At 73.1% G+C, this 54,828-nt stretch carries 57 protein-coding genes and 1 tRNA gene (1 of these 58 cut by a window edge); 28 read left to right on the top strand and 30 right to left on the bottom strand.

All coding sequences use genetic code 11. The annotated features are described in order from the left end of the window. A protein-coding gene (locus OG556_RS07240) for an AMP-binding protein (RefSeq protein ID WP_371516376.1) crosses the window boundary here: on the bottom strand, positions 1 to 1,523 show its 5' portion. It extends 16 nt beyond the left edge of the window; only the first 1,523 of its 1,539 coding nucleotides appear in the window; its start codon is at positions 1,521 to 1,523; its stop codon lies off the left edge, out of view. A gap of 166 nt (positions 1,524 to 1,689) precedes the next feature. Here OG556_RS07240 and OG556_RS07235 point away from each other — a divergent pair, with 166 nt between their 5' ends. The 3 genes from OG556_RS07235 (at position 1,690) to OG556_RS07225 (ending at position 3,612) form a co-directional block, all read left to right on the top strand. Then, entirely contained in the window at positions 1,690 to 2,316 is a 627-nt protein-coding gene (locus tag OG556_RS07235; RefSeq protein WP_371516375.1) for a GNAT family N-acetyltransferase, read from the top strand. 4 nt (positions 2,317 to 2,320) lie between these two features. Next, positions 2,321 to 2,707 carry a VOC family protein gene (locus OG556_RS07230; protein WP_371516374.1) on the top strand — a complete coding sequence of 129 codons (387 nt, stop codon included), beginning with the start codon at positions 2,321 to 2,323 and terminating at the stop codon, positions 2,705 to 2,707. Positions 2,708 to 2,964: 257 nt separating this feature from the next. Then, a complete protein-coding gene (locus OG556_RS07225; RefSeq protein WP_371516373.1) occupies positions 2,965 to 3,612 on the top strand; it encodes an NAD(P)-dependent oxidoreductase in 648 nt (215 codons plus the stop codon). 22 nt (positions 3,613 to 3,634) lie between these two features. Here OG556_RS07225 and OG556_RS07220 read toward each other — a convergent pair whose 3' ends face one another. Further along, positions 3,635 to 4,417 (bottom strand): dioxygenase, encoded by a 783-nt coding sequence (locus tag OG556_RS07220; protein WP_371516372.1) that lies wholly within the window; start codon positions 4,415 to 4,417, stop codon positions 3,635 to 3,637. Positions 4,418 to 4,546: 129 nt separating this feature from the next. Between OG556_RS07220 and OG556_RS07215 the strand changes: the two genes are divergently transcribed. After that, positions 4,547 to 5,014: a MarR family winged helix-turn-helix transcriptional regulator gene (locus OG556_RS07215; protein WP_063350998.1), complete on the top strand. Its 468-nt coding sequence runs from the start codon at positions 4,547 to 4,549 to the stop codon at positions 5,012 to 5,014. 70 nt (positions 5,015 to 5,084) lie between these two features. Here OG556_RS07215 and OG556_RS07210 read toward each other — a convergent pair whose 3' ends face one another. After that, positions 5,085 to 6,680: a PucR family transcriptional regulator gene (locus OG556_RS07210; protein WP_371516371.1), complete on the bottom strand. Its 1,596-nt coding sequence runs from the start codon at positions 6,678 to 6,680 to the stop codon at positions 5,085 to 5,087. A gap of 421 nt (positions 6,681 to 7,101) precedes the next feature. On the opposite strand from OG556_RS07210, the gene OG556_RS07205 reads away from it, so the two are divergent. After that, positions 7,102 to 7,554 (top strand): molybdopterin-dependent oxidoreductase, encoded by a 453-nt coding sequence (locus OG556_RS07205; protein ID WP_063346982.1) that lies wholly within the window; start codon positions 7,102 to 7,104, stop codon positions 7,552 to 7,554. 158 nt (positions 7,555 to 7,712) lie between these two features. Continuing rightward, positions 7,713 to 8,225, top strand: coding sequence for a GNAT family N-acetyltransferase (locus tag OG556_RS07200; protein WP_371516370.1), 513 nt, complete (start codon positions 7,713 to 7,715; stop codon positions 8,223 to 8,225). 70 nt (positions 8,226 to 8,295) lie between these two features. On the opposite strand, the gene OG556_RS07195 is transcribed toward OG556_RS07200, so the two are convergent. Together OG556_RS07195 and OG556_RS07190 are read right to left on the bottom strand one after the other, a co-directional pair. After that, on the bottom strand, positions 8,296 to 9,342 hold the full coding sequence (locus tag OG556_RS07195) for a LacI family DNA-binding transcriptional regulator (protein WP_371516369.1): 1,047 nt from the start codon (positions 9,340 to 9,342) through the stop codon (positions 8,296 to 8,298). A 66-nt stretch (positions 9,343 to 9,408) separates the two neighbouring features. Beyond that, positions 9,409 to 10,275, bottom strand: coding sequence for a MurR/RpiR family transcriptional regulator (locus OG556_RS07190; protein ID WP_371516368.1), 867 nt, complete (start codon positions 10,273 to 10,275; stop codon positions 9,409 to 9,411). Positions 10,276 to 10,349: 74 nt separating this feature from the next. Here OG556_RS07190 and OG556_RS07185 point away from each other — a divergent pair, with 74 nt between their 5' ends. Beyond that, positions 10,350 to 11,207, top strand: coding sequence for an EamA family transporter (locus OG556_RS07185; protein ID WP_371516367.1), 858 nt, complete (start codon positions 10,350 to 10,352; stop codon positions 11,205 to 11,207). A 110-nt stretch (positions 11,208 to 11,317) separates the two neighbouring features. On the opposite strand, the gene OG556_RS07180 is transcribed toward OG556_RS07185, so the two are convergent. The 9 genes from OG556_RS07180 to OG556_RS07140 form a co-directional block, all read right to left on the bottom strand. After that, positions 11,318 to 12,079: a GNAT family N-acetyltransferase gene (locus OG556_RS07180; RefSeq protein ID WP_371516366.1), complete on the bottom strand. Its 762-nt coding sequence runs from the start codon at positions 12,077 to 12,079 to the stop codon at positions 11,318 to 11,320. A gap of 73 nt (positions 12,080 to 12,152) precedes the next feature. Further along, the gene (locus tag OG556_RS07175) at positions 12,153 to 13,247 is read right to left on the bottom strand and encodes a WD40/YVTN/BNR-like repeat-containing protein (protein ID WP_371516365.1); all 1,095 of its coding nucleotides are present in this window, start codon (positions 13,245 to 13,247) and stop codon (positions 12,153 to 12,155) included. Positions 13,248 to 13,399: 152 nt separating this feature from the next. Beyond that, positions 13,400 to 14,842, bottom strand: coding sequence for an NAD(P)/FAD-dependent oxidoreductase (locus OG556_RS07170; protein ID WP_371516364.1), 1,443 nt, complete (start codon positions 14,840 to 14,842; stop codon positions 13,400 to 13,402). Then, on the bottom strand, positions 14,839 to 15,069 hold the full coding sequence (locus tag OG556_RS07165) for a hypothetical protein (RefSeq protein ID WP_371516363.1): 231 nt from the start codon (positions 15,067 to 15,069) through the stop codon (positions 14,839 to 14,841). The genes OG556_RS07170 and OG556_RS07165 overlap by 4 nt, the downstream gene beginning before the upstream one ends. A gap of 140 nt (positions 15,070 to 15,209) precedes the next feature. Continuing rightward, positions 15,210 to 15,944 (bottom strand): alpha/beta fold hydrolase, encoded by a 735-nt coding sequence (locus OG556_RS07160; RefSeq protein ID WP_371516362.1) that lies wholly within the window; start codon positions 15,942 to 15,944, stop codon positions 15,210 to 15,212. Between the two features lie 158 nt (positions 15,945 to 16,102). Next, positions 16,103 to 16,492, bottom strand: coding sequence for a thioredoxin family protein (locus tag OG556_RS07155; RefSeq protein WP_371516361.1), 390 nt, complete (start codon positions 16,490 to 16,492; stop codon positions 16,103 to 16,105). Between the two features lie 157 nt (positions 16,493 to 16,649). Further along, complete coding sequence (locus OG556_RS07150) at positions 16,650 to 17,351, bottom strand: hypothetical protein (RefSeq protein WP_371516360.1); 702 nt, start codon at positions 17,349 to 17,351, stop codon at positions 16,650 to 16,652. Between the two features lie 88 nt (positions 17,352 to 17,439). Next, a complete protein-coding gene (locus OG556_RS07145; protein ID WP_371516359.1) occupies positions 17,440 to 17,952 on the bottom strand; it encodes a DUF1990 family protein in 513 nt (170 codons plus the stop codon). Next, entirely contained in the window at positions 17,949 to 18,791 is an 843-nt protein-coding gene (locus tag OG556_RS07140; protein ID WP_371516358.1) for a YndJ family protein, read from the bottom strand. Before OG556_RS07140 ends, OG556_RS07145 begins: the two co-directional genes overlap by 4 nt. 155 nt (positions 18,792 to 18,946) lie before the next feature. Here OG556_RS07140 and OG556_RS07135 point away from each other — a divergent pair, with 155 nt between their 5' ends. Together OG556_RS07135 and OG556_RS07130 are read left to right on the top strand one after the other, a co-directional pair. After that, positions 18,947 to 19,216 carry a DUF1876 domain-containing protein gene (locus OG556_RS07135; protein ID WP_063346968.1) on the top strand — a complete coding sequence of 90 codons (270 nt, stop codon included), beginning with the start codon at positions 18,947 to 18,949 and terminating at the stop codon, positions 19,214 to 19,216. After that, positions 19,213 to 19,416, top strand: coding sequence for a hypothetical protein (locus OG556_RS07130; RefSeq protein WP_371516357.1), 204 nt, complete (start codon positions 19,213 to 19,215; stop codon positions 19,414 to 19,416). Before OG556_RS07135 ends, OG556_RS07130 begins: the two co-directional genes overlap by 4 nt. 101 nt (positions 19,417 to 19,517) lie before the next feature. Here OG556_RS07130 and OG556_RS07125 read toward each other — a convergent pair whose 3' ends face one another. The 4 genes from OG556_RS07125 to OG556_RS07110 all read right to left on the bottom strand — a co-directional run bounded on the left by OG556_RS07125 (position 19,518) and on the right by OG556_RS07110 (position 24,230). Next, entirely contained in the window at positions 19,518 to 19,958 is a 441-nt protein-coding gene (locus OG556_RS07125; RefSeq protein ID WP_371516356.1) for a PPOX class F420-dependent oxidoreductase, read from the bottom strand. 50 nt (positions 19,959 to 20,008) lie between these two features. Then, positions 20,009 to 21,619: a cytochrome bc complex cytochrome b subunit gene (locus tag OG556_RS07120; protein ID WP_371516355.1), complete on the bottom strand. Its 1,611-nt coding sequence runs from the start codon at positions 21,617 to 21,619 to the stop codon at positions 20,009 to 20,011. A 223-nt stretch (positions 21,620 to 21,842) separates the two neighbouring features. After that, entirely contained in the window at positions 21,843 to 23,366 is a 1,524-nt protein-coding gene (locus OG556_RS07115; protein ID WP_371516354.1) for an MFS transporter, read from the bottom strand. Between the two features lie 186 nt (positions 23,367 to 23,552). Further along, entirely contained in the window at positions 23,553 to 24,230 is a 678-nt protein-coding gene (locus OG556_RS07110) for a TetR/AcrR family transcriptional regulator (RefSeq protein WP_371516353.1), read from the bottom strand. Positions 24,231 to 24,425: 195 nt separating this feature from the next. Between OG556_RS07110 and OG556_RS07105 the strand changes: the two genes are divergently transcribed. Continuing rightward, entirely contained in the window at positions 24,426 to 25,034 is a 609-nt protein-coding gene (locus OG556_RS07105; protein WP_371516352.1) for a Uma2 family endonuclease, read from the top strand. A 120-nt stretch (positions 25,035 to 25,154) separates the two neighbouring features. Continuing rightward, positions 25,155 to 25,943: a VOC family protein gene (locus OG556_RS07100; RefSeq protein WP_371516351.1), complete on the top strand. Its 789-nt coding sequence runs from the start codon at positions 25,155 to 25,157 to the stop codon at positions 25,941 to 25,943. A gap of 3 nt (positions 25,944 to 25,946) precedes the next feature. On the opposite strand, the gene OG556_RS07095 is transcribed toward OG556_RS07100, so the two are convergent. After that, positions 25,947 to 26,453: a hemerythrin domain-containing protein gene (locus OG556_RS07095; RefSeq protein WP_371516350.1), complete on the bottom strand. Its 507-nt coding sequence runs from the start codon at positions 26,451 to 26,453 to the stop codon at positions 25,947 to 25,949. A gap of 81 nt (positions 26,454 to 26,534) precedes the next feature. Next, positions 26,535 to 27,131: a TIGR03086 family metal-binding protein gene (locus OG556_RS07090; RefSeq protein ID WP_371516349.1), complete on the bottom strand. Its 597-nt coding sequence runs from the start codon at positions 27,129 to 27,131 to the stop codon at positions 26,535 to 26,537. 183 nt (positions 27,132 to 27,314) lie between these two features. On the opposite strand from OG556_RS07090, the gene OG556_RS07085 reads away from it, so the two are divergent. After that, positions 27,315 to 27,884 carry a DoxX family protein gene (locus OG556_RS07085; RefSeq protein WP_063346958.1) on the top strand — a complete coding sequence of 190 codons (570 nt, stop codon included), beginning with the start codon at positions 27,315 to 27,317 and terminating at the stop codon, positions 27,882 to 27,884. Between the two features lie 315 nt (positions 27,885 to 28,199). Beyond that, positions 28,200 to 30,428: a M9 family metallopeptidase gene (locus OG556_RS07080; RefSeq protein ID WP_371516348.1), complete on the top strand. Its 2,229-nt coding sequence runs from the start codon at positions 28,200 to 28,202 to the stop codon at positions 30,426 to 30,428. Positions 30,429 to 30,537: 109 nt separating this feature from the next. On the opposite strand, the gene OG556_RS07075 is transcribed toward OG556_RS07080, so the two are convergent. Beyond that, positions 30,538 to 31,299, bottom strand: coding sequence for a PP2C family serine/threonine-protein phosphatase (locus OG556_RS07075; protein ID WP_371516347.1), 762 nt, complete (start codon positions 31,297 to 31,299; stop codon positions 30,538 to 30,540). A 157-nt stretch (positions 31,300 to 31,456) separates the two neighbouring features. On the opposite strand from OG556_RS07075, the gene OG556_RS07070 reads away from it, so the two are divergent. The 6 genes from OG556_RS07070 (at position 31,457) to OG556_RS07045 (ending at position 37,436) form a co-directional block, all read left to right on the top strand. Beyond that, a complete protein-coding gene (locus tag OG556_RS07070) occupies positions 31,457 to 32,584 on the top strand; it encodes an LLM class flavin-dependent oxidoreductase (protein WP_371516346.1) in 1,128 nt (375 codons plus the stop codon). Beyond that, a complete protein-coding gene (locus tag OG556_RS07065) occupies positions 32,581 to 33,204 on the top strand; it encodes an FMN reductase (RefSeq protein WP_371516345.1) in 624 nt (207 codons plus the stop codon). The genes OG556_RS07070 and OG556_RS07065 overlap by 4 nt, the downstream gene beginning before the upstream one ends. A gap of 321 nt (positions 33,205 to 33,525) precedes the next feature. Continuing rightward, a complete protein-coding gene (locus OG556_RS07060) occupies positions 33,526 to 34,569 on the top strand; it encodes a Dyp-type peroxidase (protein WP_371516344.1) in 1,044 nt (347 codons plus the stop codon). Between the two features lie 28 nt (positions 34,570 to 34,597). Continuing rightward, on the top strand, positions 34,598 to 35,395 hold the full coding sequence (locus OG556_RS07055) for a family 1 encapsulin nanocompartment shell protein (protein ID WP_350884446.1): 798 nt from the start codon (positions 34,598 to 34,600) through the stop codon (positions 35,393 to 35,395). Positions 35,396 to 35,630: 235 nt separating this feature from the next. Continuing rightward, on the top strand, positions 35,631 to 36,416 hold the full coding sequence (locus tag OG556_RS07050) for an electron transfer flavoprotein subunit beta/FixA family protein (RefSeq protein WP_079135488.1): 786 nt from the start codon (positions 35,631 to 35,633) through the stop codon (positions 36,414 to 36,416). 57 nt (positions 36,417 to 36,473) lie between these two features. Next, positions 36,474 to 37,436 (top strand): electron transfer flavoprotein subunit alpha/FixB family protein, encoded by a 963-nt coding sequence (locus tag OG556_RS07045; protein ID WP_371516343.1) that lies wholly within the window; start codon positions 36,474 to 36,476, stop codon positions 37,434 to 37,436. 71 nt (positions 37,437 to 37,507) lie between these two features. Here the strand turns inward: OG556_RS07045 and OG556_RS07040 are convergent, their stop codons facing one another. Next, positions 37,508 to 37,942: a hypothetical protein gene (locus OG556_RS07040; RefSeq protein WP_371516342.1), complete on the bottom strand. Its 435-nt coding sequence runs from the start codon at positions 37,940 to 37,942 to the stop codon at positions 37,508 to 37,510. Positions 37,943 to 38,104: 162 nt separating this feature from the next. Here OG556_RS07040 and OG556_RS07035 point away from each other — a divergent pair, with 162 nt between their 5' ends. The 4 genes from OG556_RS07035 to OG556_RS07020 all read left to right on the top strand — a co-directional run bounded on the left by OG556_RS07035 (position 38,105) and on the right by OG556_RS07020 (position 42,666). Then, entirely contained in the window at positions 38,105 to 39,256 is a 1,152-nt protein-coding gene (locus tag OG556_RS07035; protein ID WP_371516341.1) for an acyl-CoA dehydrogenase family protein, read from the top strand. Positions 39,257 to 39,332: 76 nt separating this feature from the next. After that, positions 39,333 to 40,097: a TetR family transcriptional regulator gene (locus OG556_RS07030; RefSeq protein ID WP_371516340.1), complete on the top strand. Its 765-nt coding sequence runs from the start codon at positions 39,333 to 39,335 to the stop codon at positions 40,095 to 40,097. 217 nt (positions 40,098 to 40,314) lie between these two features. Next, positions 40,315 to 41,700, top strand: coding sequence for a chloride channel protein (locus OG556_RS07025; protein WP_371516339.1), 1,386 nt, complete (start codon positions 40,315 to 40,317; stop codon positions 41,698 to 41,700). A gap of 243 nt (positions 41,701 to 41,943) precedes the next feature. Continuing rightward, on the top strand, positions 41,944 to 42,666 hold the full coding sequence (locus tag OG556_RS07020) for a DUF2278 family protein (protein ID WP_371516338.1): 723 nt from the start codon (positions 41,944 to 41,946) through the stop codon (positions 42,664 to 42,666). Between the two features lie 24 nt (positions 42,667 to 42,690). On the opposite strand, the gene OG556_RS07015 is transcribed toward OG556_RS07020, so the two are convergent. The 7 genes from OG556_RS07015 to OG556_RS06985 form a co-directional block, all read right to left on the bottom strand. After that, positions 42,691 to 43,362: a prolyl oligopeptidase family serine peptidase gene (locus tag OG556_RS07015; RefSeq protein WP_371516337.1), complete on the bottom strand. Its 672-nt coding sequence runs from the start codon at positions 43,360 to 43,362 to the stop codon at positions 42,691 to 42,693. A gap of 90 nt (positions 43,363 to 43,452) precedes the next feature. Next, positions 43,453 to 44,934: a phytoene desaturase family protein gene (locus tag OG556_RS07010; RefSeq protein WP_371516336.1), complete on the bottom strand. Its 1,482-nt coding sequence runs from the start codon at positions 44,932 to 44,934 to the stop codon at positions 43,453 to 43,455. A 73-nt stretch (positions 44,935 to 45,007) separates the two neighbouring features. Continuing rightward, positions 45,008 to 45,664 carry a flavoprotein gene (locus OG556_RS07005; RefSeq protein ID WP_371516335.1) on the bottom strand — a complete coding sequence of 219 codons (657 nt, stop codon included), beginning with the start codon at positions 45,662 to 45,664 and terminating at the stop codon, positions 45,008 to 45,010. A gap of 17 nt (positions 45,665 to 45,681) precedes the next feature. Then, positions 45,682 to 46,212: a hypothetical protein gene (locus OG556_RS07000; RefSeq protein WP_371516334.1), complete on the bottom strand. Its 531-nt coding sequence runs from the start codon at positions 46,210 to 46,212 to the stop codon at positions 45,682 to 45,684. Beyond that, positions 46,209 to 47,120 carry an alpha/beta fold hydrolase gene (locus OG556_RS06995; protein ID WP_371516333.1) on the bottom strand — a complete coding sequence of 304 codons (912 nt, stop codon included), beginning with the start codon at positions 47,118 to 47,120 and terminating at the stop codon, positions 46,209 to 46,211. Before OG556_RS06995 ends, OG556_RS07000 begins: the two co-directional genes overlap by 4 nt. Further along, the gene (locus OG556_RS06990) at positions 47,117 to 47,965 is read right to left on the bottom strand and encodes a hypothetical protein (protein ID WP_371516332.1); all 849 of its coding nucleotides are present in this window, start codon (positions 47,963 to 47,965) and stop codon (positions 47,117 to 47,119) included. Before OG556_RS06990 ends, OG556_RS06995 begins: the two co-directional genes overlap by 4 nt. A 106-nt stretch (positions 47,966 to 48,071) precedes the next feature. After that, positions 48,072 to 48,245, bottom strand: coding sequence for a cypemycin family RiPP (locus OG556_RS06985; RefSeq protein WP_371516331.1), 174 nt, complete (start codon positions 48,243 to 48,245; stop codon positions 48,072 to 48,074). 505 nt (positions 48,246 to 48,750) lie between these two features. Between OG556_RS06985 and OG556_RS06980 the strand changes: the two genes are divergently transcribed. After that, positions 48,751 to 49,449 carry an ATP-binding cassette domain-containing protein gene (locus OG556_RS06980; protein WP_371516330.1) on the top strand — a complete coding sequence of 233 codons (699 nt, stop codon included), beginning with the start codon at positions 48,751 to 48,753 and terminating at the stop codon, positions 49,447 to 49,449. 5 nt (positions 49,450 to 49,454) lie between these two features. After that, a complete protein-coding gene (locus OG556_RS06975; RefSeq protein ID WP_371516329.1) occupies positions 49,455 to 51,131 on the top strand; it encodes a DUF6297 family protein in 1,677 nt (558 codons plus the stop codon). Between the two features lie 138 nt (positions 51,132 to 51,269). On the opposite strand, the gene OG556_RS06970 is transcribed toward OG556_RS06975, so the two are convergent. Next, positions 51,270 to 51,357, bottom strand: a tRNA-Leu gene (locus OG556_RS06970). Positions 51,358 to 51,648: 291 nt separating this feature from the next. Between OG556_RS06970 and OG556_RS06965 the strand changes: the two genes are divergently transcribed. From OG556_RS06965 to OG556_RS06955, 3 genes are all read left to right on the top strand, one after another. Next, entirely contained in the window at positions 51,649 to 52,980 is a 1,332-nt protein-coding gene (locus OG556_RS06965) for a M20/M25/M40 family metallo-hydrolase (protein WP_063346934.1), read from the top strand. Positions 52,981 to 53,229: 249 nt separating this feature from the next. Next, a complete protein-coding gene (locus tag OG556_RS06960) occupies positions 53,230 to 53,472 on the top strand; it encodes a chaplin (protein WP_371516328.1) in 243 nt (80 codons plus the stop codon). A 335-nt stretch (positions 53,473 to 53,807) separates the two neighbouring features. Next, positions 53,808 to 54,665 (top strand): chaplin family protein, encoded by an 858-nt coding sequence (locus OG556_RS06955; protein ID WP_371516327.1) that lies wholly within the window; start codon positions 53,808 to 53,810, stop codon positions 54,663 to 54,665. Positions 54,666 to 54,828 lie beyond the last annotated feature (163 nt).

The following is a 54,828-nucleotide window of genomic DNA, read 5'->3' as shown; positions in this document are numbered from 1 at the left end:
TCCCGCCCCGTCCAGTACGGCTCGCGCAGCCGGAACTTCTGCAGCTTCCCGGTGGCGGTCCGCGGCAGGGCCGCCCGGAACTCCACCGAGGTGGGCGACTTGTAGCCGGCCAGCCGCTGCTTGCAGTGCGCGATCAACTCGGCCTCGGTGACGGGCCCCTGGCCCTCCCGGAGGACCACCAGCGCCTTGACGGTCTCGCCCCACTTCTCGTGCGGCACTCCGATCACCGCGGCCTCGGCGACCGCCGGGTGGCCGTACAGGCAGTCCTCCACCTCGATCGAGGAGACGTTCTCCCCGCCGCTGATGATGACGTCCTTCTTCCGGTCCGAGATGGTCAGTTGGCCGTCCTCGCCGAGGACGCCGCCGTCGCCGGTGTGGAACCAGCCGTCCCGCAGGGCGTCGGCGGTGGCCGCGGGCTGCTGCCAGTAGCCGTCCAGCACGGTGTTGGAGCGCACCAGGACCTCGCCGGAGGCGTCGACCCGCAGCCGGGTGCCGAGCGCCGGGGCGCCCGCCTGCACCAGCTTCTCGGCCCGTTCGGCGGCGGGCAGGGCGTCCCACTCGGCGCGCGAGCGGTTGACCGTGACCACCGGGGAGGTCTCGGTCAGGCCGTAGAGCTGCATGAACTCCCAGCCCAGCTCGGACTCGACCTGCTGCACCACCGAGGTCGGCGGCGGCGCGCCGGCCACCACGATCCGCACCCGGTCCCGGCCCGGCACCGGGCCGTCCCACTCGGCGGCCGCGTCCAGCACCATCTGGACCACGGCGGGCGCGCCGCTGAGGAAGGTCACCCCGTGCCGCTCGACCCGGCGCAGGATCTCCGCGCCGTCCACCTTGCGCAGCACGATGTGCCGGGCGCCGAGCCCGGTGAGGGCGAACGGCAGGCCCCAGCCGTTGGCGTGGAACATCGGCAGGGTGTGCAGGTAGACGTCCCGGTCGCCGGCGCCGTAGTGCAGGCCCATCAGTACCGCGTTCAGCCAGATGTTGCGGTGGGTGAGCTGAACGCCCTTGGGGCGGGCGGTGGTTCCGCTGGTGTAGTTGATCGTGGCGGTGTCGTTCTCGGCGATCTCGTACCGCCGGGGGGAGTGGTCGAAGTCGTAGAGCAGCGCGTCGCTGTCCGCGCCGAGCACGAACTTGTGCTTGGCCGCCACCCCGCCCAGCGCGTCGGCGAGTTCGGGGTCGACCAGCAGCACGGACGCGCCGCTCTGCTCGACGATGTACGCCACCTCCTCGGCCTTCAGCCGGAAGTTCACCGGGACGAGCACCCGCCCGTACCCGCTCACCCCGAACAGGGAGGTCAGCAGCCGGGCCGAGTTGTGCGACACGACGGCGACCCGCTCGCCCGGCCCGACGCCCAGCCGGTCCAGCCCGGCCGCCTGCGCCCGGGCCAGTTCGGCGACCCGGCGGTAGCTCAGCTCGCCCCAGGATTCGGCCGGCTGCACCGGCTCGTCGACGATGCCGACCCGGTCGCCGTAGACCAGCTCGGCCCGGTCGAGGAAGTCCGTCACGGAGAGTGGAATCTGCATGCGCCCACTGTCCTCTCCCACCCGCCCGCCGGACACCCCCGATCGGGGGTGTCGCCTGCGGGAGGGAATCCCCGACCTGAGTCGACCCGACCCGAGCCACCCGGTCGGTCGGCCGCCTGCTAGGAAGATCGCAGCGAACGGCCATGCACCCACGGGGAGAAGCACCATGAACGACGAACGACCGGGCACCGTCCACGAGGCCGGGGGACTGCGCCGGGGGGCTGCGGTGACCGCCCCCGTCGCCGCGCACCCGAGGGCCGAGGGCCTGCTGCTGCGCCCCTTCGAGGACGCGGACGCACCGGCCCTGATCGAGGCGTACCGGGACGAGACGCTGCGCCGCTTCACCCGCACCCCGGTGGGGAACGCCGAGGAGGCCGCGCACTGGCTCGGGCTGCAGTACCGGGGCCGGGCGGAGGGCAGCCGGTACAGCTTCGCGGTGCTGGAGCCGGGTACGGGCGAACTGCTCGGCAACGTCGCGCTCAAGCGCGGCACCCCGGGCGGGGAGGCGGCCGAGGTGGGCTACTGGACGGCGGCCGCGGCCCGCGGCCGGGGGGTGGCCCCGCGTGCGGTGGTGGCGCTCACCGCCTGGGCCTTCGACGTGCTCGCCGACGACGGCCTGGTCCGGATCGACCTGCTGCACCAGGTGGACAACCCGGCCTCCTGCCGGGTCGCGGAGAAGAGCGGCTACGCCTTCCAGGAGGTGCTGACGGCCCTGCCGCCGGAGTTCCCGTCGGACGGTCACCGGCACTCCAGGAAAAGGCTGGACGGGACCGAACACGGCAGGTCAGAGTAGCCGGATGGGATCTCTGGTACGACATGTGACGATCGACTGCGCCGACCCGTACGGCCTGGCGCAGTTCTGGGCCCAGGCGCTGGACGGCACCCTGGGCGAGGACGACAACCCGGGTGACGAGGAGGCGGTGGTGCAGTCCGCCGGTGCCTCGCTGCTGTTCATCCGGGTGCCCGAGGGCAAGTCGGTGAAGAACCGGGTCCACCTCGACCTCCAGCCGCAGGACCGCAGCCGGGACGAGGAGGTGGAGCGCCTGGTCGCACTGGGTGCGACGGTGCTCGGCGACCACCGCACCCCGGACGGCAAGGGCTGGGTCACCCTGGGAGACCCCGAGGGCAACGAGCTGTGCGTCGAGCGCAGCCAGGCCGAGCGCATCGCCACCGGCAACGCCTGAGCCGCCGCCTGAGCCACCGCCTGAGCACTGCCCGGGCCACCGCCTGGCCCAACGTTTGGGCCACCGCCTGAACGACCGGCCGCCGGGTCCACGAGGACCTGGCGGCCGGTCGCTTCGCCCCGCCGGGTGCACCCGTCACACGACAGGCCGATGTCTCGGGCCGTCGCAGGGGAACCGTCCGATAATCGAACCTGGCTGATGCCACGTCGCGGCGACCTTCCCCGACCCCCACCACCCGAGAGACAGGCAGGTACCCCATGGCCAGGATCGCCGTGATCGGCGCCAACGGCACCATCGGCAGCGCCGTCGTCGCGGAGGCGGCCGCGCGCGGGCACGAAGTCACCGCGGTGGTCCGCGACCCGGACCACTACCGGGGTGAGGCGGCCTTCGTCGAACGCGCGGACGTCCTGGACCCGGCCCAGGTGGCCCGGGTGGCGGCCGGCCAGGACGTCCTGGTGAGCGCGGTCGGCGGTGGCGACGGCCCGGGCCACCTGGCGCTGATCGGCCCGGCCGCCCGTTCGCTGGTGGAGGGCCTGCGCTCGCTCGGCGACGCCGCACCCCGGCTGATCGCGGTCGGCGGCGCGGGCAGCCTGGAGACCGCGCCGGGGGTGCTGGTCTGGGACACGCCGGGGCTGCCGGAGCCGGTGCTGGAGATCATGCACGCGCACGGTGCGGCGCTGGACTTCTACCGGGCGGTCTCCGACGTCCGCTGGACGGTGCTCAGCCCGGCCGCCGAGATCGGCCCGGGGGAGCGGACCGGCCGCTACCGGACGGGCCTGGAGCAGCTGCTCACGGATGCCGCCGGGCGCAGCCGGATCTCGGTGCCGGACTACGCGGTCGTCCTGGTCGACGAGGTCGAGCAGCCCGAGCACATCGGCGAGCGCTTCACCTGCTGCGCGCTGTGACGCTCAGTCGCGGCGAGCCCGGTCAGCCCAGCTGGATCGACCGCTTGGCGAGCCCCATCCAGAACCCGTCGATGACGCTGCGCTGGCTGCCGAGGTCGGCCTCGCCGGCGCCGAGGGTGACGAACAGCGGGGCGAAGTGCTCGGTGCGCGGGTGGGCGAGCCGCCCGGCGGGGGCCTTGCGCTCGAAGTCGAGCAGCGCGTCCAGGTCGTGGGCGTCCAGGGCGCGCCGGCCCCAGTCGTCGAACTCGGCCATCACCGAGCTGATCCGGCCGTCGTTGCTGAGCGCCCGCAGGTTGTGGGTGAAGAAGCCGCTGCCGACGATCAGCACGCCCTCGTCGCGCAGCGGGGCGAGCCGGCGGCCGATCTCCATCAGCCGCTGCGGGTCGAGCGTGGGCATGGAGATCTGGAGGACGGGGATGTCGGCCTCCGGGAACATCTCCACCAGCGGGACGTACGCGCCGTGGTCGAGGCCGCGGTCGGGGATGTCCTGGACGGGCGTGCCGGGGGCGCGCAGCAGCTTGCGGACGCGGTCGGCGAGCGCCGGTGCGCCGGGGGCGGCGTACTGGACCTGGTAGTAGTGCTCGGGGAAGCCCCAGAAGTCGTACACCAGCGGCACGCTGGTGACGGCGCCGAGGGCGAGCGGGGCCTCCTCCCAGTGGGCGGAGACCATCAGGACGGCCTGGGGCCGGGGCAGGTCGGCGGACCAGGCGGCCAGTTCACCGGGCCAGACCGGGTCGTCGGCGAGCGGCGGCGCGCCGTGCGAGAGGTACAGGGCGGGCATACGCTCGGGGGCCGCGGTGCTCATGGCGTCCTCCTCCTGGGTCGAACGGGAAGGGTGGATCGGAAGAGTAGTTCAAATTTGAACCTCTACTCGCCGACCGTACACCTTCGTTCGAATTTGAACAACAGGAGTAGGCTTCACCACATGTCCACACTGAACGAACCCCGCTGGCTGGACCAGGACGAGATGGCTGCCTGGCGGGGCTTCGTCGTCGCGAGCAACCTGCTCAACCGCCGACTGGAGCGCCAGCTCAAGGAGGACTCCGGCCTCTCGCACCAGCAGTACGAGATCCTGGTGCACCTGTCCGCTGCCCCGGCCCACGCGCTGCGGATGACCGAACTCGCCGACAAGCTGGTCACCTCCAAGAGCGGCCTCACCTACCAGGTCACCCAGCTGGAGCGGATGGGCCTGGTCGCCCGCCGCTCCTGCCCCAGCGACGTGCGCGGCGTCATCGCCGAACTCACCGACCAGGGGCGGGAGTCGCTGCGGCAGGCCGCACCCGGACACGTCGCCCTGGTCCGCGAGCTGCTGATCGACGTGCTCACCCGCGAGCAGCTGGCCGTGCTCGCCGAAAGCCTCGGCGAGGTCAGCGCCCGGCTGCGCCTCGACGACACCCCCTGACGCCCTGAAACCCCTGAAGCCCTGAGCCCCGGCCCCGAGCCCTCGGCCGCTGCCGCGCCCGTCCGGCGGTCTACCGGGCCGGAGCCTGAGCCTGAGCAGCCTGAGCCCGGGCCGGCTGCGGGGCACAGAGCAGGGCGGTCCGCAGGTCGAGCCGGTCCCGCAGCCGGGCCAGGCTGCGGCCGGTCAGCTCCTCGATCCGGCGGATCCGGTAGTGCACGGTGTTGACGTGGATGCACAGCGCCTCGGCCGTCCGCGCCCACGAGCCGTCGTGGTCCAGGAAGACGGCCAGGGTGCCCAGCAGCGAGACGCTGTTCTCCCGGTCGTGGGCGGCCAGCGGGGCCAGCAGCCGGGCGTGGAAGGCGGCCGTCACCTCCGGCGGGATGCCGCGCAGCAGTCCGTCCAGCGAGTCCAGTTCGGCCGCGCTGCCGACCGGGCCGGCCGAGCCCTCCAGTACGTAGCGGGCCTGCACCAGCGCCGCCCGCAGTGCGGCGGGGGCGGGCGGGGCGGCCGGGCCGACGCCGACCCGCAGGGTGCGCCGGCCGGTCAGCCGGCCCTGCAGCGCGGGCCGGGCCCGGCGCAGCCGTTCGGCGACCTGCTCGGCCGGCGCGGCGACCAGCGCGGCGGACCGCCCGTCGCGGTCGGTCCCGGCGGCGTACGGCGCGCCGAGCGGGTGCAGCGCCTCGGCCAGTGCGTGTGCCGCCCAGGCGGCGGGCGGGCCGTCGCCCGGTGCGGCACCCGCCTGGCCCGCCCGGCCGCCGTCGATCCGCGCGGTGACCGCCACCAGCGACTCGGCCCCGCCCAGCCCGCAGGCGGCGAGCGGCTCGGCGAGCCCGGCCTCCCCGATGAGCGCGTCCAGTAGCCGCCCGGCGGCCCGGCGCCGCGCGCCCGCGTCGGCGTGGGCGCGGGCGGCGAGCGGGGCGAGCAGTTCGGCCAGGGCCTGGAGCACCGGTTCGGCCGCCGCCGAGCGCAGGTGCGGGCGCAGCCGCCAGCCGTCGAACGGCGAGCCGTCCTGGGGCCCGACGGGAAGCCCGGTGTCGCCGCGTCCGGCGGGCGGGACGGATGCGGCGGTGGCGGATGCGGCATTGGCGGGTGTGGCATTGGCGGGTGCGGCGGTGGTGGCGACGGCCCGGCCGCCGGCGGTGGTGATCGAGCAGTCCGGGACCCCGAGCCGGCCGACCGCGTGGGCCAGCACCTCGCCGGCCCCGGCGTCCGCGTGCAGCAGGTCGAGCAGTTCGTGCCGGACGGTCTCCGGGATCGCCGCGGTGTCCTGGGCGCCGGCCCGCAGGTCCCCCCAGAGCCGCAGGTAGACGCGGTCGGTGACGGCGCGGAAGCTGACTCCGGCGGGCACCGTCAGCAGCGGGATGCCGTGGGTGCGGCAGGCGTCGGCGAGGCTGTCCGGGACGCTGCCGTGGGTGCCCTCGCCGGCCAGCAGCGCCGCCACGCCCGCGCTGCGCAGGGCGGTGGCGAAGCGCAGCGCGCCGGAGGCTTCGGCGGGCTGCCACCAGACCAGGCCGGTGAGGACGAGTTCGCCGGGCTGGAGGTAGCGGGCCGGGTCCTGGAGGTCGGTGGAGCTGAGCCCGGTGACCGGGCGGTCGAGCAGGTCCGGGGTGCCCCAGGCCAGGCGGATGTCCAGGTCGTCGAGGTGCAGCAGGTCGCCGACGATCATCTCTCGCTCATCTCGCTCTCGCTCTCGCCCTTGTGCGCCGCGCCCGGCCGTGCCTCGCAAGTGCAAGGTTCAGGTGCTCATGGGCATCGTAAATGCAAGTCATGCGGCAGTGATTCTTCTTGTCGGATCATCCAGTGCGGGCCCCCTCGGCGGGTGTGCGGAACCGGCCGTCCGCCCGATTGCGGTGCCGCTTCCGTCGGTTTCCAGCGGCTTCCATCGGCTTCCGCCGGCGCGGGGCGCGTCGATCCGCCTCCTCGGACACGCCCGCCCCTTCCCCCGCAGCTGCCAGCCGGAAGCGCTCCACTCCATCGCAGATGCCGCTGAAATCATCCTTTCAGCGCCGCAGCTGCGAATGCCCGGGCCCACCCTCGGGTAACCCCCTCCCGGGTCGCGGCGGCGCGGCCCGGGAGGAGGGAGCACCATGACCCCGTCGAGCCCCACCGTCCGGCTGCACGGCCACTTCGACCGGCCCGCCGAGCTGTCGGTCGACCAGCTGCGTGCCCTCCCCGCGCACCGCGTCGAGGTCAGCTTCGACTGCCTGGCCGAGGGCGAGCAGCGGCACGACTACGAGGGGCCCGCGCTCTGGGACGTGCTGTGCGCGGCCCGGCCCCGGATCGACTTCTCCGGCCGCAAGCAGCGGCTGCGCTTCCTGCTGTCGGTCAGCGGCGCGGACGGCCACCGGGCCGTCGTCTCCTGGGCCGAGATCGACCCCGACTTCGGCGGCCAGCGGATCCTGCTGGCCACCAGCATGGACGGCGCCCCGCTGGACGCCGCCGGCCCGCAGCTCGTCGTCCCCGACGACCACTGCGGCGCCCGCTACGTCAGCGGGGTCACGGCCGTGTGGCTCGGCCCGCTGGGTGAACCGGCGGCCTGAGCCCCGGCCGCGGGCGGGCCTTGACCCCGCCCCGGGGCCCGCTCTCGCCGAGTGCTTCGCGGTGGAGCATCGTCGCTGCTCGGAGGGGGTGCGGGCGATCGTGGGGAATACCGAAAAACAGCTCGCCGGATGCCTGTTTCCGTGCCAACATGCCCCATATGGGGACGATTCTGCACGGCACCCTGGTGACCCTCCGCACCGCCGACACCGACGACATCCCGGAGCTCGCGGCCATCCGCGGCACGCCCGAGGTGTTCGCCCGCTGGCGGGGCGGTGACGACCTCGCCGACGCCGTCGCCAGCGACCTGGAGGAGCCCGACACGGAGACCCTCGTCGTCGAGGTGGGCGGGAAGATCGTCGGCGCCATCCAGTGGTACGCCAACAACGACGACGAGTACCGGCACGCCGGCATCGACATCTACCTCGACCCGGAGGTCCACGGCGTCGGCCTCGGCACGGACGCCGTCCGCACGCTGGCCCGCCACCTCGTCGACCACCACCACTACCACCGGCTGATCATCGACCCGGCGGCCGACAACACGGCCGCGATCCGCTGCTACGCGAAGGTCGGCTTCCGCTCGGTCGGCACCATGCGCCAGTACGAGCGCGGCCCGGACGGCACCTGGCACGACAACCTGCTGATGGACCTCCTCGCGGACGAACTCCGCTGACCGGCGCGCCCGCGCGGCGGCGGGCGGCCCGGCAGCGGCCCGACCGAACCGGAGCGCGCGTGACGCGGAGTCAGATCGCGGCTGCGCCCGCGGTCGCCCGCTCCGGCGCCGGGCAGCCGCAGGTGCGTCGCAGCACCAGCCGGGCCGGGAAGGTCCGCGCGCCGGTGGAGCGCCGCTCGGCTCCGCCGAGGACCAGGTCGACCGCGGCGCGGGCCATCTCGTCCTGAGCGGTCGCCACGGTGGTCAGCGCCGGGCCGGCGATCACCGCCTCGGCGATGTCGTCGAATCCGGCCACCGCGAGCTGCTCCGGCACCCGGATGCCCAGGTCGTCGGCGGCCCGCAGCAGGCCGATCGCCTGGTCGTCGGTCGTGCAGAACACGGCGGACGGCCGGTCGGGCCGGGCCAGCAGGGCGAGCGCCTCGGCGTGCGCCCGGACGCGGTCGAACGGCGCCGGCACCAGCCGCCCCTCGGTCGCCAGCCCGGCCTCGGCCAGCGCGGCGGCCCAGCCGGCCGTCCGCCCGGTGACCGGGTCGTGCGGGCTGAGCGCGAGGGTGCCGCCGAAGCAGTGCACCTCGGCGTGGCCGTGCCCGAGCAGGTGCCGGACCACCTCGCGGGCGCCGCCCTGGTCGTCCGCCACCACCGCGACGCCGTCGGCGGTCTCCGCCCGGTGGTGCAGCAGCACGACCGAGGTGCCGTCGCCCACGTCGAAGCCGGTGAGCCCGGGGGTGGCCGGGTCCTGGGTGACCAGGATCAGCCCGTCGACCTGCATGCCGAGGAACGCGCGGATGTAGTGCGCCTCGCGCTCGTCCACGTAGTCGGAGTTGCCGATCAGCAGGAGCCGGCCGTGGTCGGCGGCGGCCTGCTCGACGGCGTGCGCGAGCCCGGCGAAGAACGGCTGGCGGGCGTCCGGCACGACCATGCCGAGCAGGTTGGTCCGCCGCCGTGCCATCGCCTGGGCGACCCGGTTGGGGCGGTAGCCGAGCTCCTCGACCGCCGCGAGCACCCGCGCCCGGGTCGCGGGCGCCACCGGCCGCGGCCCGTCGTTGATCACATAACTCACGACCGCCGTGGACGTCCCCGCCACCCGCGCCACATCGTCCCGTGTCACCCTCGCCATGCCCGCGAGCCTACACAGCGCCTCCGACGGCTCCGGGCCGCCGTCGCCGCCGGACGTCCGGCGCGGTCAGTACGTGTGGTCCGCGGTGATGTCCGCCGAGAGGCCGAGGGCCTGTTCGGCCGGTCGCCCGCGCAGCGCCAGCAGGGTCTGGGCGAGCGCGTCGACGGCGGCCAGGTGGGCGAGCCGGCTGGCCGTGGTCTCCAGGCCGAAGACCAGGTCCTGCCCGCCCGCGACCAGGGTGTGGGTGGCCGTCTCGGTGAGCGGTGAGCGGGCGTAGCTGGTGAGCGCGACCACGGCCGCCCCGGCCGCCCGGGCCCGGCGCGCGGCGTCGATCACCAGCGGGGTGGCGCCGCCGTGGCTGACCGCGAAGCAGACGCCGTCGGGCGGGAGCTGGGCGGCGGCCAGCTGGGCGGTGAGCGGGTCGGCGGGGGCGTCGACGCGCAGGCCGAGCGCGCGCAGCCGGTAGGCGAGGTCGAGCACCACCGCGCCGGACAGCCCGGAGCCGACCAGTACCACCTGGCCGGCGCCGGCCAGTACCTCGGCGGCCGCCCGCAGGTCGTCGGCGGTGAGCGTGGCGGTGATCCCGTCCAGGGCCGCCCGGGCGGCCCGCAGGGTGTCGGCGAGGGCCCGGGCGGCCGGGGCGCCCGTGTCGTCGGCGGGGGCCGGGGCCGCGGCGGGGGAGTGCCGGGCGGCGGCGATCTTCAGTTCCTGGTAGCCGCGGAAGCCGAGCCGCTGGCAGGCCCGGACCACGGAGGAGGGGGCGGTGCCGGCCAGCGCGGCGACGTCGCTGACGCTCAGGTGCACCAGGCCGGCGCCCCGGTCGAGCACCACCTCGGCGACCCGCGCCTCGGCGCCGCGCAGGTCGCCGAGCCGGGCCCGGATCCGCGCGGCGAGCTGGGACTCCAGGGGCGTCATGTCGGAATGTCCTTCCATGGCGCTAGGGTAGCGTGGAATTCGGTTCCAGGCCGTACCGGGTCGCCGGAAGGCCGTCGGAGGGGAGCTTCGCCATGCCCGAGATCGTGCCGGCCGTGCCGGTGGCCGTGCTCGCCGCGGCCGTGCTGCACGCCGTCTGGAACGGCCTGGCCCACCGGATCGCGGACAAGCTGGTCGGCTTCGCGCTGATCAACCTGACCTACACCGCGTGCGCGCTCGTCCTGGTGCTGGTCAACCCGCTGCCGGCGGCCTCGTCCTGGCCGTACCTGCTGGCCTCGGTCGCCGTCCAGACGACGTCGACGGTCCTGCTGCTACGCGCCTACCAGCTGGGCGACTTCGGGCAGATGTACCCGATCGCGCGCGGCTCGGCGCCGCTGCTGGTGGCCCTGCTGTCGGCCACCGTGCTCGGTCAGCACCCGGGCACGGGCGAGCTGCTGGGCGTGGTGGTGATCTCCTGCGGCCTGATCGGGCTGGCCTTCGCCAAGGGCGTCCCGGGGCGGGCGCAACTGCCCGCGCTCGGGGCCGCCGCCGGGACGGGCGTGATGATCGCCGTCTACACGGTGCTGGACGGCAGTGGCGTCCGGCACGCCGGGACGGTCGGCGGCTACGTGGCCTGGCTGTTCCTGTTGCAGGGGCCGACGCTCGCGCTGATCGCCTGGGCCCGGCGCGGCCGTTCGCTGCTCACCGGGGTCGGCACGGTGGTGCCGGTGGGGATCGCGGGGGGCGTGCTCTCGCTGACGGCCTACGGCCTGGTGGTGTGGGCGCAGTCCCGGGGGGACTTGGCGACGATCGCGGCGCTGCGCGAGACGAGCATCGTGATCGCCGCCCTGATCGCCACCGTGGTGTTCCGGGAGCGGCTGGGCCGCCTGCGGCTGACCGCCAGCCTCATCGTGCTGGCCGGGATAGCCGTCCTGGAACTGGCCCGGTCATAGGGCGTGTCCGGAGTGTCCGGCCGGTCCGGCGTGTCCGTGGGCGTGTCCGGCCGGACCGGCCGGTCTCGGGCCATATCCACCGAGACCGGCCGGACGGGATCCGGTGGCCGTCAGCCCTTCTCCGGCACGATCACGGTCAGCGAGGTGCTCAGCAGCTCGAAGCCCAGGGACTCGTAGAGCCGGCGGGCCGGATTGCCGTCGGTGACGGCCAACTGCACCTCGACGAGCCCGCGTTCGGCGGCGTCGGCGACGGCGCGGCGCAGCAGGTCCGCGCCGAGGCCCCGGTAGCCGAGCTCCGGGTGCCGGAAGACGTCGGCGATCCACGGGATGCCGTCGCGGTCGGTGAGGACGATCCCGGCCACCACCCGGTCCTGCGCGTCCACGGCGAGCAGGCTGGACGGCAGCACCGGCCCGATGACCTTGCCGGCGAGCAGCGGGGCGATCCGCTCCGCCAGCGCCTGCTGGTCGTCGCCCGCGAAGTGGTCCGGGTGCCCCGGGGCGAACGCGGCCCGCCAGGCCTCGAACAGGTCCTCGGGCGCGCGGTCGCAGGGCACGGCCCGCAGGCCGTCGCGCAGCGGGGCCCCGGCCCAGTCGGCGGGCGGCGGGTCGGCGACCAGGTCGCGTCGCATGGCGTGGGCGTGCCGGAGCACGGTGGCGCCGTGCTCCAGCAGGGCGAGGCCGAACTCGGGCGTCCCGGAGACCACCCACCCGGCCAGCTCGGTGCGGACGAACTCCACCGGGTCGGTGCCGCCGCTTCCTTCCACCACCTCCAACAGGTCGGCCCAGGGCCGCCCCTCCCGCTCGCCGAGGAGGTAGCGCACCACCGGTACGCCCTCTCCGTTCGACCTGACCACCAAGTCCGTCTCGGTCACACCCAGCCCCATTCGTACGGTCGTTCGTCCGCCGTCATGGTCGACCAGAGCGCGCCCGGGGGCAACCGAATTGTCAGGCCACCACCGCGGCGCGGACGCAGAGCACGTCCGGCAGGTGGGAGGTCAGCAACGACCAGCTCTCGCCCTCGTCATGGCTGCCGTAGACGTCGCCGGTCCGGTTGCCGAAGTAGATCCCGGCCGGTTCGGCGTCGTCGGTGCGCAGCGCGTCGCGCAGCACGATGCCGTAGTGGTCCTCGTCGGGCAGGCCGTCGGCGAGCGGCTGCCAGCTGGTGCCGCCGTCGGTGGTGCGGAAGACCCGGCACCGGCGGCCGGGCGGGATGCGGTCGTCCCCGCCGCCGAGCGGGAACAGGTAGGCGGTGTCGCCCCGGCGCGGGTGGGCGGCGACGGCGAAGCCGAACGCGGCGGGCAGCCCGTCGGCGACGGAGCGCCAGCTCGCGCCCCAGTCGTCGCTGCGGTAGACGCCGCCGTGGTTCTGCAGGTACAGCCGGTCGGGGTCGACGGGGTCGGGGGCGACCTTGTGCACGCACTGGCCGAACTCGGGGTACTGGCCCTCCTCCGGCAGGAACTCGGCGCGCAGGCCGGTGTTGGCGGGCTCCCAGCTGTCGCCGCCGTCCTTGCTGCGGTAGACGCCGCCGGTGGAGACGGCGACCAGCAGCCGCTGCGGGTCGCGCGGGTCGGTGACGACGGTGTGCAGGCCCTGGCCGCCGTAGCCGGCGCCCCAGTCGCTCCGGTGCGGGTGGTTCCAGAGCGACTCGACCAGGCGGAAGGTCTCGCCGCCGTCCTCGGAGCGGAACAGCGCGGCGGGCTCGGTGCCGGCGTAGACGACGCCGGGGGCCTCCGGGCCGGCCGGCTGGAGCTGCCAGACCCGGGTGAGCGAGGCGCCGGTGGTTTCGGGGAAGCGGATCGCCGGCTGCGGCGGCTCGTACCAGGTGGCGCCGAGGTCGTCGGAGCGCCAGACGGACGGGCCCCAGTGGCTGCTGTCGGCGCCGACCAGCAGCCGGGTGCGGCCGTCGCGGCGGTCGATGGAGACGGAGTAGATCGCGTTCATCCGGAAGTGCGGCCCGCTGAACTCCCAGTCCAGCCGGTCGCGGCTGCGGCCGAGAAAGAGGCCCTTCTCGGTTCCGACAGCCAACAGCACTTCGGTCATGCCCCACACCATCTGGTGACGAGTACGGCCCCCCGGGACGGCCCCCGGCGCCCAGTGTCCCGCCGTCCACCGGCGGCCACATCTCGCCACGCCCGATCACCCGGAAGGCCCACTCAGCAGGAAGGCCCGCCCGTCCGGCTCACCCGCCCGGTTCACCCCCGGCAGCCCTCCAGCAGCCGCAGCCACACCTCGCTGATCGTCGGATAGGAGGGCACGGCGTGCCAGAGCCGGTCGATCGGCACCTCGCCGACCACGGCGACGGTCGCCGAGTGCAGCAGCTCGGCGACCCCGGGGCCGACCAGGCAGGCGCCGACCAGCACCTCGCGGTCCAGGTCGAAGACCACCCGGGCCCGGCCGCGGTAGTGGTCGCCGTACAGCGAGGCCCCGGCGACGGCGCCGAAGTCGTGGTCGACGGCCTTGACCCGCAGCCCGGCCGCTTCGGCCGCCGCCAGGGTCAGCCCGACGGCGGCGACCTCCGGATGGGTGAACACGACCTGCGGCGCGCCCGCGCTGTCGGCCGACGCGGCGTGCGCGCCCCAGCGGGAGGTGTCCAGCGCACGCCCCTGGGCGCGGGCCACGATCGCCGCGCCCGTGATCCGGGCCTGGTACTTGCCCTGATGGGTGAGCAGCGCCCGGTGGTTGACGTCCCCGGCGGCGTACAGCCACTCGCCGTCGACACCGAGCACGGTGCAGCTGTCGTCCACCTCCAGCCAGCCGCCCGGCTTCAGCCCGACCTGCTCCAGCCCGACGTCGGCGGTGCGCGGGGCCCGTCCGGTCGCGTACAGCACCTCGTCCACGGTCAGCCGTTCGCCGTCACCGAGCGTCAGGACCACCGGCCCGGCGCCGTCCGCCCGCTCCAGCGCGGTGGCCTCCGTCCCGAACCGGAGGTCCACCCCGGCCTCGCGCAGGCCCTCCGCGACCAGCTCGCCCGCGAACGGCTCCATCCGCGGCAGCAGGTGGTCGCCGCGCACCAGCAGCACCACCTCGGAGCCGAGCGCCCGCCAGGCGGTCGCGAGCTCCACCCCGACCACGCCGCCGCCGACCACCGCCAGCCGCCCGGGCACGGCCGGCGCGGCGGTCGCCTCCCGGTTGGTCCACGGGTGGGCCTCCGCCAGCCCCGGCACGCCCGTGGGCAGCACCGGACGGCTGCCGGTGCACACGGCGACGGCGTGCCGGGCGGTGAGCACCCGCTCGGTGCCGTCCTCGGCCTCCACGGTGACGGTCCGTACGCCCGCCAGCCGGCCGTGGCCGCGCACCAGCTCGATGCCGGCGCCCTGCAGCCACTGCACCTGGCCGTCGTCGTTCCAGTGCGAGGTGAAGGAGTCCCGCCGGGCCAGCACCGCGGCCGGGTCCAACTGCCGTCCGCCGACCGCCTCCCGGGAGCCGGCCACCGCGCGGGCCTCGGCCAGCGCGGCCACCGGGCGCAGCAACGCCTTGCTCGGCATGCAGGCCCAGTACGAGCATTCGCCGCCGACCAGTTCGGCCTCCACGAGGACCGTGCGCAGCCCGGCGGAGGCCGTCCGGTCGGCGACGTTCTCGCCGGTCGGGCCGCCCCCCAGGACGATGACGTCGTACTCCTCGGCGCTGCTGGTCATACCCGGTCCTCCGTGGTGTCGATGGCCGCCCCGGCCCGCGGGGCCGGGGCGACGGGAGTGTGGTCGCGGACGTCGAGCAGCCGGGCGCGCCGGGCGTCGGCCGGCGCGCCGGTGAGGGCGCCGGTGAGGGAGGCCTCCCGGGAGGTCGGCCCGCGGCTGCCGTTCGTCTCGTACCCGAGCCTGACCCGAACGGCCTCCGGCGGCCACTTCTCGCGCTCCGCGTACATCCGCAGGGGCTCGCCTTCCCGTGGGATCCGGCCCCCGGCCGGACGGGCGCCGGGCCGTGTGCCCGGCGCCGTGCCCATCCTGCGACGCCGGCGGGGCTTCGCGCAGACGAACCCGCCGACGGGTCCGGGCCGAGGGCGGGTCAGAGCGCCGCGAGCTCGGCCAGCACCGCCGCCGTGTCGGCCGGGCGGGAGAACATCGGCCAGTGCCCGGTGGGCAGTTCGCGCAGCTCCCAGTTCGGCCCGTCGAGCCCGGCGAACCACGGGTGCCCGGCCGTGATCATCGCCTGCACCTGGGCGAGCGGGAAGGAACAGGTCACCAGCGCCTGCGGCAGCGCGGCCGAGGCGCCCGTCAGCCGCAGCCGGTCCCGGTACGCCCCGGCCGGGTGCGGGGTGGCCCGCTCGCGGATCCGGGCGAGCGCGGCCTCGTCCAGGCCCGCCACGTCGGCGCCGTCGGCGGCGAGGTCGGCCCAGGAGGGCATCGGGAGGCGGCCGTCGACCACGGAGGCGTCGGCCGCCGCACGGTGGTCGGGCTCCCAGAGGTCGTACAGCGAACCGCCGTCGATCATCGGGCCGCTGTCCAGGTAGACCACCCGGCGGATCCGCTCCGGCATCCGGTCCGCGATGCCGCCGACCGGGACGCAGGCGCCGCTGTGCGCGACCAGCACCACCTCCCACAGGTCCTCGCGGACCAGCAGGTCGGCCAGCGCGGCGATGTGCTCCGCCAGCCCGATCGGCTCGGCCTCGCCCGCGCGCTCCGCCAGCCCGGGCAGGGTCACGGGGTGGACGGTGTGCCCGGCGGCGCGCAGCGGCGCGGCGACCTCGTCCCAGGCCCAGGCACCGAGCCAGAATCCGGGGACCAGTACGAACGTGCTCATGGTGGGTCGCTCCTCGCGGTCGGCCGGGATCTCCGTCGCCGACGACTCTAGGACCGACCCTGGTCAGGCTTCGCCCGGATTTTCGCCCGGACGACCGAGTGACCGGGCCCGGGGAGTCGCACTCCCCGGGCCCTCGGGCAAGCGGACGTCCGGACGGGTCAGGCCTGGCCCCCGGCCGCCTGCTCCTGTGCCACCTTGCGCTTCACCTCGGCCATGTCCAGGTTCCTGGCCTGGCCGATCAGGTCCTCGAACACCGACTCCGGCAGCGCACCGGCCTGTGAGAAGACGAGCACGCCCTCACGGATGATCGCCAGCGTGGGGATCGACTGGATCCCGAACGCGGCGGCCAGCTCCACCTGCGCCTCGGTGTCCACCTTGGCGAAGACGAGGTCCGCGTGGCGCTCGGCCGCCTTCTCGTACACCGGGGCGAACTGGCGGCACGGCCCGCACCACCCGGCCCAGAAGTCGATGAAGACGAAGTCCTGCCCCTCCGGACCCGGGACGATGTCGTCGAAGTTCTCCTTGGTCAGCTCGACCGTGCTGCTCATCTCGCGATTCCTTCCCTTCCGGAGGCGGCGCTACCGATCACGTGCTCGCGACAACCGTGCGCCCCGACGGGGTATTCCGCAGCCGCGCGCGCCGGTGGCCGCCGCTGCCCGAGCCGGTCCGGCGCCCGGGCGCCGCACACCGCGCGGAGCGGAAACCTCACGGGTGGGAGGCCTCGTACGGCACCAGCCGCTCGATCCGGGCCGGCCCCTGCACGCCGGGCCAGCGCGGGTTCGGCGTGCCGTCGCCGATCAGGTGCCACCGTTGCCAGATGCGGTTCCAGCCGACCCGCAGGGTGGGCTCGAAGCTGTGCCACCGTCCGCACGGGCACGGCTGCCGCACCCAGGCGCAGGTCCGGCAGAGTTCGGCCAGGCCGTGGCCGGTCGAGCGCGACAGCACCGGCTCCTCGTCCCCGCAGGCCGGGCAGCCGGGCAGTTCGGCGCCGTCCAGCAGCGCGTTCTGCCGCCGGACGTAGTCGGGCAGCCGCAGCGGCGGGTGGAGGAAGGGGTCCGCCCGCCAGGCCGCGTCCGGTGCGCCCCACCAGGGGCGGTTCCACCACACCGGCGCGGGCGCTTGCCGTCGCCCGGTGCGCTTCTCCGCCCGGCGCCGTGCCTCGTACTCCTGCGCCCCGGCCAGCCACAGGACCCGTGCCTCGTGCAGTTCTTCCACGGCCCGCACCAGCGCGTCCGGGTCGGCCTCCAGCAGCCGGGGCATCCGGGAGCTGAGCGTGAGGTGGTGGTAGGTGGCCCGGAAGCCGTACGGCGCGAAGCAGGTCAGGCAGGTCCGCAGGGCGCTGAACCGCCGGCGCACCGGCAGCCGCTCGTCGTGCACCCGGGCCCGGTGGGTCAGGAAGCTGGTCACGGCTGCCCCGCGGTGACGTTGGAGGCCGGCTGGGTGGTGCGTATCACCGGGTGATCATGCCGGACGGCCCGCCCGGCGGGCCAAGGCATTACCCCGCGTCCGCCGCGATCCGGGCCAGGACCCGGCCGCAGCGCCGGGCGAAGGCCCGCTGCGCGAGCGGCAGCAGCGGCCCCGCCAGCCGGGCGTACCAGGCGACCGGGCGGCTGAAGGCGGTCACGCTGAACCGGACCGCCCCGTCCGCCTCCAGTTCGACCAGAAACGTCTCCTCGCCGCGGGCCAGATGGCCGGCCCGGGTGCCGTAGGTGAAGCCGTACTGGTCCGGGCCGTCGACGGTGGCCAGCACCCGGTTGGGGGCGCCGGCCCGGAGCGGGCCGACGCCGATCGCGCAGTGCACGGCGACGCCGGGGGCGGCCCGGTCGGCGTCGGCGTCGATCCGCACGCCGGCCAGCCGGTGCATCCGCCAGCCGAGCAGGGCGGCCCCGGCCACCTCCAGGGCGGGCCGGCCCCGGCCGATGAGCGCCCGGTGGCGCAGGTGGTGGTACCCGTCGGGCAGGTGGCCGGTGGTGCTGGCGCCCTGCTCGGGGTAGCTGAGGTCGGTCATCGGGGGTCCTCCGTGGTGGTGATCCGGCGCCAGGCGAGCAGCGAGCAGAGCGCGAAGCCGAGCGCGTTGCCGACGCCGTGGGTGGCGGCCATCCAGGCCAGGGTGGGGTGGGGGAGTCCGGACGCCTGGCCGAGGGCCCACCACAGGGCGAGCAGCATGGTGAGGGCGAGGACGGCCGAGGATGCGGTGAGCAGCCGGGCGGTGACCGGGTCGGCGGCGCGCGGCCGCAGGTCGCGCCAGGTGACCAGGCCGACCAGCCACATCCCGGTGGTGAGCACGCAGGCCCCGGCGAACTGGACCCAGGTGCCGAGGAAGTACCCGGCGAGCACCAGCAGCGTCCCGGCCGGCACGCTGAGCGCGGCGCAGCGGGCGGCGCCGGAACCCGCCCGGGTGCTGCGGCAGACCAGCCCGGCGACGAGGGCGGCGGTGAAGCCGGCGTAGTGGAAGTGCGGGACGGTCAGCGCCAGGACGTGCGGTTCGAAGCCGAACAGCGGGTAGCCGGAGCGCTCGGCGACCAGGGCGGTGCCGGCCACCGCAGGGGCGGCGAGTGCGGTGAGGACGGCGAGTTCGGCGGGTGCGAGCGAGCGGGTCCGGCGCAGCCGCAGCGGCGCGTGGAGGGCGACGGCCAGGGTGCCGAGCGCGTAGAGGGCGGCGCTGCCGGTGGCGAGGCCGCCGCGCGGGAGCCACAGCGAGAGCGCGCCGGGGACGGCGGCGAGCGGCCAGAGCCGGCGGACGCGGGCGAGCCCGGGTTCGCCGATCAGGGCGAGGCCGAGCGGGACGACGGCGCCCATACCGAGCAGGACCAGCAGGTTCACCAGCTCCGTCGTGCCTTTCCCCATGCCGGAAACACCTCCTTGAACGCGTTCAAATCTCTGTCGTCGGCGACTCTACGCCGCAGAGTTGAACGCGTTCAACTTGACCCCGGTCCGCCTGCCCTGGTGTTCACGGTGGGTGCGGCGCACTCTGGAGGAGTAACCGATGGAGGTGATCCGCCATGCAGACTCTGGTCGGTTGGCACATCGAGATGGAGTTTCGCGAGGACGGCCCGCGCACGACCGCCGCGGCCATGCTGCGGCTGCGCGACGGCAGGGAACTACGGGCCCACGGCTACAGCAGCCGCCACCCGTCGGACCCGGAACAGCTGCGGGTCGGCGAGGAGATCGCGGGGGCCAGGGCCCTCAACGACCTCGCCTCGCAGCTGCTCACCAAGGCCCACGGCGAGATCCAGGAGGTCAGCCCGGTCCCGACCCACCCGTTGACGTGAGCGCCCCGCACCCGGACGGCGGCCACGCCGGCGGCCGGGAGCACCGGCCGCGCATCCCGCTGATCTGCCCGCGCTGCGGGCACGAACAGCGGGTCGTGCCCGGCGGTCCCGACCGGGCGGTCAGGGTCGTGCACCTGGCGACGGGCCGGGAGGCGTGCGAACCCGGGGACCTGGCGAAGGCGCCGGACGACGGGTCCTGACAGCGCTCCCCGGCAACGCGCGAGCGCTTCACCACGCGAACGGCGCCGGGGGCCGGGCACGTGTGTGCCCGGCCCCCGGCGCCACCAGGCCACCCGGCGGGTCAGTTGACGCAGTACGTCGTCGGCAGCTGCCACTCGGGCCCGACCAGCCGCTGCTCCAGCTCGTTGAGCGTGATCCGGATGCCGACCGTCCCGGCCAGCCCGACCCGGAACCGGCTGCGGGCCAGCGCGATCAGCGCCGTCAGGCCGTACTTGTTGATCAGCGAGGTGCGGTAGCGGGCGGTGTCGTCCGGGTCGCAGAGCCGTGCGCGGGCCGGCACCGGCCGCCCGGTCGGGCGCCCGTGGGCGTCGCACGGGCCGACCAGCACCCGGGGGTGGCGCCGGATCCGTTCGGCCTCGCCGGAGTGGGCCGGGGTCCAGACGCCGAGTGCGGTGCCGTCCGGCACCACCCAGATCTGGGAGTCCTGGCGGGTGCCGTCCTCGCCGAAGGTGGTGAGCAGGAGGTATCTGCTGTCGGCGAGCTGGTCGGATCGGTCGTGCATCTGTCCTCCCTCTGGCGTGGGGGCCGGGGCCGTGGGTCGGTGCCCAGGGGTCAGTGCCCGTGGCCCTCGGTGATCTCGCGGTACTCCTCGGCGGTGGGCTTGGCGATCCGGGCGTGCTCGCCGTGGAATCCGCGGGACAGCCGGGCGCGGGTGCGGGTGAGCACGCCCGCGCTCCGGGCGGTTCCATTCTCGTCGACGGGGGCCGGCAGTTCGAGGGGGCGGGGCTGCTCGTGTGCGGTGAGCCGGTGCAGTTCGGCGGGCGCGAGCCCGGCGTGCACCTCGGTGAACTCGCCGTGCGGCAGGCGCTTGACGACGCCGGTCTCGCGTCCGTGCAGCACCTTGTCGCGGTCGCGGCGCTGGAGGCCGAGACACCAGCGTTTGGTGATGACGAAGACGGCCACCGGGACGGCGAAGAAGCCGATCCGCACGGCGTAGGTGATGGCGTTGAGCGACAGGTGCAGATGGGTGGCGATGAGGTCGTTGCCGCCGCCGGCCAGCATCACCAGGTACAGGCTGATCCAGGCGGCGCCGAGCGCGGTGCGGACGGGCGCGTTGCGCGGCCGGTCCAGCAGGTGGTGTTCGCGCTTGTCGTCGGTCACCCAGCTCTCGACGAACGGGTGGACCGCGATCGCGCCGAGGATCACCGGGAACAGCGTGAACGGGATCAGCACGCCGAGGTTGAGGGTGTGCCCCCAGAGCCCGACCTCCCAGCCGGGCATCACCCGGATCAGGCCCTCGGCGAAGCCCATGTACCAGTCGGGCTGGGCGTCGGTGGAGACCTGGTCGGGCCGGTACGGGCCGTACGCCCAGATGGGGTTGATGGTGGCGACGGCGGACATCAGCGCGACGATGCCGAAGACCAGGAAGAAGAACCCGCCGGCCTTGGCCAGGTAGACCGGCATCAGCGGCATGCCGACGACGTTCTTCTCGGTCCTCCCGGGCCCGGCCCACTGGGTGTGCTTGTGGTAGAAGACCAGGATCAGGTGCGCCACCAGCAGGCCGAGCATGATGCCGGGCACGAGCAGCACGTGGACGGTGAAGAACCGCGGGATGATGTCGTGCCCGGGGAACTCGCCGCCGAACAGGAACATCTGGACGTAGGTGCCGACCAGCGGGACGGCCAGCAGCACGCCCTCGATGAACCGGATGCCCGTCCCGGAGAGCAGGTCGTCCGGGAGCGAGTAGCCGAAGAAGCCGTCCAGCATGCCGAGGAAGAGCAGCAGGAAGCCGAAGACCCAGTTGATCTCGCGCGGCTTGCGGAACGCGCCGGTGAAGAAGACCCGCATCATGTGCACGAACATGGCCGCGACGAAGACCAGGGCGGCCCAGTGGTGGATCTGTCGGATCAGCAGACCGCCGCGGACCTCGAAGCTGATGTCCACCGTCGAGGCGTAGGCCTGCGACATGGGCACGCCCTTGAGCGGCACGTACGAGCCGTCGTAGATCACCTCGCCCATGGAGGGCTTGAAGAACAGGGTCAGCCAGACGCCGGTCAGGATGATGATCAGGAAGGTGTACAGGCAGATCTCGCCCAGCATGAAGGACCAGTGGTCCGGGAAGATCTTGCGCAGGTTGGCCCTGGCCAGGGTGTGGATCCCCAGTCGGCCGTCCGCCCAGTCGACGGCCCGCCGCCCCCGTCCTGGGTTCTGATTCCGGGTCATGTGCACGCACCTCAGTCGGAAGGAAGTGGGGATCATTCCCCGCTTCTCGCTGAGGTCACCATAATCGGGGAGTGATCCCCACTTCTACCCGGGGCGGCTGTGATCCGGACCCTGGAACCGCCGCCCCCGGAACCGCCGCCCCGGAAACGGCGAGCGGCCCGCCCGGTGCCCCAGGAAGGGGACACCGGACGGGCCGCGTACGCACCCGAGCAACCCGCAGGCGTCAGTGCACCAGCACCGGCACCTCGTCGTTCTTCGCCGCACCCGACGCCGACGCCGCGTCCGGGCGACCGGCGTTCACGAGGGTGAAGGCGATCGCGGAGGCCGCCACCAGGATCCCGAAGGACACCCAGATCGCGGTCGTGAAGCCGTGCACCATGCCCTGGAACTGCAGGGCCTGGGCGGCCGCCGGCGACGAGGCGGCCGCGGCGGTCGCGTGCGAGGCCAGCCAACTGGTGGTGGCGCTGGCCGCGATGGTGTTCAGCAGCGCGGTGCCGATGGCGCCGCCGACCTGCTGCGAGGTGTTGACCATCGCCGAGGCGACGCCCGCGTCGCGCGGCTGGACGCCGTGCGTGGCCAGGCTCATCGCCGGCATGAACGCGGTGCCCATGCCGAGACCCATCAGGACCAGGCCGGGCAGGATCAGCATCGGGTAGGAGGTGTCCAGACCGATGTTGCTCAGCAGCAGCATGCCGATCGAGGCGACCAGGAAGCCGGGGGCCATCAGGAACCGCGCCGGGACGCGGGTCATCAGCCGGGCGCCGATCTGGGTCGAGCCGGTGATCATGCCCGCCACCATCGGCAGGAACGCGACGCCGGTCAGCACCGGGCTGTAGCCGCGAACGAGCTGCAGGTAGTAGGTCAGGAACAGGAACAGGCCGAACATGCCGATCACGGCCAGGCCGAGCGACAGGTACACCCCGCCGCGGTTGCGGTCCAGCACCACGCGCAGCGGCAGCAGCGGGGCCTTGACCCGGCGCTCCACCAGGACGAACGCGGTCAGCAGCACGGCGGCCGCGACGAACAGCCCCAGCGTGCTGGCGGCCGTCCAGCCGCTGGACTCGGCGCGGGTGAAGCCGTACACCAGCGAGACCAGGCCGGTGGTCACCAGCAGCACGCCGGGGACGTCCAGCCGGTTGCGGTTGCGGCCCTCGGCGGGCTCGCGGATCACCAGGACGGCGCCCACGGCGGCGACGATGGCGAACGGGACGTTGACGAAGAAGGTCCAGCGCCAGTTCATGTACTCGGTCAGCAGGCCGCCGAGGATCAGGCCGATCGCGCCACCGCCACCGGCGATCGCGCCGTAGATGCCGAAGGCCTTGGCGCGCTCCTTGGCCTCGGTGAAGGTCACCGCCAGCAGCGACAGCGCGGCCGGGGCGAGCAGTGCGCCGAACACGCCCTGGAGGGCGCGGGCGCCGAGCAGCATCGCGGTGTTGGCCGCGGCGCCGCCGAGCGCGGAGGCGAGGGCGAAGCCGGCCAGGCCGACCACGAAGGTCCGCTTGCGGCCCCAGAGGTCCGCGATCCGGCCGCCGAACAGCAGCAGACCACCGAAGGCCAGCGCGTAGGCGGTGATCACCCACTGGCGGTTGCCGTCGGAGATGCCCAGGTCCCGCTGGGCGGACGGAAGGGCGATGTTCACGATGGTGGCGTCCAGGACGACCATCAGCTGGGCGAGGCCGATGAATATCAGCGCCTTCCAGCGCCGGGGATCGGGCAGCGTCGCCGGTCGGGCGTCGGTTTCAGGCATGGAGGTACTCACTTCGGGGTGCGTGGCGTGCGACAAGGGTCGACCGCCGTACGGGGAACGGCTGGTCGCCGTACGGGGCGTCGGTGCGGGGTGTGTGGTGCGGGGCGTGCGGGGATCAGCTCCTGGCGGGCCGGTGGTCGGCGCGGTCCGGAGGGCGGGTCGGTCGGTCGGGGTGCCGCTGGTGGGTCAGTGGTGGGGTTGGAAGTCCTCGAAGGTCGCGGCCCGGCCGGGCAGCACCGAACGGGCCGGCGTGCGCAGCCCGTCCAGGAACAGTTGCAGGTGCCGGTGGACGAAGTCGTCGAGCAGCTGGCAGGACGTCCCCGGCAGCGGCCGGGTCAGCTGGCTGATCGCGATGAACAGGTCACCGTGGTCGACGTCCGCCCGCAGTTCACCCGCCGCCCGGGCGCGCTCCATCAGACCGCTCACGGCGGCCGTCAGGCGCACGCGGGCCTCGGTGAGGTCCGGGTCGAACGGGTCGACGTGGCTGCTGAACATCGGGCAGAGCGCGCCGAGCTTCTCCGCGACGGTCGCGTGCGCGAACCGCTGCAGGGCGTCGAACGGGACGCCGTCAGGGGCGTCCGCCTCGACCGTCGCCGTCTCGGCGAGGGCCAGGATACGGCTCTTGACGAGCAGCGCCACCTCGCGGACCAGCGCCGAGCGGTCCGGGAAGTTCCGGTACAGCGTGGCGTTGCCGACCCCGGCCCGCTTCGCGATCTCGTCCAGCGGCACGTCCGCGCCGTGCTCGACGAAAGCGTCGCGAGCCGCCAGGACGATCCGCTCCCGGTTGCGGGTCGCGTCAGCGCGCAGCTTGGGCGCACGGGCGGTCTCCACGGGTCGGACCGGCTCGGTGGCGGCGGTGGTCACGGCGACTGCTCCTTCAGGATACCGGGGAAGTTCTCCCCGCTTCTGCCTACGAAAGACCAAACGGGGATTCCCTCCCCGGAAATTTCGCCTTTCGCTGTGACCTGGGTCACATTTCCCGCGCCACTCTTCCGAGCCACCCGCAACGCGCCCCGGTCCGGACCGCCGCTGTCGGATCGTGGCTCTACGGTCACAGGCATGAGCCCCGCCCCAGGAATGAGCGTCGAGATCGACGGCCCCGACCGGCCGCAGCTGCTGACCGAAGAATTCGAGGAACTCGCCCGGCTGGCAGCCCGCACGATCGAAGGTGTCCGGTTGGAGTTCCTCAACGGGAGGCTGGGAGTCAAGCCCCTGCGGGACGGCAACCACGGCCGTGTCCTCGAATGGTTGGTCCGCAGCTGTCTCCAGGCACGGCCTGAGCTCTGGCTGCACAGCCATGGCCTGAGGGTCCAGGGCACCCGGGGCGGCCGCGCGCACCCCGACGGAATGCTGGCCCCCGCCGAGGCCCTTACCGGGCAGGGGGAGTGGGTGAGCGCGGACGAGGCGCTGATGGTTGCCGAAGTCACGTCCTACGAATCCGTGGCCGACCATCGCGTCCGCGTCGAGAAGCCGCGCGCCTACGCCGAGACCGGCATCCCCGTCTACCTGTTGATCGACCGCGACTCCGCCGAGGTCACCGTCTACAGCCAGCCCGACGGTGTCCGTTACGAGACCGCGCAGATCCTCCCGTTCGGCAAGACCGTCCACCTCCCCGAGCCGGTGGGGATCTCGCTGGACACCGAGCCGCTCAAGAACTGGGTGCGCTGATCCCGGCCATGCCTCCCCGGGGGCGCTACGCCCATCGGCCTAGGCTGTGGGCGTCCCGGGCGGCCGGTGGGCCGTGGGAGTCGGGAGGGGCCCGGCGGCCGGGTGGCGAGGAGGTCCGCGATGGGCAGCGGTGAGACCGCCGAGGTGCGCTGCGTGGCGGCCGTTCCGTGCTGGGTGAGCCTGACGGCCCGGGACCTGGAGGGGGCGAAGGCGTTCTACGGGCCGCTGCTCGGCTGGGAGTTCGAGCCCGGGCCGGACCGCTTCGGCCCGTACGTGCACGCGGTGACCGGCGGGGAGGCGGTGGCCGGGCTGGGGGTCGCGGGCAGCGACTGGGCGATGCCGGTGGCGTGGACCAGCTACTTCGGGACGGAGAGCGCGGACGAGGCCGCCGACGCGGTGCGCGAGCGCGGCGCGACTCTGGCGGTGGGCCCGCTGGCCTTCGACGCCGGGCGGGTGGCCTTCGCGGCGGACCCGGCCGGGGCGGTGTTCGGCATCTGGGAGGGCCCGCTGGGCCGGGCCCGGCGGCTGGACCTGCCGGGTGCACCGGTCTGGATCGAGCTGCGCACGCCGGACCCGTTCGCGGCGGCCCTGTTCTACGGGCAGGTGTTCCGCTGGGACGGCCGTGACCCGGAGCGGTTCGACGTCCGCTGGGAGCACGACCGGGTGGTGCTGCGGGCGGAGGGCCACAGCGTCGCCGCGCTGGCGCGGGAGCAGGCGGGCGGCGCGGCGGGGCTGCCGCCGCACTGGGAGGTGTCCTTCGCCGTTCCGGACGCGGACCGGGCGCTGGCCCGGGCCGTGGAGCTGGGCGGTTCGGCGGTGGGAGCGGCCTTCGACTCCCCGTACGGGCGGGTGGCCCGGTTGCAGGACCGGGAGGGCGGCCGCTTCGCGGTGATCAGCCCGAAGAACTGACGCTCACGGCTCGGCGCTGCCCGCCTCGGCGGGCCCCGCGCCCTCAAGGCCCTCGGCGTCCGCGGCGGTTTCCGCGCGCTCGGCCCGCAGTCGGTCGCCGAGCGCGGCTCGGGTGGTGGCGGGCAGGGCCTTGCGGGCGGCCGGGAAGAGCTGCTTCTCCTCGACGGCGAGGTGGCGCCGCAGGGTGTCGGCGAGGCCGCGCAGCAGGGTGTCGAAGGCCGGGTCGGCCGGGCCGAGCCCTTGGAGGTCGGAGAGGTACTGCCCGATCGCCAGGTGTTCGTGGATGCTGCCGAACACCAGCGCCCCGCCGTCCGGCACGTCGTGCTGCACGAGCGGGAAGAGGTGTTCCTCCTCGGCCGCGCAGTGGGTGAACAGCAGGTCGGTCAGCCGGGCCAGCAGGTCGGCGCGCTCGGCGGCGCCGGCGGGTGCCTGCTCGATCCGGTCGAGCAGCTCGGTGACCGCCCGGTGGTCGGCGGTGAACTCGCCGAGGATGTCCGGCCTGCGGCTCATGGCGTGCCCGCCTCTCGCACGGATCGCGGCCCCCGCTCCTTCCAGTATCCGGCGTCGGACTCCTGGAGCGGTCGCCGCAGGTCAGGGCCGGTCGCGCCGCCCGGTGAGGGCGAGCAGGCGGGTCTGCGGGCCGGCGTCGTCGGGGACGGGCAGGGGCGGGTCGAACAGGCCGCTCCCGGAGAGGTTCCCGTAGCCGGCGAACTCGCCGAGGGCGAAGTCGACGAGTTCCGCCGGGAGCCGGGTGTGCCGTCCGACGGCTTCGGCGAGGTCCCAGCTGTGGATGACGAGGTCGGTGGTGAGCTGGTCCAGGTAGTACTGCCCGGAGACGTCCCCGAAGGAGAGGTGGACGGTGAGCTCGGTGGCGCCGGGGACGGCGAAGGCGTCCCGGGCGGCGTCGGCGGCTTCCGTCCAGGTGGTGACCGGGTCGTCGCCGAGGACGTCGCCGTCGAAGCGGCCGCCGACCTCGGAGATGGTGGCGCCCATCAGCAGTTCGGGGATCCACAGCTGTTCGCCGGTGAGGTGGTTGACGAGTTCGCGGACGGACCAGTCGGCGCACGGGGTGGGGGCGTCCCACTGGCGGGGGGTGATCAGCCGGACGCGTTCGCCGAAGGCGGCGAGGGCTTCGGGGTAGGGCGTGCCGGGTTTCGCGGCCGGCCGGTGCTGCCTGCGTTGAGCCATGTCTCCACCCTGCCCCGGGCGGGGTCCGGCCCGCGAGTTGTCCACGATCCGTCAGTTGTTCAAATTCGAACTCCAAGGTACGGTCGAGGAGTGGCCGGTTCAAATTTGAACAACAGTCGCGGGACGACCCGCCCGGCCGCGCCACCACACCCCTACGACCGATCCCGATCGATGGAGACGCGCATGCCGAGCAGCAGCCCGAGCACGACCGCCCCCACCACCACCGTCCTCCCGGGCCGGGCGACCCCCGACTCCGCGACGACCTCCCCGCACGCCTACGACGCCGGACTCCTGCTCCTGCGCCTGGCCCTCGGCCTGACCATGGCCGCGCACGGCAGCCAGAAGCTGTTCGGCTGGTTCGGCGGCGGCGGGATCGACGGCACCGGTCAGTTCTTCACCATGAGCGGCTACCCGGCGGGCAACGCCATGGCCGTGGTCGCGGGCCTCACCGAGACGCTCGGCGGGCTGGCCCTCGCCGTCGGCCTGCTGACCCCGCTGGCGGGTGCCGCGATCGTCGGCACGATGGTCAACGCGATCGCCGTCACCTGGGGCGGCGGATTCTTCGCCCCGAAGGGCAGCGAGTACGAGCTGCTGCTCACGGCGGGTGCCGCCGCGCTCGCCCTGACCGGCCCGGGTCGCTACGCCGTGGACCGCTTCCTGCCGGTGCTGCGTGCCCACCGACTGGCGTACGGCGCGGCGGCGGTCCTGGTCGGCCTGGTGACGGCCGGCGTGATCCTGCTGCTGCGGAAGTAGTCGAGCGCGGGGCGTCAACCCCCGAGCGCAGGGGCCGTGCTGGCGAATCGCCGGCACGGCCCCTGCGTCATTCCCCCGCCAATCGCTCACATGGGCGGGTCTATCCAACGTCATGTGATGTGTGCCATGGTACATGTCACACTCCCCACCGTGTGCACGACGGAGCCGCCCACGAGGCGCCGTCGCCAACGGTCCTCACCACCCCACCGGCCGCACCCCCAATGCGGCCGACGACGGCCCGGAGGCCCCCACGTGAGTTCCGCGCGTCTGCTGCGACTCCCGCAGCTGGCAAGGCTGTTAGTACTAGCCCTGACCATGTTCCTGACGATCGGCCTGTTCGCCCCACAGAGCAAGGCCGCCCCCGCCGCCGCCCCCGGCGGCGGCGCGTCCGCCCCCACCACCCCCGCCGGACCGGCGCCGCAGCCCGCCGCCGGCGCCCCCGAGCGCGGCCACGCCGACCGGCAGTTCGCCTCTGCCGACCAGCGGGCCCCGCTCCCGCTCGACACCCGGCCGGCCGAGGCCCGGCCGACCGCCAAGGCCTTCGCCCTCGGCGCGGCCGCACAGCCCTGCAACGTCGGTGACTTCACCGGCCGGACGGGCGGCGACCTGGTCCAGCACATCAAGGCCGCCGACATCCAGTGCATCAACGGGCTCTTCCAGCTCACCGGCGCGGACGCGAGGGGCGCGTTCCGCGAGGAGCAGATGACCACCGTGGCGTACGCGCTGCGCGACGCGTCCGGCAGCTACCCGGGCGACAACTCGACCTCCGTCGAGCAGCTGGTGCTGTACCTGCGCGCCGGGTACTTCGCGCAGTGGTACCACAAGGACGACGTCGGCACCTACGGCACCGCCCTCCAGACGGCGATCCGCTCCGGGCTGGACGCCTTCTTCGGCGGCGCGCACGTGCGGGACGTCGCCGCGGGCAACGCGCCCATCCTGGGCGAGGCCGTCACCCTGATCGACAGCGCGCAGGAGAACATCCGCTACCTCCCGGTGGTCAAGCAGCTGCTGAACGACTACAGCAGCGCCACCTGGAACCCGGCCGGCATGGCCTGGGCGGTCAACCCGGTCTTCACGGTGCTGTTCCGCGGCCACCAGGTGACCGGCTTCGACGCGGCGGTCGAGGCCGACCCGAGCGTGCTGGACGCGCTGTCCGGCTTTGCGACCCGCAACAACGACCAGCTCGGCGGCGACTTCGGCGTGCTGGTCTACAACGCGGCCAAGGAGCTGACCCGCTTCCTGAAGGACACGGCGCTCCAGCCCAAGGTCCGTCCGCTCGCCAAGTCGCTGGTCGCGCAGTCCGCGCCGAACGGCCGCACCGTCTACCAGTGGGCCGCGGTCGCGGACGGCGTCGGCTACTACGACGCCGCCAACTGCGCCTACTACGGCACCTGCAACGCCTCCGACCAGCTCAAGGCGGGCGTGCTGACGGTCAACTACACCTGCAGCCCGAGCATCAAGCTGATCGCCCAGGCGCTGGACAACACCCAGCTGGGCACCGCCTGCACCAGCCTCACCGGCCAGGACGCGTACTTCCACTCGGTGGTGCGCGACAACGGTCCGGTCAAGGACGACGGCAACACCACGATCGAGGTCGTGGTCTTCCACTCCTCCCTGGACTACCAGGTGCTGGCCGCGGCCATCTACGGCATCGACACCAACAACGGCGGCATGTACCTGGAGGGCGACCCGGCCAAGGCCGGCAACCAGCCGCGCTTCCTCTGCTACGAGGCCGAGTGGGCCCGCCCGTCGTTCGAGATCTGGAACCTCAACCACGAGTACACCCACTACCTCGACGGCCGGTTCGACATGTACGGCGACTTCAACGCCGGCATGACCACCCCGACCGTCTGGTGGGTCGAGGGCTTCGCCGAGTACATCTCGTACTCGTACCGCAAGGTGACCAACGACGCCGCCATCGCGGCGGCCGCCCAGCACACCTACAAGCTGAGCGACCTCTTCGACACCGCCTACGGTGACCAGGACCGGGTCTACCGCTGGGGCTACCTCGCCGTCCGCTACATGCTGGAGCAGCACCGCGGCGACCTGGACTCCGTCCTCGCCAAGTACCGCGTCGGCGACTGGGCCGGCGCCCGCACCCTGCTCAAGACCACCATCGGCACCCGCTACGACGCCGGCTTCGACAGCTGGCTGACGGCGTGCGCCAACGGCGCCTGCGCCTCCGGCGGTGGCACGCCCACCCAGCCGCAGCTGCCGGAGTGCGCCGGCACCGACATCCGCAAGCTGGACGCCAACTGCGCCCGCAGCAACATCGCGGCGACCACCGGCAACTACGCGCACTTCTACCTCCTGGTGCCGGCGGGCACCAAGCAGGTGAAGGTCACCACCAGTGGCGGTACCGGCAACGGTGACCTCTACTACAACCCGGCCAGCTGGGCGTACACCGACTCCAGCACGGCGCACTCGGCGGGTCCGGACAACTCCGAGACCCTGACGATCACCAACCCGCCGGCCGGCTACGTCTACTTCAGCCTCTACGCCCAGCAGGGCTTCAGCGGGGTGAGCGTCACGAGCGAACTCTGACCGGACGCTCGTCGAGCGACCGAATACGGACAGGTGACCGCCCCGGCGGAGCGCTTCGGCGCCCCGCCGGGGCGGGTCCGTTCCCGCCGGCGGCCGGGCCGGACAGGGCCTATTCGCCGATCCGGACCAGCGCCAGGGTGATGTTGTCCGGACCGCCGGCCGCGATCGCCGCCTTCCAGAGCTCGAACGCGGCCCTCCCGTCGGCGCGGTCGGAGCCGTCGTCCGGCCGGGCGAGCAGTGCGGCCAGCTCCTCCTCCGGCACCGGGTCGGTCAGGCCGTCGCTGCACACCAGGTAGCGGTCGCCGGCGGCCAGCGGTGCGGCGCGCACGTGCGGCTCGACGAAGGTCAGTCCGAGCGAGCCGCCCAGGGTCTGGGTGACCACCGAGGTGGTGCGCCGGCCGGGCGGCAGCGGCGGGCTGTCGTCCACGCTCACCCGGCGCAGCCCGTCCGGGGTGACCTGGTAGACCCGGCTGTCGCCCACGTTGAAGGCCACCGCCCGGCCGGGCAGCAGGACCAGGCCGGCCACCGTGGTGCCCATCGCGGCCAGCTCGGGTTCGCCGGCGGCGGCCGCGTACACCGCCCGGTTGCACTCCTGGAGTTCCTCCCGGACGGCCTCCTCGCCGTCCAGTGCGGCGCCGTCGGCGGCCAGTCGGCGGGCCACCAGGGCGCTGGCGACCTCGCCGCCGGGGTGGCCGCCCAGGCCGTCCGCGACGGCGACCACGCAGGGCGGGCCGAGCGGGAACAGCAGGGTCTGCGGGTTGCCCGTCACGGTGGCGCAGAGTGTCCAGGGCCCGACCGTGAGGCTGTCCTCGTTGTGCTGCCGCACCAGGCCCTCGTGGCTCAGCGCGCTCACCGCGATGTACGCCGTCATCGGCTCGCCGCCCTTCCGGAGCTCCCCCCTCAATTGTGGGCGGGAATAACGATCCGCACCCGGGTGCTAAGGTGGTTGAAAGTTTAACGATCCGCCCCGAGAACCCCGTGCGCCCGAGCGCCCGGGCGAGGGGCCGACCTGGAGTGTGGTGAGCAGCATGCAGTTCGGAATCTTCACCGTCGGCGACGTCACCCCCGACCCGACCACCGGCCGCACCCCGAGCGAGCACGAGCGGATCAAGGCCATGGTGGCCATCGCGCGCAAGGCGGAGGAGGTCGGCCTCGACGTCTTCGCGACCGGCGAGCACCACAACCCGCCGTTCGTCCCGTCCTCGCCGACGACCATGCTCGGCTACGTCGCCGCGCAGACCGACCGCATCATCCTCTCCACCTCGACCACGCTGATCACCACCAACGACCCGGTGAAGATCGCCGAGGACTTCGCGATGCTCCAGCACCTCGCCGACGGCCGGGTGGACCTCATGATGGGCCGCGGCAACACCGGCCCGGTCTACCCGTGGTTCGGCAAGGACATCCGCCAGGGCATCCCGCTCGCGATCGAGAACTACGCGCTGCTGCACCAGCTGTGGCGCGAGGAGGTGGTGGACTGGCAGGGCCGCTTCCGCACCCCGCTGCAGTCCTTCACCTCCACCCCGCGCCCGCTGGACGGCGTCGCGCCGTTCGTCTGGCACGGCTCGATCCGTAGCCCGGAGATCGCCGAGCAGGCCGCCTACTACGGGGACGGCTTCTTCGCGAACAACATCTTCTGGCCCAAGGAGCACTTCCAGAAGCTGGTCGCCCTCTACCGCGAGCGCTACGCCCACTACGGCCACGGCACGCCCGAGCAGGCGTACGTCGGCCTCGGCGGGCAGGTGTTCATGCGGCGCAACTCGCAGGACGCGGTGCGGGAGTTCCGCCCGTACTTCGACAACGCGCCGGTGTACGGGCACGGGCCCTCGCTGGAGGAGTTCACCGAGCAGACCCCGCTGACCGTGGGCAGCCCGCAGGAGGTCATCGAGAAGACGCTGGCCTTCCGCGAGTCCTTCGGCGACTACCAGCGCCAGCTGTTCCTGATGGACCACGCCGGCCTGCCGCTGAAGACCGTGCTGGAGCAGCTGGACCTGCTCGGCGAGGAGGTCGTGCCGGTGCTGCGCGAGGAGTTCGCCAGGAACCGCCCGGCCGCGGTGCCGGACGGGCCGACGCACGCCGCGCGGGTCGCGGCCCGCGACGAGGAGTCCGCCGACGGGAAGTCCGTCGACGGGGAGACCATGGAGGTGGCCAAGTGACCGCGTACCGGCTGGTGGTGGTGAGCGCCGGGCTGAGCAAGCCGTCCTCGACCCGGCTGCTGGCCGACCGCCTCTCCGAATCGACGATCCGCCAACTGTCCGACACCGGGCGGCAGGTGGACGTCACGGTGGTCGAACTGCGCGACCTGGCCACGGAGATGGCCCACCACTTCGTCACCGGCTTCCCCGGCGCGGCGTTGCGCGGGGCGATCGACGCGGTGACCGGGGCGGACGCGGTGATCGCGGTGACGCCGATCTTCACCGCCTCCTACAGCGGCCTGTTCAAGTCCTTCTTCGACCTGGTCGACCACGACGCGCTCACCGGCAAGCCGGTGCTGATCGCCGCCACCGGCGGCACGCCCCGGCACTCGCTCGCCCTGGAGCACGCCGTCCGGCCGCTGTTCAGCTACCTGCGCGCGGTGGTGGTCCCGACCGCCGTCTACGCGGCCACCGACGACTGGGGCGCGGCGGGGGACGGGCTCACCGACGGCCTCCCGGGCCGGATCGACCGCGCGGCGGGCGAACTGGCGGCGCTGCTGGCCGGCCGCGGCCCGGCGGCGCCGGCGCTGCCCGAACAGGTGGTGCCGTTCGCCGAGCAGCTGGCGGCCCTGCGGGTCTGACAGCCGGGGTGGAAGGGGCGGGCGCGTGACGGCGCGTCCGCCCCTTCCGCGTGCCCACCGGCGGCGGGCGCCCCCGGACGGCCTCACCGGACGGCGCGTCCGGGAGGGCCGTTCGGGGGAGTGCCGCCCGCGCCGAATGGCCCGCTATGGGGTGTAATCGTACGCATGATCAGATGTTCGCCGGTCCGTCACGCCGCTGGTCCGTCACACCGTCGGCCCGCCCGGCCGGCCGCAGCCGCGGCACGCTGACCACCGGCCACGAGCGGGACGCCCCCCGGCCTCCTGCACCACCGTGTGGACCACCGTGGAGGAACCCTCGCCATGCAGGCCGAACCGCAAGCCGTGCTCTCCCCGCTGACCAGCGCGGCGGTCTTCCTGGTCCTCACCGTCGAGCCCGGCGGCGAGGACGCCGTCCGCGACCTGCTGCCCGACCTCGCCGGGCTGCGCCGTGCGGTCGGCTTCCGGGCCCCCGAGGGGGGCCTCACCTGCGTCACCGGCATCGGCTCGGACGCCTGGGACCGGCTCTTCGACGGCCCCAGGCCGGCCGGCCTGCACCCCTTCCGGGAGGTGGCCGGCACCCGCCACCGGGCCCCGGCCACCCCCGGTGACCTGCTGCTGCACCTGCGGGCCGCCCGGATGGACCTGTGCTTCGAGCTGGCCGGCCAGCTCACCGGCCGGCTGGCCGGGGCGGCCACCGTGGTGGACTCCGTCCAGGGCTTCAAGTACTTCGACGACCGGGACCTGCTCGGCTTCGTCGACGGCACCGAGAACCCCGAGGGCCGGGCCGCCGAGACCGCCGCCGTGGTCGGCGCCGAGGACCCGGACTTCACCGGCGGCAGCTACGTCATCGTCCAGAAGTACCTGCACGACCTGGACGCGTGGAACGCGCTGAGCGTCGAGGACCAGGAGCGGGCGGTCGGCCGCACCAAGCTCACCGACATCGAGCTCGACGACGCCGTCAAACCGGCCGACTCGCACGTCGCGCTCAGCACCGTGACCGGGCCGGACGGCGAGGAACGGCAGATCGTCCGCTACAACATGGCCTTCGGCTCGTTCGACCGCGGCGGCGAGTTCGGCACCTACTTCATCGGCTACGCGCGCGATCCCGAGGTGACCGAGGAGATGCTGCGCAACATGTTCGTGGGCCGCCCGCCCGGCACCACCGACCGGCTGCTCGACTTCTCCACCGCCGCCACCGGCTCGCTGTTCTTCGTCCCGACCGCCGACTTCCTCGACGCCCCGCCGCCCGCGCCATCGGCGCCCCCGGTGCGGTCGGCGCCGCCCGAGCCGCCCGCACCGCCCGAGCCGGGTGCTCCCCCCGCGAGCGGCTCGCTCGGCATCGGCAGCCTGCGCGGCACGCCCTGAACCGGACCTCCCGACAAGGACCCGCACCATGAACAACCTGCACCGCGACCTCGCCCCCGTCTCCGCCGCAGCCTGGGCGGAGATCGAGGAGGAGGCCCGCCAGACCTTCAAGCTCCACATCGCCGGCCGCCGCGTGGTCGACCTGAACGGCCCCGACGGCTCCACCCTCGCCGCCGTCGGCACCGGCCACCTGACCGGCATCGAACCGCCCGCCGACGGCGTCCAGGCCCACGCCCGCGCCGCCCAGCCGGTGGTCGAGCTGCGCGTCCCCTTCACCGTCCGCCGCGAGGCCGTCGACGACGTCGAGCGCGGCTCCCGCGACTCCGACTGGCAGCCGGTGAAGGACGCCGCCCGCACCATCGCCCTCGCCGAGGACCGCGCCGTCTTCGAGGGCTACCGCGCCGCCGCCATCGAGGGCATCCGGGCCGGCTCCACCAACCCGCCGGTCCAGCTCCCCGAGGACGTCCGCGAGTACCCCGAGGCCGTCAGCCGCGCCCTCACCGCGCTGCGCCTGGCCGGCGTCGGCGGCCCCTACTCGCTCCTGCTCGGCGCGGACACCTTCACCGCCGTCAACGAGACCAGCGACCACGGCTACCCCGTCCACAACCACCTCGCCCGCCTCCTCGACGGGGACATCATCTGGGCCCCCGCCATCGAGGGCGCCCTCCTCCTCTCCACCCGGGGCGGCGACTTCGAGCTCTTCCTCGGCCAGGACGTCTCCGTCGGCTACCTCTCCCACGACGCCGACACCGTGCGGCTCTACCTCCAGGAGTCCCTGACCTTCCGCGTCTACACGGGGGAGGCCGCCGTGGTGCTGGCCGCCTGAGGGCGCCCTGAGGCCCAGCGCACACCGGGAAGGGTACTGAGTTCCTTTACCAGGGGTACTGAGTGCCGTATCCTCTTCGTGGAGCCTCCGACACCAGTCGAAGAGCGCCGACACGGTATGCCGGTCCAGGTGGCGCTCACGGCGCGCAGGGCGCGGCCGGGCCGGGATTGGCACTCAGTACCCTCGGCATGACGTGAGGCCATCGACCAGCGCGACCGTGACAGGAGAACCACTCATGAGCTTGAGGATCGTCGTCTGTGTGAAGTACGTGCCGGACGCGACGGGTGACCGTCGGTTCGCGGACGACCACACCACCGACCGGGAGGGTGTGGACGGCCTCCTGTCGGAGCTCGACGAGTACGGCGTGGAGCAGGCGCTGCGGATCGCGGCGGCGAACGAGGGCGCCGAGGTGACGGTGCTGACGGTCGGGCCGGACGACGCGAAGGACGCGCTGCGCAAGGCGCTGTCGATGGGTGCGGACAAGGCCGTGCACGTGAACGACGAGGACATCCACGGTTCGGATGTGATCGGGACGTCGGCGGTGCTGGCGAAGGCGCTGGAGAAGACCGGGTTCGACCTGGTGATCGGTGGGATGGCGTCGACGGACGGTTCGATGGGCGTGCTGCCGGCGCTGCTGGCGGAGCGTCTGGGCGTGGCGCAGGTGACGCTGCTGTCCGAGGTGTCGGTCGAGGGCGGTGTGGTGCGGGGCCGTCGTGACGGTGACGCGGCGACCGAGCTGGTCGAGGCGGCGCTGCCGGCGGTGGTGTCGGTGACCGACCAGTCGGGTGAGGCCCGGTACCCGTCGTTCAAGGGGATCATGGCGGCGAAGAAGAAGCCGGTCCAGTCGCTGGACCTGGACGATCTGGGCATCGAGGCCGACGAGGTCGGTCTGGCGGGTGCGTGGACGGCGGTGGAGTCGGTGGCGGCGCGTCCGGCGCGGACCGCGGGCACGGTCGTCAAGGACGAGGGCGAGGGCGGCAAGCAGCTCGCCGGCTTCCTCGCCGACCAGAAGTTCATCTGAGCCGGCCCGGCCGAGCCACCCACCCCCTGCCACAGCGAAACACGGAGACATTGAGCAATGGCTGAGATTCTCGTCCTGGTGGACCACGCCGACGGTGCGGTCCGCAAGCCGGCCCTCGAACTGCTGACCCTGGCCCGCCGGATCGGCGAGCCGTCCGCGGTCGTGCTGGGCGCCGGTGCCGCCGCCGCCGACCTCGCGGCCAAGGCCGCCGAGTACGGTGCGGCCAAGGTGTACGTCGCCGAGGGCGCGGAGTTCACCGACCAGCTGGTCGTCCCGAAGGTGGACGCCCTCACCCAGATCGCCAAGGCCAACGACGCCGCGGCCGTCCTGGTCACCTCCTCCGGCGAGGGCAAGGAGATCGCGGCCCGCGTCGCACTGCGGCTGGGCTCCGGCATCATCACCGACGCCATCGACCTGCGCGCGGGCGACAGCGGCCCGATCGCCACCCAGTCGGTGTTCGCCGCCTCGTACACCGTCGACTCGCGCGTCAGCAACGGCGTGCCGGTCATCACCGTCAAGCCGAACGCGGTGGCCCCCGAGGCCGTGGCGGGCGCGGGCGCGGTGGAGAACGTGGCGGTGGAGTTCACCGGCAACGCGGCCAAGGTCACCTCGCGCACCCCGCGGGTCTCGACCGGACGCCCGGAGCTGACCGAGGCCGCGATCGTGGTCTCGGGCGGCCGTGGCGTCGGCGAGGCGGCCGGCTTCGGCGTCGTCGAGGAGCTCGCGGACGTGCTGGGCGCGGCCGTCGGTGCCTCGCGTGCCGCCGTCGACGCGGGCTGGTACCCGCACAGCAACCAGGTCGGCCAGACCGGCAAGCAGGTCTCGCCGCAGCTGTACGTGGCCAACGGCATCTCCGGCGCCATCCAGCACCGGGCGGGCATGCAGACCTCGAAGACCATCGTCGCGGTCAACAAGGACCCGGAGGCCCCGATCTTCGAGCTGGCGGACTACGGCGTGGTCGGCGACCTGTTCGCCGTGCTGCCGCAGCTGACCGCCGAGGTGAAGGCCCGCAAGGGCTGATCCCCCTACACGACAGTCGGAGGGCGTGGCACCGGGTACCCGGTGCCACGCCCTCCGCCGTGTGGTGGACGCTACTCGGCGAAGGCCGCGAGGTGCTGGGTGAACCCGCCCTGGACGGGCGGCAGCGGGCGCGGCTCGACGTCCGCCGGCGGCTGCGGCCCCTCCACCGGCAGCAGCCGCAGCTCGGGCTGCTCGGAGCCGGGGGCGGACAGCAGCCGCACCCGCGTCCCGACCGGGACGGTGCTGCGCAGCCCGTCGACGATGCACCAGACGTCGAAGCCCTCGGCCATCCGGATCAGCGACTTCTGACGGACCAGTGGCGTCCGGGCCTGCTCGACCTCGCAGCGCCGGACCACGCCGGTGCCCTCGCTGGGCTCCAGCCGCAGCTCGGTGGAGCCGCAGGTGGGGCAGAGCAGCCGCTGGAAGGTCGGGTTGCAGCACCACGAGCAGCGCTGGAAGTACAGCGTGGTGCTCCGGGTGTCGGCATCGATGGCTGAGTGGACCACGCTGTCATCTCCCTGCGCTCGGACCGGCTTGTTCGGCAGAAGTTCGGCAGAAAAAAGGATAGGGAACTCAGTGCCGCCATGTGAAGGCACTGAGTTCCCTTTTTGCCGCGTGGGTGCATAATGAAGGGTACTGAGTACCGTCGTGAAACAGGAGTGGCGATCATGAGCCAGGAGTTCGATCTCTTCCGTATCTCCGAGGAGCACGAGATGCTCCGTGAGGCGGTGCGTTCGCTGGCCGAGGCGAAGATCGCTCCGTTCGCGGCGGAGGTGGACGAGCAGGGGCGGTTCCCGCAGGAGGCGTTGGACGCGCTGCAGGGGAGTGAGCTGCATGCGGTGCACGTGCCGGAGGAGTTCGGTGGTGCGGGGGCGGACGCGCTGGCGACGGTGATCGTGATCGAGGAGGTGGCGCGGGTGTGTGCGTCGTCCTCGTTGATTCCGGCGGTGAACAAGCTGGGGTCGTTGCCGGTGCAGTTGTCGGGTTCGCCGGAGTTGAAGGCGAAGTACCTGGGGGCGCTGGCGCGGGGTGAGGGGATGTTCTCGTACTGCCTGTCGGAGCCGGAGGCGGGTTCGGACGCGGCGGGGATGCGGACCCGGGCGGTGCGGGACGGGGACTTCTGGGTGCTGAACGGGGTGAAGCGCTGGATCACGAACGCGGGTGTGTCGGAGTTCTACACGGTGATGGCGGTGACGGATCCGGAGCTGCGGTCGAGGGGGATCTCGGCGTTCGTGGTGGAGAAGGGCGACGAGGGGGTGTCGTTCGGTGCGCCGGAGAGGAAGTTGGGGATCAAGGGTTCGCCGACGCGTGAGGTGTACTTCGACGATGTGCGGATTCCTGCGGATCGGATGATCGGTGCGGAGGGGACGGGTTTCGCGACGGCGATGCGGACGTTGGACCACACGCGGGTGACGATCGCGGCGCAGGCGGTGGGGATCGCGCAGGGGGCTCTGGACTACGCGAAGGGGTATGTGAAGGAGCGCCGGCAGTTCGGGAAGGCGATCGCGGAGTTCCAGGGTGTGCAGTTCATGTTGGCGGACATGGCGATGAAGCTGGAGGCGGCGCGGCAGTTGACGTATGCGGCGGCGGCGAAGTCGCAGCGTGGGGACGGGGATCTGACGTTCTTCGGGGCGGCGGCGAAGTGCTATGCGTCGGATGCGGCGATGGAGATCACGACGGATGCGGTGCAGTTGCTGGGTGGGTACGGGTACACGCGGGACTATCCGGTGGAGCGGATGATGCGGGACGCGAAGATCACCCAGATCTACGAGGGGACCAACCAGGTCCAGCGCATCGTCATGGCCCGCAACCTGCCGTAACACCGCCTGTGAGGTGCACCGACGGCCGGGCCGAGCACCCGGTCCGGCCGTTCGGGGCCGATGCTATGTTCCGGGAATGAGCGAGAAGGAAGAGCAGGACCTGCCCATGAACGACGGGCCCGCCAAGCCGGCGATGCGCGAGGCGCTCGTCGCCGCGGCCTTCGAGCTCTTCCTGGAACGCGGCTTCGAACAGACCACCATCGACGACATCGTCTCGCTCGCCGGGGTCGGCCGGCGCTCCTTCTTCCGCTACTTCCCGGCCAAGGAGGACGTGGTCTTCCCGGACCACGAGCGCAGCCTCGCCGAGATGACGGAGTTCCTGGAGTCCGGCACCGGCGAGGAGGACCCGGTCAAGCACGCCTGCGACGCGGCCCGGCTCGTCCTGCGGATGTACGCCGAACAGCCCTCCTTCTCCGTCCAGCGCTACCGCCTCACCCGTAAGGTCCCCGGCCTGCGGGCGTACGAGCTCTCCGTGGTCTGGCGCTACGAGCACACGCTCGCGGCCTACCTGCGCGGCCGGTTCGCCGACCGCCCGGACGGGCCGCTGCGCGCCGACGTGACCGCCGCCGCCGTCGTCGCCGCGCACAACCACGCCCTGCGCACCTGGCTGCGCTCGGGCGGCGAGAGTGACTGGGTGGCCGAGGTCGACGCGGCGATGGCCTTCGTCACCGGCACCTGGAACGACCGCCCGGGTGGCGAGAACGGCGCGGGCGGGGAGCACGGGGAGTCCGCGGAGTCCGGGGCGGACGATGTGGTGGTGCTGGTCGCCAGCCGCCGGGCGCCGTTGTGGAAGATGGTCCAGGGCATCGAGAGCGCGCTCGGCGACGCCCACCGGCTCTGACCGCCGGCTCCGATCAGCCGGCTGCCGGCTCCGGCCTACGCCGACCCCGACCCGCTTCGGTCGGCACCCGTCGCGGAGGGTGCTCCCACCCGAACGGCGCAACTCCGCTCGTCCGGCACCCGGCTGACGGGCCGCACGCCGTGCGGGCCGCCCGGCCCCGGGCGAGACTCGGTCGCAGGACGGGGGCCGCGCGCCCCGGGAGCGCGAAGGAGCGGCGATGCCGGGGACGCCCCAGCAGGAGAACGGTGGCCCCACCCTGCGCCAGGTGCTGCTCGGCAAGGGCTACCTCGGCCTGCTGGTGGTCGCCGTCCTGATCGGTGCCCCGGTCTCGCTGGTCGCCTTCGGCTTCGTCGGCCTGGAGCACCAACTCCAGCACTGGGTCTGGGAGAGCCTGCCGGTCACCGCCGGCTTCGACCGCGCCCCCTGGTGGTGGCCGCTGCCCGCGCTGCTGCTGGCCGGCCTGCTGCTCGCCCCCGTGGTCACCCGGCTGCCCGGGCACGGCGGCCACGTGCCGGTGGACGGGCTGGGCGGCCCGCCCACCCCGCCGGGCGCCGTCCCCGGCGTGGTGCTGGCCGCGCTCGCCTGCCTGCCGCTCGGCGCGGTGCTCGGCCCGGAGGCGCCGCTGATGGCGATCGGCGGCGGCCTTGCGCTGCTCGCCGTCCGGTCCGCCAGGAGGTCCCAACACCCTGAGCTGGTGCCGGTGTTGGGAACGGCCGGGGCGGCGGCCGCGATCTCCACCATCTTCGGCAGCCCGCTGGTGGCGGGCGTGATGATGATCGAGGCGGCCGGGCTGGGCGGTCCGTGGCTGATCGCTCTGGTCCTGCCCTGCCTGCTGGCCAGCGGGGTCGGTGCGCTGGTCTTCACCGGCTTCGGCCACTGGACCGGGCTGTCGATCGGCGCGCTCTCGCTGCCGCGGGTGCCCGCGAGCGGCGTCCCGGACCCGGGCGACTTCCTCTGGGGCGTCCCGCTGGCGGTGGTGATCGCCGTGGTCTGCGTGGCCGGGCAGGCCCTCGGCCGGCGGGTCAAGGCCTTCACCACGGGCGATCCGGCGGGCCCCCGGCCGGTGCCGACCGCTGGTCAGACCGCCGTCCGGACGGTGCTGTGCGCGATCGCCGTCGGAGCCTGCCTCGCGGCGTACGCCCTGCTGACCGGTCGCTCACCGGAGGAGGCCGCGCTCTCCGGGCAGGCCACCCTGGGCGCGTTGGCGGCCGACCCGGCGGCCTGGCCGATCGGCGCGCTGCTCGCCCTGGTGCTGTGCAAGGCGGTCGGCTGGGGGATCGCCCTGGGCAGCCTGCGCGGCGGCCCGATCTTCCCGGCGATCCTGATCGGTGCCGCGCTCGGGGCGGCCTGCGCGCCGCTGCCCGGCTTCGGCACCGCGCCCGCGCTGGCCGTCGGACTGGCCGCCTCCGGCGCGGCCGTCACCCGGCTTCCGGTGACCAGCACGGTGCTGGCGACGGCGCTGCTGGGCGGCCAGGCCGCCGACGCGATGCCGCTGCTGATCGTCGCCGCGGTGACGGCCTTCGTCACCGGCGAGCTGGTCCGGGGGCGGTCGAGACGCGTCCGCGCCGCGCCCGGCCGGGGCGGGTCGGCACCGGCCGACTGACCGGCCCGCCCTCGTCGAGCCCGTGCCCGCCCTCGTCCAGCCCGCGCCCGGTCCCCGGACGCAGGCGCCCCGACGTCAACGTTCTGCGGCGCGAAAATCCCTTCGGGGGACGGCAGATGAACAACTGCGGATTCCGCGGCCCCCGGTCGGCGGTGTGCGCGATAACGGAGGGACCCCGGCCGACCGGCCGACCGGCAGGCGGGGCACCAGGACCAGCAGCCAGTGAACCGAGGAACCACACCCATGCCGATCAGCGACTACGGCGTGCTCGCCGCCACCGCCGTCGACCGGCGCCGCGAGGGCGCCACCGACACCCCGCACTACCAGATCCACCTGCGCGACGCCGGGGGCACCGACTACCGCGCGGCGGTCAACGTCCTCTCCCAGCAGGCCCCCGCCGACCTGCGCTACCTCGCGGTCGAGGACTTCCGGCACCCCGTCACCGGCCTCCTCCCGCCGGCCGGCAGCGGCTGGAACCCGCTGCCGTCCCGGCCGGGCACGGCGAGCCTGGACTTCGTCCGCGGGCACCTGTTCGACCCCGCGGCGATGCGCGTCCTGCCGCCCGACCTCCCGGGCCCGGACAACGACCTCGCCGACGTGCTCGACCAGCACGTCCAGCGGGCGATCGCCGACCCGGCGGCCGCGGTGTACGTCTTCGGGCAGCGCTTCGGGCCCGAACCCGGCGTCCCGGACAAGGTGTTCGGCTTCCTGCCCGGCAACGGCGTGCACGACGTGCACATGAACCAGGGCAACAGCGGGCGGTTCCGGACGGACGACGGCGTCTACCAGGACGGCGCGCTGCTCATCCACCTGCCGGCGGAGGGCCGGTGGGCGGCGGTGTTCCTGGCCTTCCAGTCGCAGTCCTGGCACACCGACGACCGCACCGGGCACGCCCTGCCCGCGTCCGTCCCGCACCCCACCCGCCCCCGGACCGGCTCCCGTCAGGCGACCGGCCCCCAGCAGTAGCGTCCGCCGGGCCCGTCGGCGTCCTCAGCCCGCGCTGCGGGACCGGCGGGACTGGGCGAGCAGCCAGGTGTAGACCTCGGGGTCGTCGTACGTCCGCGTCCAGGAGTCGTGGCCGACCCCCGGGTAGCGCGTGTACCGCACCGGACCGCCCGCCTCCCGCAGCGCCTCGACCACCCGCTCGGTGTGGGCGACCGGGACGACGTCGTCCTCCCCGCCGTGGAAGGCCCACACCGGGAGGTCGACGAGGCGCGGCGCCGCCTCGCTCAGCCCGGACCCGCAGATCGGCACGGCGGCGGCGAACCGGCGCGGGTACCGGGCGGCGAGCGCCCACGTGCCGGTGCCGCCCATGCTCAGCCCGGTCACGTACCGCCGGTCCGGGTCGATCCGGTACGTCCGCGCCACGTCCTCGACCAGGGCCGCCAGCGCGCTCACCTCCGCGACCCACGAGCTGTGCGCCGGGCACTGCGGGGCCACCACCACGAACGGCAGCTTCGCCCCGTCGGCGATCTGCCGCACCGGCCCGTGCACGGCGAGCGCCGCCAGGTCCTCGCCGCGCTCCATGGCACCGTGCAGGAACAGCAGCAGCGGCCACGGCCCGGGGCCCTCGTCGTACCCGTCCGGCAGCGACAGGACGTACCCCAGGTCGTTGCCGTCCTCGTCGACGGCGAACCGGTGGTGCTGGACAGGTGCGGACATCGGTCTCCTCCAAAAACGCCAGGGGTTCCACGGGGCGGACCCACCGCCACCACCCTTACCGAGCAGCCTCTCCGATTGATGACGCCGCCGTCACGGTTCACGTCGCAAAGACGCCGGGCGGGGCCCGAGCGAGGGCGGTGCGGCGATGCCGAACTCCCGGCGGAGCGCGGAGACGGCGGCGAGGTGGCCGCTCATGCCGTGGACGCCCGGACCGGGCGGGGTGGACGCGGAGCACAGGTAGACGCCGGGCAGCGGGGTCGCGTACGGGTTCCACCGGAGGGTCGGGCGCATGAGCAGCTGGCCGAGGGTCAGGGCCCCGGCCCCGATGTCCCCGCCGACGTAGTTCGGGTTGTACGCCTCGTACTGGACGCCGTTGGTGCTCCGGGCGGCGAGGACCGTGTCGGCGAACCCGGGCGCGTACTTCTCGATCTGTGCCGTGACGGAGCCGGTGGGGTCCGCCGCGTACCCGTTGGGCACGTGCGCGTAGGCCCAGACGGGCCGCTTCCCGGCGCGGACCCGGTCGGGATCGGCGACGCCGGGATCCACCAGCAGCACGAAGGGGTCGCCCGCGTCGACACCGCGGGCGACTCCGGACTCCCGGCGGTAGATCTGCGCCTGCGACCCTCCGAGGTGCACGGTGGCGGCCCTGGCCACGTCGGTGTTCCGCCACGGGATCGCCTCGGACACCAGGAAGTCGACCTTGGCCGCCGCGGGCCCGTACCGGAACCTGCGGAGCCGTCGCCGGTAGGCGGCGGGCAGCCGGTCGCCCGCCACGGCCGAGAACTCCTTCGGCCCGGTGTCGAACATGACGACGCGCGAACCGCGCACCTGCGCCAGGTCGGTGATGCGCGCACCGGTGTGGATCCGCCCGCCGTGGCGCCGGATGTCCTCGGCGAGGCAGTCCGCGATCGCCGAGCTCCCGCCGCGCGGCACCGGCCACCCCGAACTGTGCGCCAGGTGGCCGAGGAAGACCGACACGGCTCCGCCGACGATGCTGGGGAGCCTGCCGACGGCGTGCGCGGCCACCCCGGCGAGGAGGGCGGCCGCCTCGTCGGTCGCGAACCGGCGCGTGGCGAGCGCCGTCCCGTGGGCCAGGGAGCGCCACGCGAGCATCGCCGGAGTCCGCAGGGACGTGGGGACGGAGCGGAAGTCGGAGAGGAAGAGCTCCCCGATCTCGGTGCTGCGGCCGATGAGCGGCGCCATCAGCCGCCGCCAGCCGGCGCCGTCGCGGCCCAGCGCGTCGCAGGTCCGGTCGAGGTCGTGGTACGCCACGGCGGCCCGCCCGTCCGCCAGCGGATGGGCGTAGGACGCTTCCGCCCGGAGCAGGTCGACGCCGCGGGCCGACAGGTCGAACCGGCGGAAGAACGGCGAGACGGCGGCCATCGGATGGACGGCGGAGCAGATGTCGTGCCGTACGTCGCTGTCGAACAGGGCGTGCGTGCGCAGGCCGCCGCCGATCTCGTCCTGGCTCTCGTAGACGTCCACGTGCAGCCCGGCGCGGGCGAGGGTGACGGCCGCCGCCAGGCCGTTCGGCCCGCTGCCCACGACCGCGACGTCGCTGTTCCGTTTCATGGTCGGCCCGCCTCGTTCATGGTCGGTCCGCCGCGCGGGATTCCACGGGCGGAGTGGCTGCCAGGAGCGGGCGCTACCGGCGGCCCTCCGCGTCGAACATTCCTTCCAGCTCCTTCAGGACCGACGGCAGGTAGAAGCCGGTCTCGCCCTCCCATTTTCGCTTCCCGACGCTGTACGCCGCGACGGTCCGGCTGACCGAGACGTTCGGGCGCCGCAGCAGGAGCTCCATGTGGTGTTCGACGACGGCGTTTCCGGCCGGAAAGGCGGTGGCGAGCACGATCGGCTTTTCGGTGATCTGCAAGGCCATGGTGGCGGGGGTGTTGCAGTTTCCCGAGGCGAGCCGCATCGCGAAATCGAGCGTCGCGGGGAAGACGGCGAAGGCGTCGACGCGTTCGCCGATCTCCACGTGCGCGGATTCCGGGAGGGAGGGGTCGGCGTAGTCGTCGGTCCACACGTCGCCGTCCACCAGTCGGCGCAGGGCGTCCAGCGTCACGAAACGCTGTGCGGACCTGGTCACCAGGAGATCGCTCGTGATCCGGGGAAACGACTGGCGCAGCCAGTGCAGCCAGTACGGTGTGAGCGAGGCGTTGATGGATCCGGTCACGACGAACAGGATCCGCTTCTCGCCCAGATCGGGGATCTCCTGATTTCCGGCGCCCGCGGTGTTTCCGGTGTTTTCGGTTTTTCCGGTGTTTGCAGCGCTTCCGGTGTTTTCGGTGTTTTCGGGCATCTCGGCATTCCCCCGGTTCACAGGGCGAGTTCGGGCGAGATCATGATGCGCTTGATCCCGTCGGCACCCTCGGTCGGGACGGACGCCACGATCATGAACTGGTAGTCCCCGGACCCGCTGCTCCTCCTGCACGCGTCCCGCACGGCCCCGGCCATCAGGTTGTACCCGTCGCTGTTCAGCATCCACTCGAACATGGCCCCGTTCGAGGCGAGCGTGCGCACCTGCGACGCCATGTCGAACAGCGCCTTCGGGACCCGGCTCCCCGGGTTCCACAGCACGGCGAGCGGCTTCGCCTCGTTCCGCATGGCCAGGTCGGCCCACGTGGTCCACCCGTCCGCGGGCGTCGCGCGCGTGCGGTAGAAGACGTACAGGTCCTCGATGCCGGGGTTCGGGGCGAAGAAGCGCCACTGCGGCAGGTCGGGGAAGAACGGCAGACGCATCTTGATCGGCAGCTTGTCGTCGGGCAGGTTCTCGAAGACCGTCAGCACGACGTGCGTCACCAGGGCGGCCTTGACCAGGGACGTGACGGTCCGGCGCCACGCGCTCATGAGTTCTCCAGGATGATCGCCGCCGTCTGCTGCGCCAGGGCGGGCTTGGCGATGATGGACCGGTGGCTGCTCGCCGGGACGACGTGGAAGTCCGCGGCGACCCGCTCGCTGAGCCTGCGCTGCTGCTCGGTGTTGTTGGCGGCCGAGATGACGACGCGCCGCAGCGGCCCGGCGGCCACGAAGTCCTGGCCGGCGAGGGGTTCGTGGAGGTACTCCTGGCGCGCCGTCAGCAGCACCTGGGGGCTGGAGATCGAGGCCAGGTACGCCCGTTGGATGTCCGGGCGGTACTCGAGTTCCCGCTCGGTGGGGCTCGTCAGCCAGCGGGTGGTGCCCAGGGCCGAGCCGAGCAGCCGTCGCGCGGTGTCCTGGTTGTAGCGCGCCACCCGCCGCTTCGACCCGCGGTCCTCACCGAGGAGCACGGCGTCCGTCCCGTCGACGATGTGCAGGGTGGTGGCGCGCTCGCGCACGTAGGCGGACTCCGCCGCGACGTTCATGGCGGTGAGGGCGCCGATCGAGTGGCCGCACAGGACGACGTCGCCCTCCGGCGCGAGCTGTTGCAGGAGGAACTCGACCATCTGGGCCGGCCGCAGCCTGCTCTTCGAGCGCCAGTACCCGCTGCGGTGGTAGCGCAGGACCCGGAAGCGCCGGCCGAGCAGCCCGGCCACCCAGTCCCAGGACTCCAGCGGCGCGCCCAGGCCGCTTTCGAGGACCGCGACGGGGGCGGTGGGGCCGAGCCCCCCGGCATCGAGCGCGTACTCGATCGCGAGGCCGTCCGGGCCCTGGATCAGGGAGGTCCCCTTGAGTCCGCTGCGCCGGGTGTACTCCTCCTCCAGGCGGATGTACGAGAGGTAGGCGCTGACCACGGCGGCGGCGCCGAAGGTGGCGACCACCTGGCGTTCGAACCTCATCCCCGGCCCCCGTTCCTGGGCAGGCGGTCCACGGCGTAGAGGACCGCCGCGTGGGCCGAGCTGAATCCCCAGAAGAACCGCGGCAGGCCCATCGTCACGGCGATGCCCAGGTGGAAGAGCTTGACGCCGGCCAGGGCCCTGCGGGCGTTCGCCGGCGCCAGCAGGTAGACGACCGGGAACCCGGTCTCCCAGACGATGGTGAACCACGTCATCGAACTGCACAGCAGCGGGCTCTTCTTCAGCCACTTGGCGACCGCGCTGTCCCCGTACTGCTGGGTCTGCAGGACCTGTTCCAGCGCCTCGCCCGACCGCCAGGTGCTGGAGATCGCCTTCGCCGCGCCGGCGGTCACGTAGGCGATGAAGGTCTGGGCGTTGACCGCGCGCAGGAAGAGGTCGTCGGACTTCTCGGCCCCGGGGACCAGGGCGGTGAGCACGCGGTAGCCGCAGATCAGGGCGGCCATGTGGTCCGCCCCGTCCCTGCCGAACGAGGTGCGGTACTTGCTCAGGCCGCTGGAGGCCAGCATCAGGCCGGCTCCGGCGATCTGCTGCGCCCGGCTCCTGCGGCCGGTCAGGGTCAGCGCCCCGCCGACGACGCCCATGGCCTTGATGGCGACGGCACCGCCGCGGCTGTCGATCGCCTTGCGGAGGGCCTGCGGGACCACGCTGCGCTCGCGTTTCGAACTCAGGCCCTGCAAAAGCCCGTTGGGTCCGTAGGCGGCCGTCCTGGTCAAGGCTTCGAGGCCGCTGATGATCTCGCCCACCGCGGCCGGGGCCAGCGTCCAGTAATGCGCGTCCTCGCGCGATATGAGGTGGGAAGGCTCGTTGACGATCTTAGTGAATGGCATTCACGCGTCCTCGTGCTCCAGTCGAGCGGGGCCGGAAAGGGGAACCGCGCGTCCCCCTTTCCGGCCCGTCTGCTCACATGGGTGGTGTCACCGGTGGGTCAGTGGTTCAGCAGCCGAGGCAGATCGTGCTGCCCGTCACGACGACCTCGCACACGGCGACGATGGTGGGGGTGGTCATCGCGGGAGCGTTGTGTGCGTTCACGAAACCCTCCTGCGCCTCCGCGAACGAAGCGTTGACGGCATCGGTCACGAACTCGACACGCGATTCGGTGGCGTTCACTCTTTCTCCTTTTGATGGTGGAGACAGCGGCCAACCCGCAGAGGACCGACGTCCGCTGCCGGCCGCTGCCGTTCGACCATATGTCGTTCCGGTAACCATCGGAAGACCCTTGATGTGCCCATGGTGTGCGCAATGCGAATCGGCGGCGGATAATTTCGAAGAAATTGACCAATTCCATTGTAGGTGGACATTCTTCGAATTCTGTGCAATGCCCCTTTTGTTGCGGAGTCCCCGGATGTTCCTGTATTCGATCATTGATATCGCAGGTCAGGCCTTGATCGGGAATCCGGGCGGGCGGTGGATTCCGCCGAACAGTCCGTATGGCCTCGAATCGCCCCATTTGACTTGGCGGCCTCTGCGGCCCCAGGGGGATGTATGCCGAGCCGCCTGGAGGGTGTATTTGGGTCGGCTTTGCAGGATTGGGACGCCTTGCTATGATCGGCCCAATGTTCAGAAAAGTGTGAAAATGAACGTTTCGATCATCCGAGAGAAGACGGCTCGTCGATTGAAAAAGAAAACCGGCAAGGCGGCGGACGCACCGCTGCTGCAACTCGTCGACGTCACACACGCGTACGGTGACAGCACCGTGCTCGACCGGGTCTCCCTCCGCATTCACCGTGGTGAGTGCGTTTCCCTGGTCGGGGACAACGGATCCGGCAAGAGCACCCTGCTCCGCGTGGCGGCCGGCCGGGAGAGACCCTCCGCAGGATCGGTCGTCTTCGACGGGGAGGAGATCCACGAGGATTCCCTGGACGTGCGCAAGCGGGTCGCGTCGGTGATGGATCCCGGTGCGTTCTATCCGGACCTCACCGTGCGGGAGCACCTGCGGCTCGTGGCGCTGTCGCACGGCATGGGCGGCGGAGCCGATGCCGCGGTCGACGGGGCGCTGGAGTCGCACCGCCTCACGGCGCAGTCCGAACAGTTCCCCTCGGCCCTGTCCTCCGGGCAGACCCAGGCGCTGCTCCTCGCCGCCGCCTTCATCCGGCCGCACGACCTCCTCATCCTGGACGAGCCCGAGCAGCGGCTCGACTCCCAGGCCCGGACCGCCCTCGCCCGCCTGATCGCGGAGCACCGCGACCGCGGAACGGCCGTCCTCATGGCCACCCACCACCGGGCCCTGAACGAGGTCGCGGACCAGATCGTCGAAGTCGGCTCGCGTGCGGGGCACTCGGGCCCGTCCGGGGCGGTGCAGGGGGAAGGATGAGCGGTTTGAGCGACAGCGTGGCACCCGCGATCGGGACGAGGGCGCGGGTGCCCGACAGGTCGGGGGACTGCACCGCGGACACCCTGCGGTTCCTGCGCGAAGCCCGGAGCGGCACGCGCCAGGAGAAGCGCAGGAGCGCGTGGTTCATCGCCTACACGGTCCTCCTGGTGGGCGGCTGCTGGGGCGTCCCCGCCCTGCTCCAGTGGACGAGTTCGACCCGGGCGGCCGACCGGCCACCCGTGCAGATCGGGGAACAGGCGTCCGCGACGCTCCTGGCGCTGGTCCCGGCGGTGCTGGTCCTCGCCCTGCTGCTCACCGCTCGGGGCGCGATGTGGCGCGGCCCGGTCCTGCTGGACCGGGCCACGACCGGCTTCCTGCTGCCCTCGGCCGTCGACCGGCGGGCCCTGCTCGCGCCGGGGCTGTGGTCCTCGGTGGCGCTGGCCACCGTGGTGAGCGGCGTCGCCGGCGCGGTCGCGGGCTTCCTGCTGCAGGGCCTGGCCCCGCAGTCGTGGATCCTGCTGACCCTCGCGGGCTCCTGGACGGGCGTCTCGGTGGCGCTCACCACGAGCGCGGTCGGCGTCCTGGTCGAGCGCAACGACCGGTGGATGTCCCGCTACGGCCGCGGGGTCTTCGCCGCGGGGTGGCTCCTCGCCGGGGTCGCCGCCGCCGGCGTGTGGACGGCATGGACGCAGGGGCGGACGGGCTGGCTGCAGGACCTCCTGCTCTGGTCGGGCCCGTGGGGGTGGGCGTCCCAACCGCTCCTGTGGGCGCTCGGTCTGGTGGGTACGGCGGGCGCCGTCGGCACGGTGCTGTCGGTCGGCACCCCGGTGGTCGCCCTCGTCCTCGCCTGGCGGGAACTGCCCGCGATCCCGCAGGCCGCCCTCAGACTGCGCGCGACGGTCGCCGCCCAGATCAGCACGTCCGTCCTCATGCTCGACCTCCGCCAGGCCCGCTCCGGAGTACCGCGGCTCAAGGAGCGGAGCAGTACCCCCCGGCTCCGCCTCCCCATGCCGCGGCACCCGCTGCTGCTGGTCCCGTGGCGCGACCTCACCTGCCTGCTGCGCAACCCCCGCCGCCTGGGGTGGGCCGTCGTCTGGAGCGGGCTCGCCGTTGGACTGACCGCGGCCGCCCCCTCCTTCACCTCGACCGCACAGCAGATCGTCGTCGTGCTGTCCCTGGCCGCCGAATACCTGGCGGCCGCTCAACTCACCGAGCCGGCCCGGCTGGAGAGCGACGACCAGCGGCGCTCCACCAACCTGCCCTGGACGTTCAAGTCGCTCGCCCTCCAGCACTCGGCGGTGCCCGGCGGCCTCCTCCTCGCGCTCACCGGAGCCGGCGCACTGGCGTGCGCGCTCGTCGGCCGGGACACCGCAGGGCTTCTCCCGCTCCTCGCGGCCGTACCCGCACTCACCGCTGCCGCGCTGGTCAGCTCCTACCGGGGCGTCGTGCCCATGCACCTGACGATCGGTGTCAACACCCCCATGGGCAACACCGGCCCCGGCCAGGTGGCGGTCTGGTACCTGCGCGGCCCGCTGGTGGTCGGGACCCTCCTGTTCCCGCTCGCCCGCTCCGCGGCCCAGGGCCACCCGTACGCGGTGGCACAACTCGCCTGGACCCTGGCCGTCACCGCAGCCGCCCTCTGGTGGGCCCGGCGCACCGCCCACCGCCTCCACACCCGATAGCCCCGACCCCACCCCAAGGGCCGGCCGACCCGCCGTCACGTCGGATCGACCGGCCCTACGAGGTCGGCCGCCGGCCCCGCGGTTGGTCACACGACGGCCGGGAAAAGCAAAAGACCCCTGTATCAACAGGGGTCTTGCTGGTGTCCGAGGGGGGACTTGAACCCCCACGCCCGATAAAGGGCACTAGCACCTCAAGCTAGCGCGTCTGCCATTCCGCCACCCGGACCGGGTGTTGTCCTTGCGGCTTCCGTTCTCTCGTCGGCCGCGCTGACAGATGTAACTGTAGCAAAGATCGGCTTGGGGTCCCAAAACGGTTCGGGGCGGGGGAGTGGGGGCGGTGGCGGGGGCAAGGGGGAGTGTGTGGCGGGGGCGTGACCAGGGGGTTTCGGGGGCGCGCAGGGGGTGGATCCGGGTCGGGGGCTGGGGGAGGATGGGCGTACGTGCTCGTACGGCCCGGGTGCAGGTCCTGGGGGTGGCGCGCTGGTGCGTCGGTGCGGGCCAAAGACGAGGAGTGACCGTGAGCGAGCGGAGCGAGTCGGCGGGGCCGAGGGCGACGGCTGAGTCGGAGGTCGCCGGGATCTGTCGCGATCTGATCCGGATCGACACCAGCAACTACGGGGACGGCTCCGGCCCGGGCGAGCGCAAGGCGGCGGAGTACGTCGCCGAGCAGCTCGCGGAGTTCGGGGTGGAGCCGCAGATCTTCGAGTCGGCCAAGGGCCGGGCCTCGACGGTGGTGCGGATCGAGGGCGAGGACCGTTCCCGCCCGGGCCTGCTGATCCACGGCCACACCGACGTGGTGCCGGCCAACGCCGCGGACTGGACGTACGACCCGTTCGGGGGCGAGATCGCGGACGGCTGCGTGTGGGGGCGCGGCGCGGTCGACATGAAGGACATGGACGCGATGACCCTCGCGGTGGTCCGCGACCGGCTGCGCACCGGCCGCAAGCCCCCGCGCGACCTGGTGCTGGCGTTCGTCGCGGACGAGGAGGCCGGCGGCACGTACGGGGCGCGGTTCCTGGTGGACAAGCACCCGGAGCTGTTCGAGGGCGTGACCGAGGGCATCGGCGAGGTCGGCGGCTTCTCCTTCACGGTCAACGACCAGGTGCGGCTGTACCTGGTGGAGACGGCCGAGAAGGGCATGCACTGGATGCGCCTGACGGTCGAGGGCCGCGCCGGGCACGGCTCGATGGAGAACGACGACAACGCGATCACCGAGCTGTGCGAGGCGGTCGCCCGGCTCGGCCGGCACAAGTTCCCGCTGCGGATCACCAAGACCGTACGGGCGTTCCTGAACGAGCTGTCGGACGCGCTCGGGGTCGAGCTCGACCCGGAGAACATGGACGAGACCCTGCGGGTGCTCGGCGGCATCGCCAAGATGATCGGCACCACGCTGCGCAACACCGCCCAGCCGACCATGCTCGGCGCCGGCTACAAGGTCAACGTGATCCCCGGCCAGGCCACCGCGCACGTGGACGGGCGCTTCCTGCCCGGCTACGAGGAGGAGTTCCTGGCAGAGCTGGACAGCGTGCTGGGCCCGCGCGTGAAGCGGGAGAGCCTGCACTCGGACAAGGCGATCGAGACCACCTTCGACGGCGCGCTGGTCGAGGCGATGCAGACGGCGCTGCGGGCGGAGGACCCGATCGCCCGCGCGGTGCCGTACTGCCTGTCGGGCGGGACGGACGCCAAGTCGTTCCAGGACCTCGGGATCCGCTGCTTCGGCTTCGCGCCGCTGCAGCTGCCGCCGGAGCTGGACTTCGCCGGGATGTTCCACGGCGTGGACGAGCGGGTGCCGGTGGACGGGCTGAAGTTCGGCGTCCGGGTGCTGGACCGGTTCCTCGACGCCTGCTGAGCACCTCGGGTGGACGGCCCGTTCCCGGAGTGCCGGGGGCGGGCCGTCCGCATTGTCCGAGCTAATGATTTGGGACAGGTCGAAGGAGATCAACAGAAACGATCCTGCAAGGAAATGCGGATCGACCGTGTGTGCGGACCATCACCGTTGCGGGTGAATGGCAAATCTGTTCCGTACCCCGTTTGCCACACCCTCGTTCATCCCTGTGCAACCCGCCGAACGGGTTGCGTTGTCCATACAGGAGGAATGATGAAGGTCAAGAAGATCGCCGCTGTTGCCGCCGCCACCGGTGGCCTGGTGATCGCCGCCGCCGGTGTCGCGTCCGCTCACGGCGGTGCCGGCGCCGAGGGTGCGGCTGTTGGCTCCCCGGGTGTCGTCTCCGGCAACCAGGTGCAGATCCCGGTGCACGTCCCGGTCAACCTGTGCGGCAACACCATCAGCGTGATCGGCGTGCTGAACCCGGCGTTCGGCAACCACTGCGCCAACTTCTGAGTCACGCTCCGAGCCGCTGAGGCTCGTTGAGCCGACTCATCCGGCCCCCGGGCGGCGGACGCGCCGCCCGGGGGCCGCTTGCATGCGGGGAACGGGGAGCGGGGTGTGGAGAGGTAAACAAGGGGGCAATCGCTCGATCGGGTGAAGTTGGTTCGTTCGGCTCAACCTCCCAGCCGCTCTCTCGTTAACTCCTGTGCAGTCGAAGACCTTGCCGGATATCCGGATATACGGAAATTCCGACTTTCGGAAGGTATTTACGTCAAGGTCGTCACGTCGTTCTCGATACGTCAGGGGAAAAGATGAGGAATGTAGCCAAGAAGGGGATCCTCACGGTCGTGGCCACCGGCAGTGTCCTGGCCTCGACCGCCGGCTACGCCTACGCGGGCGCCGAGGCCCAGGGAGGTGCCGCCGGATCGGCGGGTGTCGCCTCCGGGAACTCGGTGCAGGTGCCGGTCGAGGTGCCGATCAACGCCTGCGGCAACACCGTCGACGTGATCGGCGTGCTGAACCCGGCCTACGGCAACCGCTGCGCCAACGCCGGCGGCCACCCGGAGGCCGCGAAGCCGGGCGGCTCCCACGTGGGCTCCGGCTCCCACACCGGCTCCGGCTCCCACGCGGGCTCCGGTTCCCACACCGGCTCCGGGGCCAACGGCGGCACCGACCGGGGCTCCGCCGCCTCGGGCGCGTCCGCCTCCGGCGTCGCCGCCAACTCGCCCGGCGTGGTCTCCGGCAACAGCATCCAGGCCCCCGTGCACGTCCCGGTCAACGCCTGCGGCAACTCCGTCGACGTGGTCGGCGTCGGGAACCCGGCCTTCGGCAACGACTGCGCCAACGTCGCGCAGCCCTCCCCGACCCCGAAGCCGGCCGACGACTGCCCCGAGACGCACAGCCCGTCCATCCCGCCGCAGGTCGGCGGGGAGACTCCGGGCTACCCGCGCAACGGCGGCCCGTCCACCACCCCCGAGGCCGGCGCACACTCGGCCCCCGCCGTCGCGCCGGTCACGAGCGGACAGGTCGCCCCGGTCGCGGCCCGCACCGCCGCCCCGGTCGTCGCCTCCACGCCGAGCGGCGCCGTCGGCAGCCAGCTGGCCTCCACCGGCGCCGGTGACGTCGAACTGCTCGGCGCCGCCGGCCTCGCCCTGTTGCTCGGTGGCGGTGTGCTCTACCGCCGCGCCCGCGCCGGGGCCCGCTGATCCGTCGGTAGGCCGCACCCCGCCGGCGCCGCACCCCCCGCGGCGCCGCCGGAGCACGAGGCCGGAGCGTGACGCGCCCGCGGCCGCCTGGAGGTACGGGCGGCCGCGGGCGGGCGGAGATCCGGTGTGAAAACCCGCATCAAGGCCTGACGTGACGTGGAGC

Source organism: Kitasatospora sp. NBC_01300, assembly GCF_041435235.1.
GTDB lineage: Bacteria > Actinomycetota > Actinomycetes > Streptomycetales > Streptomycetaceae > Kitasatospora.
The sequence above is the reverse complement of the archived record's forward strand: the minus strand, read 5'-3'. Positions and strand labels throughout refer to the sequence as shown.

Bases quoted from the DNA above. Each gene is read 5' to 3' on its own strand.
- OG556_RS07235 (WP_371516375.1), top strand. From the start codon at position 1,690: ATGAACGACGAACGACCGGGCACCGTCCACGAGGCCGGGGGACTGCGC.
- OG556_RS07230 (WP_371516374.1), top strand. From the start codon at position 2,321: ATGGGATCTCTGGTACGACATGTGACGATCGACTGCGCCGACCCGTAC.
- OG556_RS07225 (WP_371516373.1), top strand. From the start codon at position 2,965: ATGGCCAGGATCGCCGTGATCGGCGCCAACGGCACCATCGGCAGCGCC.
- OG556_RS07220 (WP_371516372.1), bottom strand. From the start codon at position 4,417: ATGAGCACCGCGGCCCCCGAGCGTATGCCCGCCCTGTACCTCTCGCAC.
- OG556_RS07210 (WP_371516371.1), bottom strand. From the start codon at position 6,680: ATGATCGTCGGCGACCTGCTGCACCTCGACGACCTGGACATCCGCCTG.
- OG556_RS07205 (WP_063346982.1), top strand. From the start codon at position 7,102: ATGACCCCGTCGAGCCCCACCGTCCGGCTGCACGGCCACTTCGACCGG.
- OG556_RS07200 (WP_371516370.1), top strand. From the start codon at position 7,713: ATGGGGACGATTCTGCACGGCACCCTGGTGACCCTCCGCACCGCCGAC.
- OG556_RS07195 (WP_371516369.1), bottom strand. From the start codon at position 9,342: ATGGCGAGGGTGACACGGGACGATGTGGCGCGGGTGGCGGGGACGTCC.
- OG556_RS07190 (WP_371516368.1), bottom strand. From the start codon at position 10,275: ATGGAAGGACATTCCGACATGACGCCCCTGGAGTCCCAGCTCGCCGCG.
- OG556_RS07185 (WP_371516367.1), top strand. From the start codon at position 10,350: ATGCCCGAGATCGTGCCGGCCGTGCCGGTGGCCGTGCTCGCCGCGGCC.
- OG556_RS07175 (WP_371516365.1), bottom strand. From the start codon at position 13,247: ATGACCGAAGTGCTGTTGGCTGTCGGAACCGAGAAGGGCCTCTTTCTC.
- OG556_RS07170 (WP_371516364.1), bottom strand. From the start codon at position 14,842: ATGACCAGCAGCGCCGAGGAGTACGACGTCATCGTCCTGGGGGGCGGC.
- OG556_RS07165 (WP_371516363.1), bottom strand. From the start codon at position 15,069: ATGTACGCGGAGCGCGAGAAGTGGCCGCCGGAGGCCGTTCGGGTCAGG.
- OG556_RS07160 (WP_371516362.1), bottom strand. From the start codon at position 15,944: ATGAGCACGTTCGTACTGGTCCCCGGATTCTGGCTCGGTGCCTGGGCC.
- OG556_RS07155 (WP_371516361.1), bottom strand. From the start codon at position 16,492: ATGAGCAGCACGGTCGAGCTGACCAAGGAGAACTTCGACGACATCGTC.
- OG556_RS07145 (WP_371516359.1), bottom strand. From the start codon at position 17,952: ATGACCGACCTCAGCTACCCCGAGCAGGGCGCCAGCACCACCGGCCAC.
- OG556_RS07140 (WP_371516358.1), bottom strand. From the start codon at position 18,791: ATGGGGAAAGGCACGACGGAGCTGGTGAACCTGCTGGTCCTGCTCGGT.
- OG556_RS07135 (WP_063346968.1), top strand. From the start codon at position 18,947: ATGCAGACTCTGGTCGGTTGGCACATCGAGATGGAGTTTCGCGAGGAC.
- OG556_RS07125 (WP_371516356.1), bottom strand. From the start codon at position 19,958: ATGCACGACCGATCCGACCAGCTCGCCGACAGCAGATACCTCCTGCTC.
- OG556_RS07120 (WP_371516355.1), bottom strand. From the start codon at position 21,619: ATGACCCGGAATCAGAACCCAGGACGGGGGCGGCGGGCCGTCGACTGG.
- OG556_RS07115 (WP_371516354.1), bottom strand. From the start codon at position 23,366: ATGCCTGAAACCGACGCCCGACCGGCGACGCTGCCCGATCCCCGGCGC.
- OG556_RS07105 (WP_371516352.1), top strand. From the start codon at position 24,426: ATGAGCCCCGCCCCAGGAATGAGCGTCGAGATCGACGGCCCCGACCGG.
- OG556_RS07100 (WP_371516351.1), top strand. From the start codon at position 25,155: ATGGGCAGCGGTGAGACCGCCGAGGTGCGCTGCGTGGCGGCCGTTCCG.
- OG556_RS07095 (WP_371516350.1), bottom strand. From the start codon at position 26,453: ATGAGCCGCAGGCCGGACATCCTCGGCGAGTTCACCGCCGACCACCGG.
- OG556_RS07090 (WP_371516349.1), bottom strand. From the start codon at position 27,131: ATGGCTCAACGCAGGCAGCACCGGCCGGCCGCGAAACCCGGCACGCCC.
- OG556_RS07085 (WP_063346958.1), top strand. From the start codon at position 27,315: ATGCCGAGCAGCAGCCCGAGCACGACCGCCCCCACCACCACCGTCCTC.
- OG556_RS07080 (WP_371516348.1), top strand. From the start codon at position 28,200: ATGTTCCTGACGATCGGCCTGTTCGCCCCACAGAGCAAGGCCGCCCCC.
- OG556_RS07075 (WP_371516347.1), bottom strand. From the start codon at position 31,299: ATGACGGCGTACATCGCGGTGAGCGCGCTGAGCCACGAGGGCCTGGTG.
- OG556_RS07070 (WP_371516346.1), top strand. From the start codon at position 31,457: ATGCAGTTCGGAATCTTCACCGTCGGCGACGTCACCCCCGACCCGACC.
- OG556_RS07060 (WP_371516344.1), top strand. From the start codon at position 33,526: ATGCAGGCCGAACCGCAAGCCGTGCTCTCCCCGCTGACCAGCGCGGCG.
- OG556_RS07055 (WP_350884446.1), top strand. From the start codon at position 34,598: ATGAACAACCTGCACCGCGACCTCGCCCCCGTCTCCGCCGCAGCCTGG.
- OG556_RS07050 (WP_079135488.1), top strand. From the start codon at position 35,631: ATGAGCTTGAGGATCGTCGTCTGTGTGAAGTACGTGCCGGACGCGACG.
- OG556_RS07045 (WP_371516343.1), top strand. From the start codon at position 36,474: ATGGCTGAGATTCTCGTCCTGGTGGACCACGCCGACGGTGCGGTCCGC.
- OG556_RS07035 (WP_371516341.1), top strand. From the start codon at position 38,105: ATGAGCCAGGAGTTCGATCTCTTCCGTATCTCCGAGGAGCACGAGATG.
- OG556_RS07030 (WP_371516340.1), top strand. From the start codon at position 39,333: ATGAGCGAGAAGGAAGAGCAGGACCTGCCCATGAACGACGGGCCCGCC.
- OG556_RS07025 (WP_371516339.1), top strand. From the start codon at position 40,315: ATGCCGGGGACGCCCCAGCAGGAGAACGGTGGCCCCACCCTGCGCCAG.
- OG556_RS07020 (WP_371516338.1), top strand. From the start codon at position 41,944: ATGCCGATCAGCGACTACGGCGTGCTCGCCGCCACCGCCGTCGACCGG.
- OG556_RS07015 (WP_371516337.1), bottom strand. From the start codon at position 43,362: ATGTCCGCACCTGTCCAGCACCACCGGTTCGCCGTCGACGAGGACGGC.
- OG556_RS07010 (WP_371516336.1), bottom strand. From the start codon at position 44,934: ATGAAACGGAACAGCGACGTCGCGGTCGTGGGCAGCGGGCCGAACGGC.
- OG556_RS07005 (WP_371516335.1), bottom strand. From the start codon at position 45,664: ATGCCCGAAAACACCGAAAACACCGGAAGCGCTGCAAACACCGGAAAA.
- OG556_RS07000 (WP_371516334.1), bottom strand. From the start codon at position 46,212: ATGAGCGCGTGGCGCCGGACCGTCACGTCCCTGGTCAAGGCCGCCCTG.
- OG556_RS06995 (WP_371516333.1), bottom strand. From the start codon at position 47,120: ATGAGGTTCGAACGCCAGGTGGTCGCCACCTTCGGCGCCGCCGCCGTG.
- OG556_RS06990 (WP_371516332.1), bottom strand. From the start codon at position 47,965: ATGCCATTCACTAAGATCGTCAACGAGCCTTCCCACCTCATATCGCGC.
- OG556_RS06960 (WP_371516328.1), top strand. From the start codon at position 53,230: ATGAAGGTCAAGAAGATCGCCGCTGTTGCCGCCGCCACCGGTGGCCTG.